This is a genomic window from Corynebacterium sp. MSK218 (assembly GCF_030232655.1).
Classification (GTDB): Bacteria; Actinomycetota; Actinomycetes; order Mycobacteriales; family Mycobacteriaceae; genus Corynebacterium.
In genome coordinates this window covers 1-51026 of sequence record NZ_JASPGN010000017.1, presented here as the reverse complement: position 1 = coordinate 51026, position 51026 = coordinate 1, and the positions used below count along the sequence as shown (strand labels likewise).

At 58.0% G+C, this 51026-nt stretch carries 40 protein-coding genes and 4 pseudogenes; 26 read left to right on the top strand and 18 right to left on the bottom strand.

The window, feature by feature from the left end:
- Positions 1-176: 176 nt before the first annotated feature.
- The gene (locus QP922_RS11920) at positions 177-1304 is read right to left on the bottom strand and encodes an HNH endonuclease signature motif containing protein (RefSeq protein WP_284809723.1); all 1128 of its coding nucleotides are present in this window, start codon (positions 1302-1304) and stop codon (positions 177-179) included.
- Between the two features lie 147 nt (positions 1305-1451).
- Between QP922_RS11920 and QP922_RS11915 the strand changes: the two genes are divergently transcribed.
- A complete protein-coding gene (locus QP922_RS11915) occupies positions 1452-3056 on the top strand; it encodes a peptide ABC transporter substrate-binding protein (RefSeq protein WP_284809722.1) in 1605 nt (534 codons plus the stop codon).
- 22 nt (positions 3057-3078) lie between these two features.
- Complete coding sequence (locus QP922_RS11910) at positions 3079-3471, top strand: arsenate reductase/protein-tyrosine-phosphatase family protein (RefSeq protein WP_070670961.1); 393 nt, start codon at positions 3079-3081, stop codon at positions 3469-3471.
- Positions 3472-3627: 156 nt separating this feature from the next.
- Here the strand turns inward: QP922_RS11910 and glgB are convergent, their stop codons facing one another.
- Together glgB and QP922_RS11900 are read right to left on the bottom strand one after the other, a co-directional pair.
- Complete coding sequence (gene glgB, locus QP922_RS11905) at positions 3628-5748, bottom strand: 1,4-alpha-glucan branching protein GlgB (protein ID WP_284809720.1); 2121 nt, start codon at positions 5746-5748, stop codon at positions 3628-3630.
- A gap of 48 nt (positions 5749-5796) precedes the next feature.
- The gene (locus QP922_RS11900) at positions 5797-7803 is read right to left on the bottom strand and encodes a maltotransferase domain-containing protein (protein WP_284809719.1); all 2007 of its coding nucleotides are present in this window, start codon (positions 7801-7803) and stop codon (positions 5797-5799) included.
- Positions 7804-7922: 119 nt separating this feature from the next.
- Between QP922_RS11900 and QP922_RS11895 the strand changes: the two genes are divergently transcribed.
- The 11 genes from QP922_RS11895 (at position 7923) to QP922_RS11845 (ending at position 27437) form a co-directional block, all read left to right on the top strand.
- A complete protein-coding gene (locus QP922_RS11895) occupies positions 7923-8735 on the top strand; it encodes an ABC transporter ATP-binding protein (protein ID WP_284809724.1) in 813 nt (270 codons plus the stop codon).
- Between the two features lie 65 nt (positions 8736-8800).
- On the top strand, positions 8801-9628 hold the full coding sequence (locus tag QP922_RS11890) for an NUDIX hydrolase (protein WP_284809718.1): 828 nt from the start codon (positions 8801-8803) through the stop codon (positions 9626-9628).
- Positions 9629-9661: 33 nt separating this feature from the next.
- A complete protein-coding gene (locus QP922_RS11885; RefSeq protein ID WP_284809716.1) occupies positions 9662-10813 on the top strand; it encodes a THUMP-like domain-containing protein in 1152 nt (383 codons plus the stop codon).
- Between the two features lie 34 nt (positions 10814-10847).
- Entirely contained in the window at positions 10848-11648 is an 801-nt protein-coding gene (locus QP922_RS11880) for an electron transfer flavoprotein subunit beta/FixA family protein (protein WP_284809714.1), read from the top strand.
- Between the two features lie 12 nt (positions 11649-11660).
- Complete coding sequence (locus QP922_RS11875; RefSeq protein ID WP_284809712.1) at positions 11661-12620, top strand: electron transfer flavoprotein subunit alpha/FixB family protein; 960 nt, start codon at positions 11661-11663, stop codon at positions 12618-12620.
- Complete coding sequence (locus QP922_RS11870; protein ID WP_284809710.1) at positions 12620-13744, top strand: cysteine desulfurase family protein; 1125 nt, start codon at positions 12620-12622, stop codon at positions 13742-13744. The genes QP922_RS11875 and QP922_RS11870 overlap by 1 nt, the downstream gene beginning before the upstream one ends.
- Positions 13745-13847: 103 nt before the next feature.
- Positions 13848-15101 (top strand): alpha/beta hydrolase, encoded by a 1254-nt coding sequence (locus QP922_RS11865; RefSeq protein WP_284809709.1) that lies wholly within the window; start codon positions 13848-13850, stop codon positions 15099-15101.
- Positions 15082-17526 (top strand): phosphatidylglycerol lysyltransferase domain-containing protein, encoded by a 2445-nt coding sequence (locus tag QP922_RS11860; protein ID WP_284809708.1) that lies wholly within the window; start codon positions 15082-15084, stop codon positions 17524-17526. Before QP922_RS11865 ends, QP922_RS11860 begins: the two co-directional genes overlap by 20 nt.
- Before the next feature lie 50 nt (positions 17527-17576).
- Positions 17577-22568, top strand: a complete 4992-nt coding sequence (locus QP922_RS11855) for a DEAD/DEAH box helicase (RefSeq protein ID WP_284809707.1) — start codon at positions 17577-17579, stop codon at positions 22566-22568.
- Between the two features lie 21 nt (positions 22569-22589).
- Positions 22590-24095 (top strand): ATP-binding protein, encoded by a 1506-nt coding sequence (locus QP922_RS11850; RefSeq protein WP_284809706.1) that lies wholly within the window; start codon positions 22590-22592, stop codon positions 24093-24095.
- Positions 24096-24245: 150 nt separating this feature from the next.
- On the top strand, positions 24246-27437 hold the full coding sequence (locus tag QP922_RS11845; protein ID WP_284809705.1) for a Z1 domain-containing protein: 3192 nt from the start codon (positions 24246-24248) through the stop codon (positions 27435-27437).
- Between the two features lie 101 nt (positions 27438-27538).
- On the opposite strand, the gene QP922_RS11840 is transcribed toward QP922_RS11845, so the two are convergent.
- The gene (locus QP922_RS11840; protein ID WP_284809704.1) at positions 27539-27913 is read right to left on the bottom strand and encodes a hypothetical protein; all 375 of its coding nucleotides are present in this window, start codon (positions 27911-27913) and stop codon (positions 27539-27541) included.
- Positions 27914-28111: 198 nt separating this feature from the next.
- Here QP922_RS11840 and QP922_RS11835 point away from each other — a divergent pair, with 198 nt between their 5' ends.
- Positions 28112-29266: a glycoside hydrolase family 25 protein gene (locus QP922_RS11835; RefSeq protein WP_284809702.1), complete on the top strand. Its 1155-nt coding sequence runs from the start codon at positions 28112-28114 to the stop codon at positions 29264-29266.
- A gap of 23 nt (positions 29267-29289) precedes the next feature.
- On the opposite strand, the gene QP922_RS11830 is transcribed toward QP922_RS11835, so the two are convergent.
- Positions 29290-30132 (bottom strand): spermidine synthase, encoded by an 843-nt coding sequence (locus QP922_RS11830; protein ID WP_284809701.1) that lies wholly within the window; start codon positions 30130-30132, stop codon positions 29290-29292.
- A 104-nt stretch (positions 30133-30236) separates the two neighbouring features.
- Here QP922_RS11830 and mnmA point away from each other — a divergent pair, with 104 nt between their 5' ends.
- Complete coding sequence (mnmA, locus tag QP922_RS11825; RefSeq protein ID WP_284809700.1) at positions 30237-31322, top strand: tRNA 2-thiouridine(34) synthase MnmA; 1086 nt, start codon at positions 30237-30239, stop codon at positions 31320-31322.
- Entirely contained in the window at positions 31323-32231 is a 909-nt protein-coding gene (locus QP922_RS11820) for a uroporphyrinogen decarboxylase/cobalamine-independent methonine synthase family protein (RefSeq protein WP_284809698.1), read from the top strand.
- A 7-nt stretch (positions 32232-32238) separates the two neighbouring features.
- Here the strand turns inward: QP922_RS11820 and QP922_RS11815 are convergent, their stop codons facing one another.
- From QP922_RS11815 to QP922_RS11800, 4 genes and pseudogenes are all read right to left on the bottom strand, one after another.
- On the bottom strand, positions 32239-33360 hold the full coding sequence (locus tag QP922_RS11815; RefSeq protein ID WP_284809696.1) for an ATP-binding protein: 1122 nt from the start codon (positions 33358-33360) through the stop codon (positions 32239-32241).
- A 73-nt stretch (positions 33361-33433) separates the two neighbouring features.
- Entirely contained in the window at positions 33434-33829 is a 396-nt protein-coding gene (locus QP922_RS11810) for a type II toxin-antitoxin system VapC family toxin (RefSeq protein ID WP_284809694.1), read from the bottom strand.
- The gene (locus QP922_RS11805) at positions 33826-34074 is read right to left on the bottom strand and encodes a FitA-like ribbon-helix-helix domain-containing protein (RefSeq protein ID WP_284809693.1); all 249 of its coding nucleotides are present in this window, start codon (positions 34072-34074) and stop codon (positions 33826-33828) included. The genes QP922_RS11810 and QP922_RS11805 overlap by 4 nt, the downstream gene beginning before the upstream one ends.
- A gap of 89 nt (positions 34075-34163) precedes the next feature.
- Positions 34164-34742 (bottom strand): annotated as a pseudogene (locus tag QP922_RS11800) (transposase family protein); the annotation flags it as partial.
- A 214-nt stretch (positions 34743-34956) separates the two neighbouring features.
- On the opposite strand from QP922_RS11800, the gene QP922_RS12950 reads away from it, so the two are divergent.
- Positions 34957-35199, top strand: coding sequence for a TIGR02391 family protein (locus tag QP922_RS12950; RefSeq protein ID WP_350309359.1), 243 nt, complete (start codon positions 34957-34959; stop codon positions 35197-35199).
- Positions 35200-35349: 150 nt separating this feature from the next.
- Here the strand turns inward: QP922_RS12950 and QP922_RS11795 are convergent, their stop codons facing one another.
- Entirely contained in the window at positions 35350-36027 is a 678-nt protein-coding gene (locus QP922_RS11795) for a hypothetical protein (protein ID WP_284809692.1), read from the bottom strand.
- 472 nt (positions 36028-36499) lie between these two features.
- Positions 36500-36709 (bottom strand): annotated as a pseudogene (locus tag QP922_RS11790) (IS701 family transposase); the annotation flags it as partial.
- A 113-nt stretch (positions 36710-36822) separates the two neighbouring features.
- On the opposite strand from QP922_RS11790, the gene QP922_RS11785 reads away from it, so the two are divergent.
- The 3 genes and pseudogenes from QP922_RS11785 to QP922_RS11775 form a co-directional block, all read left to right on the top strand.
- A complete protein-coding gene (locus QP922_RS11785) occupies positions 36823-37608 on the top strand; it encodes a DUF6414 family protein (protein WP_284809691.1) in 786 nt (261 codons plus the stop codon).
- A gap of 170 nt (positions 37609-37778) precedes the next feature.
- Positions 37779-38744: an AAA family ATPase gene (locus tag QP922_RS11780; protein WP_284809689.1), complete on the top strand. Its 966-nt coding sequence runs from the start codon at positions 37779-37781 to the stop codon at positions 38742-38744.
- 87 nt (positions 38745-38831) lie between these two features.
- A pseudogene (locus QP922_RS11775) lies at positions 38832-39120 on the top strand (IS701 family transposase); the annotation flags it as partial.
- 234 nt (positions 39121-39354) lie between these two features.
- Here the strand turns inward: QP922_RS11775 and QP922_RS11770 are convergent.
- The 6 genes and pseudogenes from QP922_RS11770 to QP922_RS11745 all read right to left on the bottom strand — a co-directional run bounded on the left by QP922_RS11770 (position 39355) and on the right by QP922_RS11745 (position 43162).
- Positions 39355-39795 (bottom strand): GNAT family N-acetyltransferase, encoded by a 441-nt coding sequence (locus QP922_RS11770; RefSeq protein WP_284809688.1) that lies wholly within the window; start codon positions 39793-39795, stop codon positions 39355-39357.
- A gap of 487 nt (positions 39796-40282) precedes the next feature.
- Positions 40283-40487, bottom strand: a pseudogene (locus QP922_RS11765) (IS256-like element ISCau1 family transposase); the annotation flags it as partial.
- A 186-nt stretch (positions 40488-40673) separates the two neighbouring features.
- Positions 40674-40934 (bottom strand): hypothetical protein, encoded by a 261-nt coding sequence (locus QP922_RS11760; RefSeq protein ID WP_284809686.1) that lies wholly within the window; start codon positions 40932-40934, stop codon positions 40674-40676.
- Positions 40935-40943: 9 nt separating this feature from the next.
- Positions 40944-41933 carry a serine hydrolase domain-containing protein gene (locus tag QP922_RS11755; protein WP_284809685.1) on the bottom strand — a complete coding sequence of 330 codons (990 nt, stop codon included), beginning with the start codon at positions 41931-41933 and terminating at the stop codon, positions 40944-40946.
- Complete coding sequence (locus tag QP922_RS11750) at positions 41933-42439, bottom strand: ArsR/SmtB family transcription factor (protein ID WP_284809684.1); 507 nt, start codon at positions 42437-42439, stop codon at positions 41933-41935. Before QP922_RS11750 ends, QP922_RS11755 begins: the two co-directional genes overlap by 1 nt.
- Before the next feature lie 51 nt (positions 42440-42490).
- Entirely contained in the window at positions 42491-43162 is a 672-nt protein-coding gene (locus QP922_RS11745) for a 3'-5' exonuclease (protein WP_070671372.1), read from the bottom strand.
- A 95-nt stretch (positions 43163-43257) separates the two neighbouring features.
- Between QP922_RS11745 and QP922_RS11740 the strand changes: the two genes are divergently transcribed.
- Genes QP922_RS11740 through QP922_RS11725 form a run of 4 tightly spaced genes read left to right on the top strand, consistent with a single transcriptional unit; the run spans position 43258 to position 48172 of the window.
- The gene (locus QP922_RS11740; protein ID WP_284809683.1) at positions 43258-44568 is read left to right on the top strand and encodes an ATP-binding protein; all 1311 of its coding nucleotides are present in this window, start codon (positions 43258-43260) and stop codon (positions 44566-44568) included.
- Between the two features lie 54 nt (positions 44569-44622).
- A complete protein-coding gene (gene ligA / locus QP922_RS11735) occupies positions 44623-46647 on the top strand; it encodes an NAD-dependent DNA ligase LigA (RefSeq protein WP_284809682.1) in 2025 nt (674 codons plus the stop codon).
- Entirely contained in the window at positions 46644-47414 is a 771-nt protein-coding gene (locus tag QP922_RS11730) for an HAD family hydrolase (RefSeq protein ID WP_284809681.1), read from the top strand. The genes ligA and QP922_RS11730 overlap by 4 nt, the downstream gene beginning before the upstream one ends.
- Positions 47411-48172: an HAD family hydrolase gene (locus QP922_RS11725; RefSeq protein WP_284809679.1), complete on the top strand. Its 762-nt coding sequence runs from the start codon at positions 47411-47413 to the stop codon at positions 48170-48172. Before QP922_RS11730 ends, QP922_RS11725 begins: the two co-directional genes overlap by 4 nt.
- Here QP922_RS11725 and QP922_RS11720 read toward each other — a convergent pair.
- Positions 48169-48828: an ACT domain-containing protein gene (locus QP922_RS11720; protein ID WP_284809677.1), complete on the bottom strand. Its 660-nt coding sequence runs from the start codon at positions 48826-48828 to the stop codon at positions 48169-48171. The genes QP922_RS11725 and QP922_RS11720 overlap by 4 nt on opposite strands.
- A gap of 201 nt (positions 48829-49029) precedes the next feature.
- Between QP922_RS11720 and gatC the strand changes: the two genes are divergently transcribed.
- Positions 49030-49332, top strand: coding sequence for an Asp-tRNA(Asn)/Glu-tRNA(Gln) amidotransferase subunit GatC (gene gatC / locus QP922_RS11715; protein WP_239187939.1), 303 nt, complete (start codon positions 49030-49032; stop codon positions 49330-49332).
- A gap of 1 nt (position 49333) precedes the next feature.
- Entirely contained in the window at positions 49334-50818 is a 1485-nt protein-coding gene (gatA, locus tag QP922_RS11710) for an Asp-tRNA(Asn)/Glu-tRNA(Gln) amidotransferase subunit GatA (protein WP_284809676.1), read from the top strand.
- Positions 50819-51026 lie beyond the last annotated feature (208 nt).

Genomic DNA, 51026 nt, shown 5'->3' with positions numbered 1-51026 from the left:
CAGCTCGCTAGCGCGCTGTATTGATACCTAGTCTCGCTGTCTGACCCGTCAACCTTTTCTGGTTGGCGGGTGTCATCGTCTCTGCATTCGCCTCGGCCAAATCCAGGATCGTCGATGTGCCCGCTGACCGTGGTGTGGTTGGCGGGTTTCATCGTCTTGGCGTGGGGTGCGAAGCTTCAGCTCGCACCCGGTGGGTCGGGTGGTTGGCTTGTTTCTGGCGGCGGGTCGGGCGGCTGGCCTGTTGTCTGCTCAGCGGCGAGTCTTGCTATTGCTTCTTGGTATTCGGGCATGGCGGTAATTGGTACACCCCAGGGCGGGATGTAGCTCACTCCGGTATTCAACCGGAACATGTAACCACGCCCTGTGGGCCGTTTCGGGTCATCGTCGTTAATGCCGTTGTGGTAGGCGCACAGGAAGGTGAGGTTTTTGATGTTGGTGAATCCTCCTGCCTGCCAGGGGATGAGGTGGTGGACTTCGCAGTAATCAGCTGGTTTGTTGCAGCCATCGCGTGAGCAGGTTTGGAATTCAGCTGCCAGGCTGATGCGTTGTTTCCAGCTGGCATGCCGCTGGAGCCTATAAGAGTTAACCGGGCCTTCAAGGGGGTGGATGATGGTGGCGTAGCCAATCTCGGCAAACTTGTAGGCTAAGAAGTCTGCCCCGGTCATGCGTGCGCCGTTGGTGAGGTTAAGTTCGATTTCCTCCCCATCACCGTTGATAATTTGGTCGAGTTCGTTGAGGGTGACTACGACTTGAGCGTGTACGGCGGGTTTGGTTCCAATGCCGCCGGTGACGATGACGGTGCGGGCAGCGTCAAGCAGGTTTGTTTTATTAACGGATTCTAGGGTGCCTCTGATGTCGGCGATGACGGTTGGGGTGTCGGTGATGGTGATGGAGTTGGGTCCCTTGGAGCGGTAGGTGAAGCGTACTCCGGGTTTAGCTATGCGTTTGGCACGAAGCTCCTTTAAACGCTTGGTGGCGACGTGGCGGATTTTGTGGGCGGGGGTGCCGGCAAGTTTGATGCGTAGGTTCCACGCGTCGAGGTCTTTGTTGACTTTGGCGGTGTAGGACTCAATCAGGGCAAGAATACTAAGGCTATGTTTCTGTGCCACCGCAGCAGCACGTGCCTTCTTCTGTTTGCCGGTAAAGCGGGTTTGCCCGAAGTAGGTGCGGTGAAGGTGGGCAAGCTCAGTAGCGTCATTGGCGTCGGCGCCGAGCGTGCGGAGCTCGTCGGGTGAGCTGGTTGCTTGTTCCACTAGCGCGATCCCCGAGTTGCGGTAGTGGAAGTAGGTTTCTAATACCCCCATGGCCACGAAGCTTAAAGCAGGCCCAAAGGCCCCGCAACCGGAGCAGCGAAAAGTTTCCCAAAGCTCCTCGGGTGTGAATTGAGTAATGCTACATTCTAAAAAGTGTTGTAACGCACATCTCAGTGTTGCTCTGACAGAAGGAATCTCATGCGCACATCTCGCACTCTCCAAACCGCTACCGCACTGTTGGGCGCAGTGGCACTCACTGTGCCACTGGCCGCGTGTGGCGGGAGCTCACAAGAGGCGGTGGCCGGTGGCGATGCCATCGTCCGCGTGCCCGGGACTGAGCCCCAGCAGGGGCTTATCCCTGCAATGACGAATGAGAACGGCGGCGGGCGCGTCGTCGATATGCTTTACTCGGGCCTCATCTATTACGACGCTGACGGTGAGGTCCACAATGAGATGGCGGAGTCCATCGACAAGGAAGGGGAGAAGACCTACAAGGTCACCCTTAAGCCGGACATCACCTTCTCAGACGGAACGCCGGTTACGGCCACGACATTCGTCGATACGTGGAATTATGCGGTGGCGAACGAGCAGCTCAACGAGAGCTTCTTTTCCTCCATCAAGGGCTACGGCGAGGGCGTGAAGGAGATGGAAGGGCTCAAGGTCCTCGATGACCGCACCTTCACCATCGAACTGACCCAGCCGGAGAGTGACTTCCCGTCGCGCCTGGGCTATAACGCCTACTTCCCGCTGCCGCCGGAAGCCCTCGACGATCCGCAGGGCTTTGGTGAAAGCCCGGTTTCCAATGGTCCGTACCGGCTCAAGGAATGGAACCACAATCAGAACATTATTCTGGAGCCGAACCCGGAATACGGCGGGGAGCGCACGCCGAAGAATGATGGCCTCGAGTTCGTCTTCTACGCTGACAGCGGTGCCTCCTACATGGACCTGCTCTCCAATAACCTCGATGTGCTTGAGGCTATCCCGTCTTCGGCATTCGGTAATTACGAGCAGGACTTGGGCGAGCGCCAGGAAACGAAGCCGGCTGCTACTTACCTAGAGATGTCCATCCACGTGGACACCCCACACTTTAGTGGGGAAGAGGGCACGCTGCGTCGCCGTGCGGTGTCGATGGCTATCAACCGCGAGGAAATCGCGAAGACCATCTTCCACGGCACTCGCACACCAGCCCGCGAGTTCACGTCGCCAGTGCTCACCGGCTATAGCGACAGCCTGCCAGGCTCGGAGAATCTGGACTTTAACCCCGAGGAGGCCAAGAAGCTGTGGGCCGAGGCCGACAAGAAGTACGGCGCCTTCGAAGACACCTTCCCCATCAACTACAACACCGATGGTGACAACAAGGACTGGGCTGATGCCGTGGCCAATAGCATCAGCAACACCTTGGGTATCCGAGCCGTGGGTAACCCTTATCCGGACTTTAAGTCCTTCCGTGAGGCCTACCGCTCTGAACGCATGGACGGCGCCTACCGCACCGCCTGGTTCGCGGACTATCCGTCGATGGGCAACTTCCTCGGCCCGAACTTCACCACGGGCGTGGCCTCCAATGACTCGAAGTACTCCAACCCAGAGTTCGATGAGCTCATCGTCAAGGCCAATGGCGCCAATTCCCCGGAGGAAGCCGCCAAACTCTATAACCAGGCCCAGGAGTTGCTCCTGCGTGACCTTCCTGCCATTCCGCTCTTCTACCCGAACGTCGTCGGCGGATGGTCGGAGAACGTCAGCAACGTGACCTTCAACTGGAAGTCCCTGCCGGTTTACTACGAGATCGAGAAAACAGCTCAGTAATCATCGTCTACAGTACGGAGGTATGACCTCCGTACTTTTTCTCTGCAACACCAACCGTGGCAAGTCTCAGATGGCTGCCGCTCTAGCCAAGAAGCACGCGCCGGATTGGGAGATTTATTCTGCTGGCGTGCAAACCACCGAGCAGCACCGTGAGCAGGGCGTGAATGCCGAGGCGCGGGCCTCTCTGACAAAGGTCGGCGCGGACATGTCAGGAACGCCGACGCTGCTTGATGCCGAACTCGCGTCTTCGGTGGATCACGTCATCATCGTCGGTGATGCCGACTATGACGGAGTGGCTGAGCGTTGGGAGATTGAGGACCCGTCCGTGCGTGGCCTAGAGGGAGATGAGCGTATGGATGCGCTGCGCGATGACATTGATGCTCGCGTAAGAGCTTTCCTTGATGCTCACGCGTAGGACTGAAAACTGAAACTGCCTGATCTGCCAAAAGTAGGGGCTGGAATTCGATCCCAGCGGTGATCTTTGGCGGATCGGGCAGTTGTGTCTCTCAGGCCTTGCTTGCGATGAGCGTGAGCACGCGCCGAGCCAGGCTCGGCGCCTAGGCCACTCAGCTTAGCCGCGGAAGGCATACCACTGCACCGAGTTGGCCGGCAGGTGCAGCTGTACGTGGTTGCCTTCGGAGCGCACGCGGTGGGCAAGGTCGTTGCCAGCGCCCTGGTAGACGGCGTCGTCGGTGTTGATGACTAACTCCCACTCGCCATCGCGCGGCACCCAGAGGTCATAGTTCGGCACGGAGCTGCCGGAGAAGTTGCACACCGCGAGAAGCGCGGAGCCGTCCTTGCCGTAGCGCACGTAGCCCAACATGTTGTTGTCGGAGTCATCCGCCTTGACCCATTGGAAGCCGTCCTGAGTGTAATCCTGCGACCACAGTGCTGGGTGTTGCTTGTACACCACGTTGAGATCACGCACGAGGCGCTTGATGCCGTGGTGCCACTCATTGCCCCAGCCTTCCAGGTTGGACCAGTCCACGGAGTTGCCCTCAGACCACTCGGTGGTCTGGCCGAACTCCTGGCCCATGAACATCAGCTGCTTGCCGGGGTGGGAGAACATGTAGCCGTAGAGGGCACGCAGGCCGGCGGCCTTATTCCAGTCATCGCCCGGCATACGCTCCCACAGGGAGCCCTTGCCGTGGACAACCTCATCGTGGCTAAACGGCAGCACGTAGCGCTCGGAGTAGGCGTAGACCATGGAGAAGGTCAGCTCACCGTGGTGGTAGCGGCGGTGGATGGGCTCGTGCTTGAAGTACTCCAAGGTGTCGTTCATCCAGCCCATGTTCCACTTCAGGTTAAAGCCAAGGCCGCCCTCATGCGTCGGTGCGGTAACACCTGGCCAGGAGGTGGATTCCTCCGCAATGGTGAGCACGCCCGGGTGGGTTCGGTTGAGGGTAGCGTTGGTTTCCTGGAGGAATTGGACCGCTTCAAGGTTCTCGCGGCCGCCGTAGATGTTGGGCAGCCATTCATCGCGGGAGTAATCCAAGTAGAGCATGGAAGCCACGGCGTCGACACGCAGGCCGTCGATGTGGAACTCCTCAGCCCAGTAGAGGGCATTAGCCACGAGGAAGTTGCGTACCTCGTTGCGGCCGAAGTCGAAGACGTAGGTGCCCCAGTCAGCCTGTTCGCCGCGGCGCGGGTCGGGGTGCTCGTAGAGCGCCTGGCCGTCGAAGCGGCCCAGTGCCCATTCATCCTTGGGGAAGTGGGCAGGGACCCAGTCGATGATGACGCCAATGCCAGCCTTGTGCAGATCATTGATAAGCGCACGCAGCTCGTCCGGAGTACCCCAGCGTGCAGACGGAGCGTAGTAACCCGAGACCTGGTATCCCCAGGAACCGCCGAAGGGGTGCTCGGCTACAGGCAGCATTTCCACGTGGGTAAAGCCATGCTCGAGAAGATAGGGGATGAGTTCCTCGCGGAGGCTGTTGTAGTTGGCACCAATCTTCCAGGAACCCACGTGTAGCTCGTAGATGCTCATCGGCACATCGAGGTCATCGTTGCGCTGCGACATCCAGTCCTCATCAGTCCACGCAAAGTCGGACTTCGTCACCACCGAGGCGGTTTCCGGTGGGGCAATGGTGCGCTTGGCCAGAGGATCAGCCTTGTCGACGCGCGGCGAATTCTTGCCGTGGACGGCGAATTTGTAGCGCTCGCCCTCACCGACGCCCGGGATGAAGACCTCCCAAATGCCCGTAGAGCCGAGGCTGCGCATAGGGAACTGGGTAGGGTTCCAGCCGCAGAAGTCACCGACAACGGCCACGCCCTCCGCGTTGGGCGCCCACACGGCAAAGGCAGTACCGGTGACGTCACCCATGTCGGTGGTATAGGTCTTGAGATTGGCGCCGAGGACATCCCACAGGCGCTCATGGCGGCCCTCACCAATGAGGTGCTGGTCCAAGGTCCCCAAAGTGGGCAGGAAATGGTAGCCATCAGCCACCTCAACAGCGGGCTGGCCCGGGTAGGTGATGCGCAGGCGGTAATCGGCTTCAACCGCCAGCGGGGCCTCCCAGATGTCATCGCCCACCGCGGTCATGGCGATGGTCTCTTCCGCGGTGACGAGCTCGACGGCTTCGGCACCGGGGCGGCGGGTGCGGACGGTTCCTTGATGCCACCCATAAAAATCATGGGGAGCATGGTGGCGGCAGGAATTAAGGCGTTCACGATCGGTGGCCGGGATGTTCATACTGACCAAATTACCTAACTCTCGTCACCCGCGCGGGCCAAAAGACAACTAGGCGCGGTAGTCCTCCACGCGGCGCCACGCCAGCTGCTCCTGCAGGTCATGGTCGGCAGGAGGCAGGATGAAGACATGGGCGACGTCGCGAAGCGGCTCCAGGCGTACAAAGTTGCGGTCGGACCATTCGTAGGCCGAGCCACTAATAGCATCCTGGACGGTGAAGTGGTCACCCGGGTAGCGGCCCACAGCCGGCAAATCCAGGTAGACCGTCGCCTCCTGAGCATTGCGCGGATCGAGATTCACCACGACCAAAACCACGTTGCCGGTCGCAGCATCCGCCTTGGAGTAGGCGAGGATGGCCTCGTTATCTGTGTTGTGGAAGCGCAAGGTTCGCAGTTGCTGCAGAGCGGGGTTCTCACGACGGATGAGGTTGAGCAGGCGGATATAGGATTCCAAGGAGTCGCCGGATTTCACGGCTGCCTGGAAGTCACGGGGACGCAACTCGTACTTCTCCGAATCGAGGTATTCCTCGCTGCCTGGCTTCACGGCCTGGTGCTCGTAGAGCTCAAAGCCGGAGTACACACCCCACAGCGGGGAGAGCGTAGCGGCCAGGGTGGCGCGGATGGCGAACATGGCGCGCCCGCCAGTCTGCAGGGATTCGTGGAGGATATCCGGGGTATTGACAAAGAGGTTGGGGCGGCAAATATCGGCCTGTTCCACGTGCATCTCCGCGAACTTGGTCAGGTCATACTTGGAGGTCTGCCACGTGAAGTAGGTGTAGGACTGGGTAAAGCCTGCCTTAGCCAGGCCGAAGAGGCGCGGGGCGCGGGTAAAGGCCTCAGACAGGAAGATGACCTCTGGGTGGGTCACGTGCACCTTGGAAATAAGCCAGTTCCAAAAGTTGGTGGGCTTGGTGTGCGGGTTATCCACGCGGAAGGTGGTGACACCGGCTTCGACCCAGATCATGACGATGCGATAAATCTCGGCGTAGATGGCGTCCGGGTCGTTATCGAAGTTCAGCGGGTAGATGTCCTGGTACTTCTTGGGTGGGTTTTCGGCGTAGGCAATGGTGCCGTCGGCAAGCACGGTGAAAAACTCCGGATTGCTCTTCGCCCACGGGTGATCCGGGGAGGCCTGGAGTGCGAGGTCAAGGGCGACTTCGAGGCCTAACTCCTCGGCCTTCTTCACCAAGGTCTTGAAATCCTCCATCGTGCCCAGTTCCGGGTGAGTGGTGGAATGATCCTGGATGGCCCACGGTGAGCCGACATCGCCGGGCTCAGCCACAACGGAGTTGTTCTTGCCCTTGCGGTGCACCTCACCAATGGGATGAATCGGCGGAAAGTACACGGTGTCAAAGCCCATGGCCGCCACGCGCTCAAGTGCCTGCGCGGTGGTCTCAAAGGTGCCGTGTACCGGATTGCCCTCGGCGTCCCACCCACCCGTGGAGCGCGGGAAGAGCTCATACCAGGAGTTAAACAGTGCCTCGCGGCGCTCCACCAGGACTTCGTGGATGTCACCTTCCACGAGGAGGTGGCGCAGTGGGTGGTGGTGCAGAATCTCAGCGACCTCATCAGAAAGCGCGGTACGCACGCGCTTATCGACGTCCCCCTGCTCATCCCGCAGCGCCTTCGACGCCTCAAAGAGCAGCTCAGCCTTCTCGCTGGGGCTCTGAATCGCGGCTTCTTCGAAAAGCTCAGCGCCGTGGAGAAGATCGTTGTTGAGCTCGCGGGCCGATTGGCCGGCTTCCATCTTCTTGGTAACGGCGTTGCGCCACGTAGCCATAGGATCGGACCAGGCATCAACGCGGAAGAACCAACGGCCGGGGGTAGCCGGGGTAAAGACGCCATGGACGCGGTCCTGGTTGTCCGGATCCACCGTCATAGTGGCGGAGGAGGTGGAGGGCGATTCGGTATTCCATACCGACAGGGTTGCGGCAACGGCGTCGTGGCCCTCGCGCCATACCAATGCGGTGACAGGGATAACCTCGCCCACCACGGCTTTCGAGGCTACGTTTCCAGACAGAGAAGGGCGGACATCGTCGATACCAAGGCGTTGAGTCATGCCCCTTAGAATAATGCAGCTGTGCCAGTTTCACCGGGGGAAGACTGTGTCAGTTACACCGGGGACGGAAAATATCGGCCACAATGGGGTTTGTGAACACTCCTGAGCAAACTGGCGATATGAACTTAGAGAACCAGCCCACCGATGAGGACTGGCTCATCGACTTCCGCGGCGTTGAGCTGCGCCGAGGCGGCAATACCCTCGTCGGCCCCGTTGACTGGCAGGTTGAGCTCGATGAGCGGTGGGTCATCATCGGGCCCAATGGTGCGGGCAAGACCTCGCTCGTGCGCATGGCCGCTGCTGAGGAATTCCCGTCTGCCGGCGTGGCTTACCTGATGGGCGAGCGCATCGGCAAGACCGATATGCGCGATCTCCGCGCGGCCATTGGCATTTCTTCGGCCGCCGTGCAGCACCGCATCCCGGACGGCGAGCGTGTCGATGACCTCGTGGTCTCCGCTGGCTATGCCGTACTCGGCCGCTGGCGCGAGAACTATCAGGATATGGACTTCTCCCGTGCCGATGACATCCTGGCTCAAGTAGGCGCTTTGCACCTGGCCAAGCGCACGTGGGGAACGCTGTCGGAAGGTGAGAAGAAGCGCGTCATCTTAGCCCGCGCGCTCATGTCCAACCCGGAGCTTCTCATCCTGGATGAGCCCTCCGCCGGCATGGACTTGGGCGGCCGCGAGGACCTCGTGGGTTACCTGGGTGATTTGGCCTTGGACCCGGATGCCCCTGCCATCGTCATGATTACGCACCACGTTGAGGAAATCCCTTACGGGTTTACGCATGCGATGATCCTGGATGAGGGTAGAGTCGTGGCCAAAGGGCTCATCAATACGGTGCTTACATCGAAGAACCTCTCCACGGCCTTCCACCAGCCCATCCAGGTGGACCGAATCGGGGAGAGGTACTTCGCCCGCCGTATTCGATAGTCCCCCAAGCCCTAGATAGCAGCCCTTGATAGCGCTTGCGCGATATCAATGACACGGAAAGTTGCATGAGCCAGCCCGATCACGACGCCCTGGATGCCATCGATAGTGGCGATACCACCGGCTTCAACGGCGCACGCTTGGCCGCAACCGTCCTCCTGCTGCGCGATAGCCCCGACGGCATCCAAGTGTGGATCCAAGAACGCGTCCACACCATGCGCAACTACCCCGGGCACGTGGTCTTTCCCGGCGGGGGAGTAGACCCCCGCGATTTCCCGCCCCGCTCCTGGGATTCCGGCGAGCTGTGGGCTGGGCGCTCCGTGGTCTCCATGGCGCGGCGCATGGGCGTAACGAAGTACAAGGCCCATGCCCTCGTCTTCGCCGCCGCACGCGAGCTCTTCGAAGAATCCGGCACGCTGCTGGCCATCCGGGACGACGGCATCGTCTCCGACGCCTCCCGCTATCACCGCGAACGCGAACTGCTGGAGACTCACGCCATCTCGTTTACAGAGTTCCTCTCCCACAACGGAATGCGCGTCGATGCCGACATGCTCCTGCCGTGGTCACGCTGGGCCGGGGAAGTCAAGAAACAGTGGTTCGACACCTTCTTCTTTATTGGCGTGCTGCCAGAAGGCCAAGAACCCGATGGCGATACCGGTGAGGCCGACGATGCCGGATGGTTCGACCCACAGCTCGTCCTCGACGGCTGGCGCGCCGGGCTCGTTCGCCTTGCTATCCCCACCTGGGCGCAGCTCAAACGCCTAGCTTCCTACCGAAGCGTGCAGGAGGTCATGGATGACGCCTCTTTCTCCGACCTGCGCCCCATCATCGGTGACCCCGAAGATGATGAACGCTACCGCGAATTCTTCACCACCTTTCCCGTCAACCGTATCTAGACTGGCTTTGAGAACAATCCTTAAGAACGCACCATGAGCTACACCCTGGACGAAGTTTCCTTCCTTAGTGAGAACGCATCCGTCATCGACGCCGCCGCAACGAACCTGGAGGGGACGAAGAAGGGGCATCTGAGGGACGTCGCCAAGCTCCAGGCCCAGTTTGGGGACTATGGGCGCGCCGTGGCCGAACTGCTGAAAGCCCGGCGTTCCGGCAAGCTGCCACAGGATTGGCTCATGGACCACGATTCCGCACAACAGGCCACGGCGCCGGCAGTCGCTGAGTACCGCGCGCAGTTCCTTAAAGCACGCGGCGTCGACCTCGTTCACGACCTCACCTGCTCCATCGGCACAGAGGGGCAGGCCTATGCGCCCGGCACATATGTGGGCAGCGACCTCGACGCCTCCCGCGTGGCCATGGCGCAACACAACATTGAGCACCCGGTCTTCCGTGCCGATGCGCTTACCACCACAACCACCGCCCGGGTCTGCATCGCCGACCCCGCCCGCCGCCAAGGTGGAAAACGCATCACCCGCCTCGACCAACTCCTGCCGCCACCGCAGGACCTGCTCGATAGCCACGGTGAACTCGCTATCAAATGCGCGCCGGGCATCGACCATTCGGAGTGGGAAGGTCTAGCCTGCGTGGCCAGCCTCGACGGCGGGGTCAAAGAGACCTGCCTATATACGCAGGGACTTGGAACAGGGAAGAGAGCGGTCATCCTCAACGCAACGCCCGAAGGACTACACACAGACATCATCGAGGATGACCTCGACGAAGACGAGCTACCCGAGGCCGGGCCCATCGGGCGCTTCCTCATCGACCCCGACGGCGCCATCGTGCGCGCCGGGCTGGTGCGCTACTACGCCGCGCGGGAAGGGCTGCACCAGCTGGACCCGCGCATTGCCTACCTCACCGGCGAGCGCCTGCCGGAGGGCACCTCGGGATTTGAATTCATCGAGATGGTGCCCATGAGGAAGCTCAAGGCGGCCATGGCCGCACACGATGTGGGCTCCCTGGAGATCTTGGTACGCGGGCAAGATGTGGACCCGGACCAGCTGCGCAAGAAGCTCAAGCTCAAGGGCTCGACGGCCAAGACGCTCGTGGTCACCCGCATTGGGGCCAAGGGAGTCGCGGTGCTGTGCGGACCGCGAGTAGTATCGACCGAAGGTAATTACGCACCCTAATAGTTTCAAAATTTACGGAAGGGGAAGTGCCCACATGCCAGTCATTGTGGCTCTGGTTAAGCACGTACCGGATACGTGGTCAACGAAGACCCTCGAGGCGGACCACACCTTGGACCGCACCTCGGTGGATAACGTCATCGATGAGGTTAACGAGTACTCCGTCGAACAGGCACTGCGCCTGCGTGACGACAACGCCGATGCCGGCTATGAGGTTGTAGCCCTCACCATGGGCCCGGCCGCTGCCGATGAAGCCCTGCGCAAGGCCCTGGCCATGGGCGCGGACCACGCCGTGCACGTGGTCGACGATGCCCTCGCCGGCGCCGACGCCCTGGCTACTGCCTGGGTTCTCAACGCCGCCATCAACCAGGTGGCAGAAAAGTTCGGCGAGGTCCAGGTCATCACCTTGGGCAACAACTCCTCCGACGCCTCCACTGGCCTTGTTGCTGGCCTCCTGGCCGAGTACCGCCAGCTGCCCGCGCTCACCGAGCTCAAGGCAGCCTCCCTCGCGGGTGCCACCGCCACCGGCACTCGCGAGGATGCCCACGGCCACTGGGAGCTTGAGGCCAATCTCCCAGCCCTCCTGTCCTTTACCGACAAGGCCGATAAGCCGCGTTTCCCCAACTTCAAGGGTCTGATGGCCGCCAAGAAGGCCGAGGTCACCACCCTCGCCGTGGCCGACCTCGGCATTGATGGCGTGCCGTCCACCACCACGGTCACCGCCTCTGCGCAGCGCCCGGCCCGTACCGCCGGTGAGGTCATCACCGATCCGGATGCGACCGTGGCAGCTGCCAAGGTCGCGGACTTCCTGGCCGCCAAGAATCTCATCGAGGGTTAAAGGAGAAAAGATATGTCTCACGTTTATGTCCTAGTTGAGCACGAAGCAGACCAGCTGAGCCCCGTGACCGGCGAGCTCATCACCGCTGCGCGCGCACTCGGTACCGTCTCCGCCGTCGTGGTGGCCAAGGATGCCGCTACTGCCGCTTCCTTCGACGCCGAATTGGGCAACTTGGGCGCCGCCCAGGTGGTCCAGGCCACCGCCGCGGATTATGAGCAGCGCATCGTCACTCCGGAGGTCGACGCCCTCCACGCCTTGGCCGCCAATAACCCGGCGCCCATCGTGCTGGCCGCCACCCCGACCAACAACGAGATCGCCGGCCGCCTCGCTGCGCGCCTGGGCTCGGGTGCTCTGGTCAACGTCGACGGCATCAATGCCGACGGCAGCGCACACCACACCATCTTCGGCGGCTCCTACGAGACCTCCTCCACGGCTACCGGCTCTGTGGTCTACACCCTGCGCCCGGGAACCGTCACCGCGGAACCGCAGCCGGTCACCGCAGCTCCTGCTCCTTTTGAGCTGCCGGCTGCCACGGCGAAGGACGTCACCGTCACCTCCTTCACTCCGGCTGAGAAGACTGCCCGTCCGGAGTTGACCTCGGCCAAGGTCGTTGTGGCCGGTGGCCGCGGCGTGGGCGACAAGTTCGCCGACGTGGTGGAGCCGCTTGCCGACGCCCTCGGTGCCGCCGTCGGTGCTACCCGCGACGCCGTGGACGAAGGTTTCTACGACCCTGCTTTCCAGATTGGTCAGACCGGCGTGACCGTGTCCCCGAAGCTCTACATCGGCCTGGGTATTTCCGGTGCTATCCAGCACACCTCTGGCATGCAGACTTCGGAGACCATCGTTGTGGTCAACCAGGACCAGGACGAGCCCTTCTTCCAGATCGCTGACCTGGGCGTGGTGGGTGACCTCCACGAGATCGCCCCAGCCCTGGCCGCGGAGCTGGCCAAGCGCAAGGAGGCCGGCAACTAATGCCGCTCTACCTCGATTACGCAGCCACCCAGCCCATGCGCCAGTGCGCCATTGACGCATGGACGCAGGCAGCCGGTTCCCTCAACCCGGGCGCGTCCTATGCCTCAGGCCGCAAGGCGCGCTCCGTGCTTGACGACGCCCGCGAGACCGTCGCCGAGCTGCTCGGCTGCGAACCCATCGAGGTCATCTTCACCTCCTCCGGCACGGAGGCGGACAACATCGCCATTCAAGGCCTTTTTCGTGCGGCGTCGGATACGACGCCGCGCATCGTTTCGACCCCCATCGAGCACCCCGCCGTCCTGGAGACCGTGGAAAAGCTGCACACTGAGCACGGCGCCACTGTGGACCTGCTTCCGGTTGATTCCACCGGCCACGTCAGTGACCTCACAGCCCTGGATACCCCTGCCGCGCTGGCCACGTGCATGTGGGCCAACAATGAGACCGGCGCTATCCAGCCGGTCGCCGACATCACCGAACGCGCCGCCGCACACAACACCCCGGTGCACATTGATGCCGTGCAGGTAACCGGTAAGCTGCCCATCAACTTCCACGAGCTGGGCGCCACCACACTCGCAGCCAGCGCCCACAAGTTCGGCGGTCCCCGCGGCATTGGCCTGCTGCTCGCTCGCCGCACGCCAGCACCACTGCCACTAGCCTTCGGCGGTGGCCAGGAGCGCGGCATCCGCCCCGGCACCGTGGACGTGGCCAGCGCGAGCGCTCTCGCTGCGGCCCTGCGCGAGTCTGTCGCTGAGATGGAGCAGGAGACCACTCGCCTGAGCACCCTGCGTGACAAGCTCAAGGCCGGCATCGAGGACAGCATTGACAACGTCATCATCAACTCCGCTGAGCCCGCCTTGGCCTCCCACCTGCATGTATCCTTCCCGGGCACGGATGGTGACAGCCTCATCATGCTTCTCGACGCCGCCGGCATCGAAGCCTCCGCCGGTTCCGCCTGCCATGCCGGTGTCAACCGCATGTCCCACGTGCTCGAAGCCATGGGCATCGACGAAGAACACGGCCGCGGCAGCCTGCGTTTCACGCTGGGCCGCCTCACCACCGACGAGGACATCGACGCCGTGCTGGCCGAGCTTCCGGAGATCATCCGCCGCGCCCGTTCGGTCTAGCTCTCCGGTGCAGGAAGTCCTCCCGACCAAAATCACAGGCAATCAGGCATATTCACAGATAGTCTCCAGCTCTTTCGGCACGGCAGGGGTCTATGTTTAATTCGTGAATAGCTTCATCCAGTCCGTGCTGGGCCTGCCGCTGACGGACTCTGTGAACGGCGGGATCTACATTGCCATTCTGGTTATCAGCGCGTTGCTCATCGCATGGCGCCTGCGCAAACGCGATTTCGTGTCCTTCCTTCTCGCCGCAGTCATTGCCGTCGTGGCCTACTTCGCTCTTAAGCATTGGGAAGTCCCGTTCTACCTTTTCGTGGCCGGGCTCGTACCCATCGCGGCACTCATCTCCCTCATTCACCATTCCGGCCGCCGCATGCTCATGACCGTCATTGCGGCATTCTCTACCTTGGCCGTAGCTGGTTTGGTGAATATGGAGTACCAGTCCTACCCGGACATTGGCTCGCTTAACCCCACCCCGGTGGCCCAAGAAATGGACTATGCCCAATTCAAGGGTTTGAAGTCCTCGGATTCCGCTGCCATTGTGCACCTTGATCTACCCGGCACTACCTCAGGTTTCACCGCCCGCCAGGCCACGGCCTATATCCCGCCGGCCTATTGGTCTTCCCCTGAGCGGAGCCTTCCTGTACTCGTCCTGCTCCACGGCAACCCAGGTGGACCCGAGCAATGGTTCGGTTCCGGTGAGGCCGCGGAGACCGCCGATGCGTTTCAGCGCGTCAATGGGGGAGTTAGCCCCATCGTCGTGGCGGTCGACGCCACGGGTAGTGAAACCGCTAATCCCATCTGCGCCGATTCCTCCGTGGCCAAGGTCATGACGTACCTGACCACCGATGTACCGACAGGAATCAAGAGCGCCTTCCGCGTCGATGAGAACCAACAGCACTGGACTGTCGCTGGCCTCTCTTATGGCGGAACCTGCTCGTTGCAGATTCTCACCAATCACCCAGATGCCTTCGGCAATGCCGTCGACATCTCCGGCCAAGCAGAGCCGACCATTGGCAAACACGCCGACACTGTGGCCAAATTCTATGGTGGTGATGAAGCCGCCTACCAAGCCGCTAATCCCGCACACTTGCTGGCAACGAAGAAGTACCCCGACCTTCAAGTTATCTTCATCGCCGGTAACCGGGACACTGCTGCGGTGAAAGCACTCAGCCAACTGAGCGACGCCGCACGAGGCGCCGGCATGCGCACCTTCTACACCACCCGTCCCGGCGGCCATTCTTTTGACGTGTGGCGCCCAGCTCTGCGCGAAACCTTCGCCTGGATCGCCCGCCAAGGTGGTATGAAAGATGTGAACGATCCTTTTGATGGAGTCCAAGATGCAGATCTTCAGCACTAGCAATCTCCGCAAATTCTTATGGCGCACCCCGGTGACCTGGGTGCTGATCGTCCTGATGTGGGCACTAGCCATCGTGACGTACCTAGCACCTCAACTGGACGGTATTACTCAGACTATCGGGCTGACCGGCCGAACCTTTGGCACAGTCGTTGCGCTCACCCTCATGGCCTTGGCCTTCGTGCTGTCTTCGGAATACCGGCTGGGTTCCCTGCGCACACTCGCCGTTGGTATCGTCACGCAGCTAATCTCCGTTCCCTTGGCCTACGTGGCCGCCCACGGCATCGAAGAGCTTGGGCTAAACCGTTGGGGCGATGATCTTCTGAGCTCCACTGACTTATCACCCATCGGTTTTATAGTGGGTACTGCCGGCTTCGCTTCTGCTTGGATGCCTCGCCTATGGCAGCGCCGCGTGCGTGTGAGCATTCTTGCCTTGACTCTCACCATGGCCCTGTATGGCGGTACGTTGAGCGACGTCCTCGGCGTCACCGCCTCAGTGCTTTCCATCGCGGCGGGCATTGCGTGGAGTGTCTTTGCGCCTCGCACAAATGCGCAGCGCCCCACTGCCTTCCACCGCGCCTCGGTACCTGAACGCCGCGTGCTCACCGCGCTCATCTTGGGCGTGGTAGCCATTGGCCCAGCCTTCGCGGCCCTTGACCCGCTGGCCGAAGGGCCCTTCAGCCCAGTCACCCGGCTGATGTGGTCCTTCAACTCCGCTGCCTACCACGCCACTGAACTCTGCCAGGCTGGCCCCGCAAGCCAGGGGTGCTTAGCCGCCCTCGACGTTGCCCGCGTCCAAGGCGTTGGCCCGGCCATCGCCAGTTTTATGCCGCTCATCATCCAACTGGTGCTGTGCTTTGGCCTCATCCGTGGTCGCCGCCTGGCCTGGTGGCTTTCCGCCCTTACTCAGCTACTCGTCATCGCTGTTCTTCTAGCACAGCTGTGGGATCTGAGCCAAGAAGGCCTTGTGCTCTACGGCGTAAATCTCGCCGCTGTGGTCTTGCCTTGGGCCACCTGCCTCGTCGTGCTCATCTGGAACCGCCGCGTGTTCCACCTCCACGAAAGTGCGCGCGCGCTGGGTCAGGCCGCAGGAAAGATCGCAGCTGCCCTTGTCATCACGGCCGCTTTCTGGAGTGTTGGCGCACTACTTTTCAAGGACGGCTTCGTCGAGACAGCCACTGCCGGATCGATACTGGCCGAACTCCCGCTGCGTTATGTCCCACCAGTCGTGGCTACGCTTCTTCCGCTCAAGCTCGCGCCGACCACTTGGCTGACGTGGGCCCTCTACGAGTGGGTAGGCACCCTGTTCTGGATGTACACCTCTTGGGTGGTCTACCGCATGTTTGCTACTCCTGCGAACCCCGAGGCCGCGGAGGCCCGCGAACGCGCCCGCGCCATCCTAGAGCAGGGCAGTGGTGACCATCTCTCCTCCATGACCTTGTGGAAGGGCAACCGCTACTTCTTCAACGACAACAACTACGTGGCCTACCGCGTCTACAACGGCATTGCACTCAGCCTCGGCGAACCCGTGGGCAGTGATCCGCAAGCCACCGCATCCGCCTTCGAGGACTTCGCGCGCGAACAAGGCTGGCGCCCGGCCTGGTACTCGGTTAGGGAAAGCTTTACCCGCCCCGGCTTTCGCCGCCTCGAAGTAGCTGAGGAAGCCGTCCTGGACACCTCTAACACCGAGTTCAAGGGAAAGAAATTCCAGAACATTCGCACCGCTCGCAACAAGGCCGGCAAAGAGGGTGTGACCACGCTGTGGACGGAGTGGAAGGACCTCGATCTTGCCACCCGCAACAAAATTGCGGAGCTCTCCGAGGAATGGGTCTCCGACAAGGCTCTCCCAGAGATGGGCTTTACTTTGGGCGGTGTCACCGAGCTGCGGGAGGAAGGCACCAAGCTATTGCTCGCACTGGGGGAGGACGGCACGTTGCACGGCGTGACCTCTTGGCTGCCTGTCCGTGAGAACGGAAGCGTGGTGGGCTATACCCTCGACGTTATGCGCCGCGCTGACCACGGTTTCAAGGGGACTATTGAGCTGCTCATCTCCGAGGCCATGATCATTGCCGCCGGCGAAGGCTGCGCCTGGATTTCACTTTCTGGTGCGCCCCTGTCAGGCACACCGGAGGAACCCGGGCTTCTCGACGCCCTCCTCACCCGCCTCGGCGAAGAAATGGAGCCCCTCTACGGCTTCCGCAGCTTGGCCGCCTCCAAGCGCAAGTTCCAGCCTGAAGAGCACAAGTGGTACTTGGCCTACAACGATGAGTTGGCACTTCCCGCCATTGGCCTTGCCGTCGTCCACGCCTACGTGCCGGACATGCGCGCAGCCGACGCCGCCCGAGCTGTGAAGACGTGGTTGGCGGAGCGCAAGCAAGCCAAAACTGGGCACAGTGCAACGGAACACAGCAAAGCAGATCCGCGCTAAGACCAGTGTGTTAACAGAATCTCGTGCATACAGTCAGGCACAATGATGTCATGTCGAAGTTCTCTGAGGTCCTAGAACAGCTGCGTGAAAACCAACCAAAGGCAAAGTACGGCATTGCCTTTGAGAAGCTGATGGTCAACTATTTCAAGACTGACCCGACTTTGAAGAACCAATTCGATGAGGTTTGCCGCTGGACGGATTGGCGCTACAACGGCGGCAAGGCAGATACCGGCATTGACCTGGTGGCCCGCCGCGTCGATGACGGCACGTGGACCGCCATCCAGTGCAAGTTCTATGACTCCAAGGCGCGCATCCAGAAATCCCACCTGGATTCCTTCTTCGAAGCCTCCGGTCATTCCTTCGAAACGGAAGAAGGCCGCCAGCACTTCGGCAGCCGCCTGATTATCTCCACCACGGACCATTGGTCCTCCCATGCGGAGGATGCCCTGGCCAACCAGATTATTCCGACCAGCCGCATTGGCATCTCCGCCATCGCGGAATCACCCATCAACTGGGATGTGGCCTTCCCCGGCTCGGAAGTGCGTGATAAGACCATCCAGATTAACCTCTCCCAGCGCGAGACCTTTGAACCCCGCCCACACCAGCAGGCAGCCATCGACAAAGCTATCGAAGGCTTCAAGACCCATGACCGCGGCAAGCTCATCATGGCTTGCGGCACCGGTAAAACCTTCACCGCCCTGCGCCTAGCGGAGCGCGTTGCTGAGGACAACGGCGGCAAGGCCCGCATTCTCTTCCTCGTGCCCTCGATCTCCTTGCTGTCCCAAACCCTGAAGGAGTGGACCGCCCAGGGCCGCCTGGACATGCGTGCTTTCGCAGTCTGCTCCGATAGCAAGGTTTCCAAGAAGGCCGAAGACATCGCCGTCTATGACCTTGAGGTGCCAGTCTCCACCGGAGGCAAGGACATCACCACGCGTTTTGAATCCGGTAAGCGCGCCAAGGGCCTCAACATCGTCTTCTCCACTTACCAGTCCATCCAGGCTGTGCACGATGCCCAACAGGTGGGCCTCGATGATTTCGACCTCGTCATCTGCGATGAAGCCCACCGCACCACCGGCATCACCTTGGCTAATGAGGACGCCAGCAACTTCGTCCGCGTCCACGATGCCGACTACATAAGGGCCTCCAAGCGCCTCTACATGACGGCTACCCCGCGCCTTTATGACGAAGCCGTTAAGGGCAAGGCCGAAGAGCACTCCGCGGAGCTGGCCTCTATGGATGATGAAGCCATTTACGGCCCGGAGTTCTACCGCCTTGGCTTCGGCGAGGCCGTGGACAAGGGCCTGCTCACGGACTACAAGGTGCTCGTTATGACCGTGGATGAATCCGTCGCCGCCCAAGCCATGGCCCACAGTGAGAACAACCAGGTGAACCTTTCACTAGCATCCGCCATGATCGGCGCTTGGAACGGCCTGGCCAAGCGCTCCGGCGAACTGCAAGGCAAGAAGGGCGGTTTTGAGGAAGACGCCCAGCCCATGCAGCGCGCCGTGGCCTTTGCCAAGGACATCAAGACCTCCCAACTCATTGCGGAGACCTATCCCTCGCTCATCGGCACCCACCAGGAACTGCTCAAAGAAAAAGCAGTGCTTAACGACGTCTCCCTGACCAACGTCGACCTCAACGTCGCCGCCCAGCACGTCGACGGCGGCATGAACGCCATGGAGCGTGGCACAAGGCTGTCCTGGCTGGAATCCCCAGCAGGGGAGCACGAGTCCCGCATGCTCACCAACGCGCGCTGCTTGTCCGAAGGCGTTGACGTTCCTGCGCTAGACTCCGTCATCTTCTTTAACCCCCGCAACTCCATGGTGGATGTGGTCCAGTCCGTCGGCCGCGTCATGCGCAAGTCCGAGGGCAAGGACTACGGCTACATCATCCTGCCCGTCGCCGTAGCCAGCAATGTCTCCCCGGCAGAAGCACTCAATGACAACCAACGCTTCAAGGTGGTCTGGCAGATCCTCAACGCGCTGCGCGCCCACGATGATCGCTTCAACGCGAAGATTAACTCTATCGCTCTCAACGGCACGACTGGACAGGAAGACCTGCCCATCGACGTCGTTCATGTCCCAGGGGACGACGAGAAAAGCGATGCTGAGAAGCTCAAAGAGGCCGAGCAGGCTAAGTCGACAGAGCCGCTGGCGGATAACTCAACCGTGACCCAGCAGATTGCCTTGTTCTCACTGGAGCAGTGGCAAGAAGCCATCTACACCAAGCTGGTGGACAAAGTCGGTACCCGCACCTACTGGGAAGACTGGGCCGACGACGTCGCCACCATCGCGGAGAACCAAATCACCCGCATCAAGGCGCTACTCGACGGCGCCGATGGAACCCTGCGCACCGAATTCGACAGCTTCGTCGAAGGCCTGCGCAATAACCTCAACGATGGCATCAGCGACGAAGACGCCATCTCGATGCTCTCGCAGCACCTCATTACTGCGCCGGTCTTCAACGCGCTCTTTGAGAACCATGACTTCATCACCCACAACCCCGTGGCCCAGGTCATGGAGAAGATGGTCAAGGCATTGTCCAAGGCAAACCTCGATACCGAAACCGAGTCCCTGGAGAAGTTCTACGAGTCCGTCCGCGTCCGCGCCTCTGAGGTGAACTCTGCTTCCGGCAAGCAGCAGGTCATCAAAGAGCTCTACGAGCGCTTCTTTCGCAAGGCCTTCAAGAAGCAATCCGAGGCCCTCGGCATCGTCTACACCCCAGTCGAAATCGTCGACTTCATCCTGCGCGCTGCCGATGACGTATCCAAGAAGCACTTCGGCAAGGGATTAACCGATGACGGCGTGTGCATCCTCGACCCCTTCGCCGGCACCTCCACCTTCACGGTTCGCCTCCTACAGTCCGGCCTCATCAAACCGGAAGACCTCGCCCGCAAGTACGCCAACGAACTCTTCGCCACCGAGATCATGCTGCTTGCGTACTACGTCTCCGCCGTCAACATCGAGACCACCTACAACGCCCTGAGCGAAGAAGCAGCGCTGCGCAATGGCGAACCCGCACCCGAGTACGTCCCATTTACCAACATCGCGCTAGCCGATACCTTCCAAATCCACGAGGAAGGCGACATCCCGGACCTCAACATCTTCAGTGAGAACAACGAGACCATCGAGCGCCAGAAGAAGGCTCCCATCAACGTGGTGATTGGTAACCCGCCGTACTCAGTTGGTCAAAAGTCTGCGAATGACCTCAATGCGAATCAGAAGTATCCAAGCCTAGATGCGCGGATCTCGGAAACGTATGCTGCTAGGTCCACCGCGACCAATAAGAACTCACTTTATGATTCCTACCTTCGTGCCTTCCGTTGGGCAACTGACAGGATTGGAGATCAGGGTGTAGTTGTCTTTGTCACCAACAATGGTTGGATTGATGGAAACACAGGTGACGGTATTCGTTTGTCCATGGCAGAGGATTTCACTGATCTCTACATATTCAATCTAAGGGGTAATTCTCTCACTGCTGGAGATGTCGCGAAGCGGGAAGGGGGAAATGTATTTGACATTCGGGTAGGCATTTCTATTGCTATCGGCGTGAAGAAAGCGAACAAGAAGTCTTTTGAATTGCACTATGCAGCTTCACCTGACTATGCCTCCAAGGCGCAGAAGATTGAAGATGTGGTTAATGCAACTATCAGTAATTTGAATTGGCAGTCAATTGTTCCCAACAAAGACGGTGACTGGCTGAATCAGCGCTCGGAAGAATTCGTAACTTGGCCAGTACTGGGTGAAAAGGGTGGCGCGTCGACTAAAATTTTTGAAGTCCATTCTCGTGGCCTATCAACCGCTCGAGACGCGTGGACTTACTCGTACACAGGTGGTCGACTGCTCTCTAGCCTCGGAATTCTGGCCGGTACCTATGCTGAAGCAACTGCGGCGCTACAAAATTGGCTCACTGAACAAGGAATCCTAAAGCCCCGGGAAAGGGACGTGACTGCATTCCTACAGGCCCACCCGCATTTCGCAGACACTACTATAATCTCCTGGAACCGGACGCTGAAGAACCTTGCAGCTAAGGACACGGAGATTCCGGTACGCCGTAATCGGGTATATCGTTCGCTATATCGCCCTTTTATGAAGCAGCGGGTCTACTTTGAGCAGTCACTTAACGATATGACGTATCAACTCCCATCAATGTTCCCAACCCCGGAACATCGGAATATAGGAATCATTGGAACAGCTGCTGCAGATAGGGCAAAGTTTGCAGTGCTGTCATCTGAATATTTGATTGATCTGAACTTCTGGGGTGTTCCGGGCCAATACTTCCCCCGCTTCACCTGGGCCGCCGTCGAAGCTGACGATGGTGGGCTGTTTGGTGAGGGAGGCGTCGCCAAGCAAGGCGAAGCCAGCATCTACGGTGACGTTGGGGAAGTCGTCGATGGCTATGTGCGCGTGGACAACATCACTGATGAGATTAAGGCTCTCTACCGTGATGCGCTGGGTGCGGACATCACGGGTGATGACATCTTCCACTTTATCTACGGCAAGCTGCATGACCCCGGCTACCGCACGAAGTACGCGGCTGACCTAAAGAAGATGTTGCCGCATATTGAGACGCCAACGTCGCGCGCGGAGTTCGACAAGTTTGCTGCTGCGGGCAAGGAACTGATGCATCTGCACGTGAATTATGAATCCGTCGAACCGTGGCCGCTGGATATTCAGGTCAAGGGCGATGAGGCAGACCGTGAGACGTGGCGCGTGCTCAAAATGAAGTGGGCCAAGCGTAAGGACCCGGAGACGGGCAAGAACGTCAATGACGTGACCAAGCTGATTTACAACAAGCGCGTGACTATCGCTGGCATTCCGGCCGAGGCGGATGAGTACATGCTGGGTTCGCGCTCAGCTGTCGCCTGGCTGATTGACCGCTACCAGGTCAAGAAAGATAAGGCCTCCGGCATTGTTAATGACCCGAATGATTGGGCCGATGAGGTGGGCAACCCGCGCTACATCGTGGATCTGATTGGGAAAGTGGTGCGCGTGGCCATGGAGACTGTGCGGATTGTGGATGGGCTAGAGCCGGAGTACTAATTAAATGGGGTTTTCATGAAGATGAGCGGTGACGTTGAGGTTGAAAAGACAATCGAGCTTCCGCCCACGGAGTCCATTCAACACTCACTAGGGGCCAACCATGATTTGTGCTCGGGCATAGATGAACTTGTCGATAATGCGATCGATGCGAAAGCATCTAGCGTCTGCATTGTCTTTCATGTCGATGGCTATCGTTTAACCCGAGTAGCTATTCATGATGACGGAGCCGGTATGAGCGCTCAGAAGATGGAGCGTGTACTTCGACTTGGTGGGCACGAAGCCGGATCGGCTGGCACTATCGGTATTTATGGTATGGGGATGAAAGAAGGCTCATATGCTAATGCCGATACTGTGACTGTTGTATCACGTTCCAAGGGCCAGTTTCCTGCTGGAATTCGAATGCATAAGGGGAGCTTCACAGCAGAAGTTTTTAGGGAAAGAGCTCTTACCAGTCTTTGGAACCTACGTGACCGTCTTGTGGATCTTAAGCGTGGTACTACTGTGCTCTGGGATGACTTGGTCGGCGTCTACGAAGGAACCAATGAGGAAGAGGGATTGTCTTTTCTTTCTGTGACGATTGAAAGACTTCGAAAACATCTGGGGATTCGCTATCACCGATTCCTCGAGGAGGAACGCGTGAAGATTCGTATCTTCACGCTTTATGACTCAGGGGAGCCGTTCGCAAATCCTCGGATTGACCCAATCAATCCTTGCGGGTATCGCAAGTCTGGTGATCCTCGATATCCCGTTTCGCTTACGGTTGGAGGTGAGTGTGGCGCGCTCGGCGTTACTGCTCATATATGGGGCAATCGTTCGAAGACTGATGCGTTTGATCTCGAAGAAAAAGATACTCTAGGGCATCAGGGATTGTTCGTATATGTAGCTGATCGGCTCATCACTAGTGGTGGGTGGTTTGGTCTATTTGAGAAGCGAAAAGACTACAAGCTTTTGCGCATTGTCATCGACGACCCAAGAGTGATTGATGAATATATAACCATCAGTCCGCAAAAGGGATCAATTCGGCTGAGTGAAGGGTTCCATAGATTTGTTGCAAGCCTGCAGGTCTGTGAAGTACCGGGTAAGTCCTTCGAAGATGTGTGTTCGGATGCGCGAGAAGTGCTTCGGAATTCCAACAAAAAGTCAGGTAAGGCGGATCCGCTTGCTGAAGGAGGACAGGGGCTTGCTCCAGCCATTAAGCAAGCAATCGAGGATGAGGCAATACTAAAGCCCCGAAACCCAATAAACGTTCTTTGGGGAAAAGTGCCCGAAGGCTCCTTTGTCGAGGTTGACTCGAGTGCAAATACGATTCGAATAAACCGAAGGTATCGAAAGCTTTTTAACGCGGGTAAAGGGTCTTTAAATGATGCGCCTTTGTTAAAAACCCTACTCTTTCTTCTTTTTAATGACATTGCAACGTCGAAGAAAACAAGCAAGGCGAAGTCGAACACAGAGCTTTGGTCAAAGCTGTTGTTGGCGGCTGCCGACGAGGAGCTTAAACAAAACGAGCAAAGAGAAGAGAAGTCTTGAACTCTTTCGTGAGATAGATGACACTCGAGGCCTTCGAACAATTGTGTGCAAAACTCAAGATGATTGTCCGGCGTTTCGCGTATCGTCAAGCATTGAGCCACTTAAATGGCAGCTCAAGGCAAGTCTTCCCCAACGCGATAGGAGCAGATAGTGGACAACAACTCGACTGGCCAGACCAAATCCGGATTTGCGACTCTTAAAAGGGCAATGGCCAATGTGCTGAACCCTTCAAATCTCACTCTATTGGCAACTGTCGAGCAACGCCTCGAGCTTATGGAGGGGTTGCCAACTACTTCCGAGGCGCTCCGAGAGTTTGTTGAGCATGCGTCTGAGGATGAAATTCAACCCTTGATGACGTTTATCCTGGCCGCGATTGACGCAGAGACTGATGTGTTGAAGCCGGAGACTGATTCTGAGCCGAAGTCGGATGACCGCCGTGATTGGGTCTTTGCTCAACTTGGTTTGTCTTTTGTCGCCGAAGAGTTGTCTGAGCGTTTGCCAGATCCGGAACCGGCCGTCATTATCGAAGATAAGTTCACTGAGTGGTACACGGCTGCGCGCCGGCAGGAAGTTACAAACTACTGGGACGATTATGTCCGGGTATTGAGTCGGAACGGCTGGGATGCAGAATCTATTGGAACGGTAGGTGCACAAGCCACCGAAGTTATTCGTCGAATCGATGACCCAAAGAAGCCCTATTCGTTCTCATCTCGAGGACTCGTGGTTGGCTACGTCCAAAGTGGAAAAACCGCAAACTTTACTGCTGTGGCCGCTAAGGCCATTGATGCCGGCTACCGGTTTATCGTGATTCTTGCTGGCACGATGGATAATCTCCGCGAACAGACACAGCGGCGATTGGATAAAGAACTGTGCGGTCGAGAAGCTGTTTTGAGTGGCCTTGATGAGGCTGATCTCACTGCAAAAGAGCGGAAGGATGAGACCTACTTCAATGGGGACGAGGAGTGGGAGCGCGAATGGCAAGACAAGGGCGGAGCTTTTGTAGCCCACGGTCCGTCTTATGGAAAGACTGGTTTTCCACGGGTTAAGCGAGTGACCACGTCGGTTCGTGACTACCGGCGTACGGGAACTAGTGCAATTGAGATTGAGCGTCCTGACAAGTCGAAACCGGTGCATCACCCGGACAATTTGGACAACATGCCGTGTCTCGTGGCAGTTGTCAAAAAGAATGCTTCGGTACTCAGGAATCTGAATTCTGATTTGCGTCGTGCTGCTCGTCTCAATGATGACCTTAAGCATCTTCCAATGCTTGTTATCGACGACGAATCGGACCAGGCATCCATCAATACAAAAAATCAAAAACTGAATAGGCGGGAAGAGCGAGAGCGTACAGCGGTAAATGAGCAGATTACTGACCTACTTAGTATTTGTCCCCGTGCTCAGTACGTGGGGTACACTGCTACGCCATTCGCTAACGTGTTTATTGACCCCTCTGATCCAGAGGATCTCTACCCGCGACACTATGTGTTGATGCTCAACGAACCCCCAGCGTACCGCGGTGCTAAGTGGTTTCACGACCGGATGGATTTTGCAGATTCGCCGGAAGAGGCTACACGCCTAAATTCACAGAGCAAGGCCTTTATTCGAGACTTGGCTGACTCGAAGTCTTTCGCTGAGGAAGAGGCGTTTGAAGAAACTCGTGTGGAAGAGCTTGGCAAAGCTCTCGACATGTTTGTTCTTACTGGCGCGATCAAGAAGTTTCGCGAGGCTAATCATCCAGGTCTGTCGTTTAAGCACCATACCATGCTTGTTCATGAAGGAGTGGGTACGGATATTCACCGTGACGGCAAAGAGATTTTAGAAAAGCTATGGGAGAGGAGGGCCTACAACCTGGGCCGGCCAAACTCTCGGATGAAGAGGCTTTTCGAAGATGATCTCCTCGATGTTATGGATATTGATCGATACTCTGAGGGTTATGCGGTTCCGCGAACTTATGCTGAACTTTTGCCGTATATCAATGAAGCTTATTCCGAAATGATGAAGGGGGTTCAGCCAGGAAAATGCCCGGTCCTTCAAGTGGATACTCAGGGTAAAGAGAGTCCAAACTTCGAGTCAGGTGGAGTGTGGAAAATTCTCGTAGGCGGAGCTCAGCTTTCTCGTGGTTACACTGTTGAGGGGCTAACCATTTCGTATTTTCGTCGACGTACGGGAAGTGCCGATACATTAATGCAAACTGGCCGTTGGTTTGGGTTTCGAAAAGGGTATCAAGATTTGGTCCGCTTGTATGCTCCCGTAGATCTGGTAGAGATGTTTGAGGCGGCAATGCACGATGAAGAAGTATTCCGCGACAATGTAAAGATTTATGCTCAGCAGCCGCTGGATTCTGACAAACGGTTAACACCAAGCCGCATCGCTCCATTGGTAAGACAGTCGCTCCCGGACCTTAAGCCAACCAGCTCGAATAAGATGTTTAATGCTTATATTCGTTCAAGTGCTGCTGCGCCGAATGTCGTCGAGCTCAATTCTATTCCAGATCGGCAGGACCGCGATGCCCTAGCGTACAACTTTGAAAAGGTCGGAATTCCTTTGCTGCAGTCGCTAGGCTCCGAAATTACTCAGATGGCGTATTTCCGATTGGAGGGCATACGCAGTGGAAACATATTTGCACATGCTGGCCGTAAGAACTTCCATGTGGGAACCGTTAGGTCCGACGTATTCGTTGAACTCTTGGATTCTATGAAGTGGTACGAAGGCGCCAAATATAAGGAAAATATCGTTACCCCGCACGTTAGGTATCTCCGTGGGTTGATGGGAGACGGACGTCATTCAAAGGTGGATCGGTCTGATTTTCGAGAGGTTGCTGTCTTGCTGCCAATCTTGTCTCAGAATCCAGAACGGATTCACGTGCCAGGGGTTCCCTTCCCAGTTCCGCTAGTGAAGCGCAGTCGACGTGAAAACCGTCACGATATTACTGGTACTGACCGTAAGAATACTTACATTATGCAGAGTATTGCTTCCGGAGAGTCGGTCCTTAAGCCTCGATTGAATGACTTGTTCGACTATGAACGATTTTTGTTGAGGAAGTTCGAACCAATTGATGGCGATGAACCGTTTGATTTGGATTCCGAGACTGCTACGAAACGTGGCGCGCTCTTGATTACAGCTTTCGATGATCGAAGGCCAGAATTGGTTGCCAAGAGCAGGCAGGAGGGTACTTATGTGGCTCCAAGCTGGAGTAAGGGGGAGGTAGGCCTAGCGCTTGCCTTTAACTCTCCGCATGATGCTGTTCGCGGAAATAATGGCGTCGTTGAGTGGGGAGTGCACCTTCGAGGCGACGGTGATGGCGAAGATGTTGTAATCGAAAACCTTAACGCACAGGGCTAAATTGGTTGACGCACACACACAATTTGCAAGTGTGCGCACGTCCCTTAATCCGTAGCCGAAAAACTTTGGAGGATTGTGGGGCGCCGCCAAGCACTGCCCAATCACTTGCTGTAGTGCACGATGATGGGGACCAGTGCCACAGCTAAGAGTACGAGAGTGATGGTGCCGGTTTTCTTGCGCGCTGGATCATCGGATAGCAGTGCAGCCAAGGCTAGGAAGGCAAACAGCGGTGTTAGGACGAACATCGCCAAGAGCAGACCGATAAGGATGAAAAGGCCTAGGAAGCCGAAGAGGAATGACGCGTCGTCACCAACGAGATCCGCGATGAAGAGTGAACCGTATCCAAGCGCCCAGCCGCAAAGAACGACAATAGTGCCTTTGAGGGCAAGCGTCTCATTGAAGAATCGCGCCAAGCCGCGCCGTTCGGCCGGTGACTGCTCTTCGGGATGATTGGGCCCGGCGGAGTGCTGATCCATGGCGCTGTCCTTTGTCGGCGTCAGTGTCTGGTGTTGCCATTGCCTGATTACGTGGTGGCGAGGTTGAGCTGCAGTGTAGCAGCGGGCGGTGCTGCACGGCGGGGCTCTGGGGAGTGGCGTCAGTGATGTGACAAAAGCGTTTAGTGTTTCGCGTGTTGTTTCAGTGATTGGTGTTAAAGCGGAGGTAGTGTGGCGCGCATGAGCCATGCACTTCGCCTTGTTACCGCCGCCGTTACCGCAGTAGCGGCCGTTGCTTTATCCGTTTCCACTGCTGTTGCCATCCCGTCCTACGCACCTTCCGGTGTGGATGTCTCCGGCAATAACCACATGTCCCTGCGCGGAATCGATTGGGATGCCGTGAAGTCCGATGGCCAGTCCTATGCCTTCGTCAAGGCTACAGAAGGTATCGGGTTTGTAAATTCTCACTTCGTGCGTGACGCCAACGCCGCAGCTGCTGCTGGGCTCAAGGTTGGCGCCTACCACTACGCACGCCCGGCAGGGGATGCCAAGCAGCAGGCGGCCAGCTTCGCCTCCCAGATTGCGCTGGTGCCGACGCAGACCCTTCCGCCGGTGCTCGACATTGAGGTTGATGAGGGCTTGAGCGCTAAGCAGCTGGAGGAGTGGATCGACACCTTCATGACGGAGGTTAGGTCCCTGACAGGCCGCACCCCGATGCTGTATACCTACAAGTACTTCTGGATGGGCCAGATGGGTAACACCACACGTTTCTCCGAGTACCCGCTGTGGTTGGCGGCCTACCAGGACACCGCGCCAGACCCGGTCGGCGGCTGGGGCAAGCTGGCCTTCTGGCAGCGCTCGGGTTCTGGGCGAGTGGCCGGCATTGAGACCGACGTTGACCTGAACCTCTTTAACGGTACTGAGACTCAGCTGCATTCCTTCTCCGGTGGCAATTACATTGACTTCGGTGGCATATTGGATGACCTGGTCATTCCGGGCGTGGACCTTGGTGATGACGCCGGCGTGCTGATTGCCGGAATCCTGGCGCTGGCAGCAGGTGCGGCCGCCGTTCCTGCCGTGGCTGATGCTGCGAAGGATGCGGGCTTGGAAGTGGATCCGACCGGGCTTGTGAAGCAGGCAGAGAAGCTGCTCAACACTGGCGCTATTAGCACCGACGACCTCAAGGACCTGGCACACAACGACGCTACCGTCGGCGACCTGGCAATCTTCTTGGATAACGCGCAGCACCTGCAGGACTTTGATGCCAACAACGTCAGCGAGCAGGACGTAGAGTATGCCAGCCGTGCCGCCCGCAGTGTTGGTCACGCCGCGGGTGTGGACATCCCGGCATTTGATTCCAAGCAGGTGGCGGACCTGCTCAAGAGCCTGGGCTAAGTCTCTTTAGGACTTGAGTGTCCTTAACTCTCCACGCCCTCCGGGGCGTCGTGGCGTGGGCTCGCGCCGGTAAAGAAGCGGCGGGTCCAGGATTCGTCGCGGAAGTGTGCAGGCACCGCACCAGAGAGTAGCGGCTTGGCTAGGGCGGCGGCTTCGGGGGAGCCGTCCGCAGGTAGCTCGGTATCTGAGCCGATGAGAATAATGTTGCCGTAGCGTCGGCCTTTAAGCATGGGGGGGTCGGCGATAACCGCGAGGTGGGCAAAGACCTCCGCCATTCCGGCTAGCTCCGCCTTCGCGCCTTGGAGATCGGAATGGTCGCCGCAGTTGGCCACGTAGAGGCCACCGGGGCTTAGCGTGGCATGGGCGTGCTGGAAGAACTCTTTGGTAGTCAGAGGTTCAGGCGTGACGGCGCCGGCGAAGACGTCGCGGATGATGACGTCAAAGCGGTTCGGCGGAAAGCCCTCGGTGACGGCACGTGCCTCGCCGGCGCGGATTTTCACGCGGGGAGAAGAGGGGATATCGGCCAGCTCACGGATGAGCTCGGCCAGCTTGGCGTCGAGTTCGACCACCGTGTTGTGGGAATCCGGCCACAGGTCAGCGAAGTAGCGGGGGAGCGAGCAGCCACCGCCGCCCAGGTGGAGTAGGCGTTTGCCGGGCGCGAGATTCTCTACCGCGGCAGCGATCCAGCGCATGTACTCGAACTCCAAAGTGCGCGGCTCATCGGGGATGAGGTGTGAGGAAGGCACGCCATTGATATTGAGGATGAAGGCGCCGTCGCGGAAAGGATCCGGCTCGACAACGAGCTCGCCGGTGGATATCTCGTAGGTGCCCGCGATGGAGTTGGTGGTGTTGCGCTTTCTGCCCATAGTGCCTCTTAGCTTAGGGAATAGGCTGTGTGGTCCGCGTGTTGGGGTATGAGGTACACCGCGACTAGCCTTGGTGGACGACAAAGCAACGAGAAGGGGAGAGCATGCGAGTACTGGTAGCCATGTCCGGCGGCGTCGATTCCTCAGTCGCCGCTGCGCGTGCGGTGGAGGCGGGCCATGACGTCATTGGCGTGCACCTAGCGCTGCACAAGGATGCGCAGCAGACCCGTGAGAAGGCTCGTGGCTGCTGCTCCTTGGAGGATTCCGCCGATGCCCGTCGTGTGTGTGACAAGCTCGGCATTCCTTTTTACGTGTGGGACTTCTCCGAGGAGTTCAAGGAAGCCGTCATCGGGGATTTCGTGGATTCCTATGCTCGCGGTGAGACCCCGAATCCGTGCTTGCGTTGCAATGAGAAGATCAAGTTTGCGGCGCTGCTTCGCAAGGGCATGGCCTTAGGTTTTGATGCGGTGGCCACCGGCCACTATGCCACTATCGACGATGAAGGCTACATGCGCCGTTCCTTGGATGAGAACAAGGACCAGTCCTATGTGTTGGGTGTCATCACCAAGGAGGAGCTCGACCATTGCTTCTTCCCGATTGGCGATACTCCGAAGCCGCAAATCCGCGAGGAAGCCAAGCGCCACGGATTCTCTACTGCGTCCAAGCCTGATTCTTATGACATCTGCTTCATCCCGGACGGCAATACGCAGGCCTTCCTGGGCCGTTCCATTGGTCTGCGCCCCGGCATGATCGTGGATACTGAGGGCAAGGAACTCAAGGAACACGACGGCGCATGGAACTACACCATCGGCCAGCGCAAGGGCTTGGACATCAAGACGCCGACTGCGGACGGCTCCCCGCGCTACGTCACCGACATCGACGCCGCCACCGGTACTGTCACCGTGGGTTCGCGCGCTGATCTCGCTGTGACGCGCATCAATGCCGACCGCCTGAAGTACCTACACCCAGCTATGGAAGGGGATTTCGACTGTGAGGTGCAGGTGCGCGCGCACGGCTCTGTCGTGCCGTGCCGCGCTCAAGTTGACCGCGAGGGCGACCGGATGACACTAGAGCTGACCGAACCACTGTCCGGCGTAGCCCGCGGCCAAGCGGCGGTGCTTTATCTGCCGAGCCCGGATGAACTGGGTGATATTGTGCTCGGTTCCGGCACTATCTGCGGGACGGCATAGATGACTGGATTCGCGCTCGGCCCCATGCCCGGTACGTCCATCGCGGAAGCCGCGGACATCATCTTAGGGGAGACCGAGCTTCCCGCCATCCCGCAGTTGCCGCAGCGCGGGCTGGGCTCCGATGCAGTGGGGCGGACAGCGAGCATGCTGGAGGCCATCTCCATTGACCGCGGTCCACGGTCCTGGCGCATGACGGCGCGCCCGCAGCTGCTGACTCGCCGTGCGTGGGATCGCTTGGAGCGCGATCTCGACGAGATCCAAGAGGTGTGGGGAGAGACCGTGCCGCGCATCAAGGTGCAAGCACTTGGCCCGTGGTCCTTGGCAGCGAGCATTGAGCTTTCCGACGGCCACCGCGTGCTCAGCGACCGCGGAGCCTTTAGCGAGTTGGCTGAATCTCTCCTTTATGGTGTCCGCGCCCATGCCCAAGACGTCGCGCGCCGCTTCCATGGAGAGGTCTACGTTCAGCTCGACGAACCGCTTTTGGCCGACGTCATCGCCGGCCGCATTCCGGGGACCACCGACTTTGATACCATTCCCGCCGTTCCGGACGAGGTGGCACTAGAGCAGCTTTGCGTATTCGAGGCAGACTATCTTCACGCCCCGTCGTTGTGGTCGGTGGCGCGTGCCGCGAAGACTTTTCTCACGGATTTCACCGGGCTGGGGGTACCTGAACACCTCGACGGATTGGGCGAACACTTGAGCGCAGGCTACCGCGTTGGTGTGGGCATCCCCGGAGAGGATGCCCGAGCGGAGGCCATCTCACTGGCCAGCCACCTCGACCGCATCGGGATGCCGCGTGAGCTTCTCGTCGATTCCTTCGACGTCTACCCAACGCGGGCTAATGCCCATACTCTGCGCTCGGCCACCGAGACGGCGGCTATCCTGACGCGCGATGCGGGTGATCTGTAGTTCAGCGCTAGTCCACGCGGCCCAGGCTGTCCGTTGAGGTGAAGTAGGCCTCCATGTAGGGGATGACGAACTGGAGCTGGCCGTGGGCGGTGCGTTCGATGAGGTCTGCATCGATAAGCCGCTGGCGAGTGGCCGACAGGGAGCGCACCGTGCGGTCTTGGCACGCCGCGATGTTCTTGATTTCTGCCGTACCGTTCTCCATGACCGCACTCATGGCTTCTAGGAAAAGGCGCTGCGCCGGCGGGAGAGCTAGGGTCGCGGGTTGGTGGACCTGTGCGCCGAGCACCGCGATGGCCTCGGCGGAGATAGCGTTCACACTCGTGGCTTCGATGCTGTGGGAGCCCTCGCGCTGCGCCCTGCCCCAGGCTAACGACCCCACCAGCTGCACGAGGTAGGGATAGCCGCGGGAAAGTCTTACAGCGGCAGCTACACCATCTTCGGTGAATTCAAGCCCGGAGTGCGCGGCTGTTTGTGTGAAGGCGACTTCGGCGTTGGCCGGGGAGAGTGGGCCTAGCACGAACTTTTGGGCTCGGCGTAGGAAGGTTACACCCGGAAGATCCAGCAGGCGGTTAACTCCTTGCGGCAGGCCCGCGGCAATGATGGCAACGTCGAGCTCATCGCGCACCAGATCCTGGTAGGTCGCGGCCAGGGAGGTGAGGTCGTCGGCCTCTGCATCCTGAACTTCGTCGATGGTGATCAGCGCGCCCACACCCTTGAGCTGCGCCAGTAACTCGCGCAGGCGAGTGTTCAGCGTGGGCTTATACGGTTCCTCGGTGTTGTGTTGGATACCGATAGTTGCACCGCCGATGCCGATGCGATTGACCTTGCTCTTGTCAGCAGGTGCGAGCTTATCCATAATGCGCGGGATGGTGGTGTCGACGAGTTCTTCCACCATGGAGCTGCGGCCGGAGGCGCGCAGTGTAATCCATCCGCGGGTAGAGGCGATGTCCTCCAACTCATTGAGCAAAACGGTCTTGCCTATGCCGCGGGCGCCGCTGATAATGAGGGAGCGCCCAGGGGAGCCCGGCTCTGAATCGAGCGCTGCGCGGAAGGTGTCGAGCACCGCGGTGCGGCCGACCCAAAACAGTGGCGGTACACCGAACGTGGGGCGAAAAGGATTTTCTGGCATGGCGCTTAGTCTACCTATTTAGGAGATTTGGGAGGCTTTTCTCTAAGGCGGAGATTTGGGAGACTTTTGGCTGTCAGGGTAAGCTATCCACGTTGATTGAGTAGGGCCACGCGGCAATGAGGCGAGCATCGCGGCTGATGAGAGGGGCCTCGAAGATATTGGACACTGCTACATAAGCTGAATCGTAGATGGAGAAGGTGTGTCGACGGCTCCATACATGGTTGGCGATGTCTCCGACGCTTATCAATTCAATGTTGAATTCCATGACGTCGTTGGCTAGAAAACTTGCCGTAGCACTGTCGATTGCTTCTGCCCGCTCCAACCTTTTTAATACGTTGAGGCACTCTAGGGGCATGTGGCTTGGGGCAATGAATTCGGCCCCGGGGTAAGTAGCGGTAAACCGTTGAACCGCATCGCGTTTCAAGAGGAATTCGATCGCTGCGGAGGCATCGATGGCTAAAAGCGTCATGAAGCGTCCCGCGCTTCACGAATTGCGGCCACCACGTCAAAGTCCTTCTTGAGTTCAACTGGTTCGCGCTGTGCGAGTTCCTCCAGTTTTTCTTCTAAGGATGGGCGCTTAGCTACCTTTTCAAGGGTTTCTCGGAGGTAGCTAGAGAAGGAAACCCCTTTACGGTCGGCACGTTTCTTGAGAATATCGACGACGTCTGCATCGACATCGCGGATCTGCACAGTGATTGCTTCCGGGCTTGTCATGGTCACGATCTTAGCGCATGCACTCTGCATGCGCATTGTCTACGTGTGGGGTTAAGGGACATTTCGTGTGGATTTGCGGCGTGTCGCGTTTAGGGACATTTCGTGTGGATGTAGGAGCGTCCGACCCAGCCTTTTCTTACGCCTAAGCTGGGGTTCCATTCGTTGTTGATGCCGGTGTCGAATGTGACAGGTCGCCCGTCTGGGTGGCCGCGGCGTTTAAGTTGTTCTTTCGCCCAAGCCTTGCGTGCGGCTTGTTCTCCGTGGCGTCCGAAGTCTTGTTGCTTGGCTATTTCTAGTGGCGGTACGGGGTCTTCGATGTGGGTGAAAAGCCACCAGTCCATGGTGATGCGCTGATGCTCATCGAACATGCCACGATGATTTCCGGCTAAGTCTTTGAGCTGTTTGGTGATGCCGCCTTCCAGTAGGTTTGTGGTGGCTTTCAGTTACTCGTATGAGCTTTCACGCAGGCACCAATGCCAGACGATGACGTGTGTATCGGTGCAGGCTACCAGCAGGCATTTCTTGTGAAAGTAAGTGCCGTCGATAAAGACCTGGTCGTAAACTCGATAGGGGTCAGTAGACGTGGGCACAGTGATAAACCACAAAAGCTTGAACCACCGGGTTAACGTGCGCCTGGTTACCCCAAGCCGTTTGGCTAAATGGTCGGCTACATCTCAGAAGGCAGATACCCTCTCTGAGGCCGCACGTCTTACCCATATGGTCCGGGAGGAGCTAACCCGGCGGGGCACTCCGCCACGAGTCCTGAAGTACTGTGAAGAAGAGGTTTTCCGGTACGGGTATTTCCACGCAATTCTTGAGTCTGCCAAATCGGTGTTCGACACGCTACCTAGCATAACAGGACTTGATTAAGATGGAGCCGCTCTGGCAGATACAGCCTTGAGCCTAAAGAGTGGCAAGCTGCGCATCGACAGCCTGGCAACAGAAACTGAACGCAATGAGCAGAATGGATTCAATAGCTTAGTGAAAGTAGTGGCGTGGATGTATCGGACTCCCACTGCACACGATCCTCGGTTGAATCGTTCCATAAGGGACACAGAGCTTTACGAAGCACTGACGCTTTTCCCCATGATTCATCGGCGTCTTGACGAGGCATCAGTCAGATAACCCACTCGGCCTCCTCAATTCCTTTCCCAGACGATGCGTACGAGCGCTGCCGTGATCCGAGTGCACGCATGCGTTAAAAAGAATGACGACCTGAGCTCATTAGCGGGGCGAAAACACGGGCCGGTGGTGACGTCTTCAGACCTCGAGTCCTTACTTGCCCAACTTCTTTTCGAGCCGAACTATCCGTTTGTCCCAATCTCCGTCCCAGCCTGCGTCTCGGGCGTCGACACAGAGGTCTAGGGCTGCTTGGAACTCTTTCTGCTTCTCATAAATAATCGCCAGCTGCTTAAATCCCGGATGTCCGGGGAGAACCTGTGGACCGAGCTCTGTGTGCACCACCCGGCCTTCGAACAAGTGAGCATTCTCAGGCAAGAATCGTCCTAGCCCGGCGTCAAACATTGCCCCCGCCACGTTCTTTTCCAGCGAAATCATAACCTTGCAAGTAGCAATTGTTTTGGCCAGGAATTCTGGTTCGTCACGCCTACGGTAGTACGCCTTCATTGTGTCGCTGAGAGCAAAATGCCTATCGACGGGTGTCGTGTAGGGGGCAGCGAAATGATGCCAGGATTCTGAAAGTTTTATCCAAATGCCCTTGTCACTGTTCCGATGGAACCACTGAGTAAGTAGCTGAAGAATTCTCGTAACATCGACGTCTGCGGGATCCAGTTGGCTGTCTCCAACTGTGAGCACAAGAGGGTCCTTGTCGATCACGTCACCATCCGTATGCTCCGCATAAACCTCCCTGATGCGCTGTTTCTCCAGCTCCGTAAACATCGTGTTCCACCAGGATTCGAGGCCGTACGCCTCCAGTAACGTTTTCTGCATCATGCGTACGAGAATAACTGGTCCCCGACGAAGACAGGCGCGGATGAAAAGCGCCTATACATTACGGCGCCTTTGAAACATAGGGTTACAAGACTTCTGCCAGCCGTTTCCCAAGCGCAAGGTTTTTGTTTCCAACTGTCGCACATCGACGCCTTTCCATCTCCCGCGATCACGGTGGACAACGACGACAATCTCTCCACCGAACGACCAAGCTGCTCATCAGAGGCGTAGAGACTCTGCCAGTGGTAGACCACTGTTTTTGATCAAAAAGCATACCGAAGGCGTAATTCCATAGTGCGGAAATCAACCGGTTAAAGCAACACCATGAGTGTGCCACCCATCTGGGCAAGTTAGCGGTGCGCTTGATGCAACGGCCAGCCAGCAACCATTCGGTACTGACTGAAATGAATATTGTAACATGCCCTATAGCGCTTTGCTAGAGGCCTCTCGGCCGGTGGCAGTACGGGCAGTGACCTCACCAAGCGGATGACGGCGGACTGGGCCCCTCCGAATACGGTGTAGGTATCCAGCCCGCCGTCTGGGCTTTTGGATCATCCACCGACCGTTTCATCCCGACAAACAGATGCGCCACAATCACCAAAGTGACGTGGTGGTGCTGACCCTCGGAATGATCCAGCCCCAAACCATGCTTGAGTTCGCGGTAATCGAATTCGATGCGCCACCGGCCGAGAGACACCTAACAAAGCACTGCCAGGGACTGCAGTCTTGTGGGTCAGATCCAATGTATTAATAACGTATACTAATATAAAGGACTAAGTTTGATCCGCAGGAGTGCAAATGGCAGGTAAAAAGCGTGAGAGCCAGGAAATCGTAAAGGTTGTCTATTTCGACCAGGAGACCGCGTCCGACTATCTGGACATCGTTGCAGGAGGTAATCTCTCTACAACTAAAGAAGATATTCGCAACCGAACCAAAGAAGCTCACGCAGACGTCGATGCAAAAATTAGCGCGAGGCTGAGTTGGTTGCCTTTTCTGCGAGGCTCTGCTGATCTGGGGGCTGGCGCGGAAGCCTCTATTGCGGGCGAGAGTATCCTTAGCAAAACGCTGGCTAACACCATCCTCACTGACTATCTAAAATCTGCAGGTGAGGACGCGAGGATTAGGAAGCTCGACGGTTATAGTGTTTTCGCGGCTCAAAACTCAATGGCATTTATGAAGATTTACACCCCATTCATGATTGCTGCTCGTACCGAGGATGCAGACTTCGATATCGCACGGATGGATGAGGCTTTAGAAAAAGCGAAGGGGTACTACGAGTTGCTTGGCGAGAACGACAACGGCGAGAAGGTTATACTCCGATTTAATATTCGTGCCTTTCGAAACAACTATAGTTTATCGGATTTAACCCGGATGAACTTGGTTTTCCACGGTATTGAAGTCGGACGAACGACTGAGGCAAGCCTGAACATTGAGTCCGAAATGGCCCAAGGCGCAACGGGCACTCCGAAACTAGTAGATCTGGTTCCAGATTCCATGCAAGCAGGTCTTGGCTCTAGGGTGGACATAGGTTTGCCGGTTTTTGATGTAGTTCTTGCTGCAGTTGAAGGCAAGGCGGCGGAGTGACTCGCAGCATGAAGGCGGAAATCTATTATGGTCCCCCCTCGTGGTTTGAAGGGCGGACCAACACAATCGGATCAGAGTCATTCTTAGACATTGTCTATGAACGAGACAGTAGGGCGCGGGAGCTCGTAATAGTGCAACGTGACGCGCCTCCTACCGAGGACCAGGCCCCTGTGGAAAGGCCAGAGCATGTCGTCGTCAACTCTGGTGATTATGCGAGCCTGGTCGAGGCAACGATTTCCAATTTCGGCGGTCTAATTCGGTCTATCGATCCCAAGAATATTTACTTAAACAATCCTCCACAAGTGGTCCGCTCTCATGTTCAGCGCATTGCGGAAGTGACGGAGATCCACTACGAGTACGGTGGATTTAGTCCCCAACTTCTTCGAGAATTTTACGACGGTTTTAATGACCACTTGGTCGGGCAAGGTTCTGTAAAGGATGAGCTTTTAGCCGCTATGTATCCGTTAGCTAGCCAAAAAGGGAACGGGCCGGTAGTCGTGATGTTTTATGGCCCGTCGGGTGTTGGCAAAACTGAGACCGCCAAGTTCATCAGCAAACTCACTGGCGGAGACCTTTTCCGTAAGCAATTCTCCATGCTTCATAGTGAAAAGTTTGCCTCCTACGTGTTCGGAGGCAGTCACCAAGAACCCTCACTCGCACATGACTTGATGGAACGAGAGTCCAACGTGATCCTGTTCGATGAGTTCGATAAGGCGAGTCCAGTCTTCCATAGCGCCTTTTACGAATTGTTTGACGAGGGCGTTCTGGAAGACAAGAACTATCGTACGAAGGTGGGAAGCCCGCTCATCATCTGCACGTCGAACTATGGTTCCGAGGAGGCGGTGAAGAAGGCATTGGGAGAAGCACTTTACTCCCGTTTCAATGCGTTTATTGAGTTTCATCCCTTGAGCGTCGAAGAAGTGAGTTTAATTGCAGATCAACTCATTGACTCAAAGGTGGGCAAACTAGATTCAACCGAACAGGCGCAACTAAACGTCGAAAGCCTTAGAACTCAGATGAAGCAATACTCTGGGCAATTTGGAAATGTCCGCAAGTTGAGCAGCAGTATTGACCAAGTGATTGGGTTTGAGTTAGCGACGAGCCTTCTCAAGAATACTCAGAGCGAGAGGTCCTAGTAGTGCTTTGTTAGCTCATGTGGTGGGGTGTCTGCAGGAGCAGATCTGCACATATGAGGACAGATGAGATTGAGCGGGTGCGCGGGGCCCCGCAATCTGGACGGGTCGTTGCCGAGGTGCTGGTTACGGGCCGAGTGGTCCGACGGCGCAGCCGAGCCCAGTGACTACTGGTTATTGACCCAGGATGAGGGCACCCCGATCGAGGAGTTGTTCCGGTGGGCGAAGATCCACAGGCCGCATCGAACATGACTACCGGGAGTTGAAGCCCGGGCTGGGCCTGGATCATTCCGGGGGCCGGACCTGGCTGGGCTGGCATCATCACGTCACACTGGTAACCGCGGCACACCTGTCTGCCACCGGGCAACGCTTGGCCAACGACCTGGGCCACAAGCCCCGGAGGCGGGCTGAGTTTCTACGCTGTCCCGGCAGACCACCAGGCCGCCGTCATCCATTTGCTGGGTCAGTGCCCTTACTACCACCGCGCGGGCCCACCTAACGAAGTACTACTAAGGGTTCTTAATACCACGTGATGGCCACCTCAAAGTGAAAGTTAATTTAAGTGCGTTCGCTACCTTGTCCCTGCTCATGGGTTGACTGCCTCATCTCGGCGCTATAGCGGCGAAGCGTACATCGGACGGAATCCGCTTTCATCAGGCACGATTAAGTCCCACCCTAAAGATTGCCAGAATCCGTCCGATGCTACAGCCAGCGCCAGCAGTTGCCGCTGTGGGCACTGTTCTGCCACCCAGTGAACGATTTCTTTTCCTATGCCACGACCCCGATGAGCAAGCCTGACGTCGATGAATTGAATCTCGATCACGTCGGGGCCATCCATTGGCAGGGGGTAGGCGGAGTCACGCCAGTAATTCCGGTGAGGCTTCAAGTCCAACTCCAGTAGCGCAACTTGTTCACCGCCATCGCGCACCTCGTACCATTCATGGTCCTCGGATAGTCGGTATGTGCCCAACCAATGCTGGTTGAACTCATAATCACCAGCAATGTCCTGCGAGAATGTCATGGGGTCGGTGATGGGATGAAACGAGAGGTCCATGTCATTATCATACTGCCTGTTCCGCAGGGGATTTAACCTGTGCAATTCATCTGTCACGGCCGCATATCGCCGGATCAACGGTAGCCACAATTCGCGATCATCCTCCGGTGCTGAGGGGTTTAGTACAAATAGAGTCTGTCCGCCGATAACACGGCGTCCGCAGCCACCCCGCTAAAAGACCACTGCTGCGGTGGTTTCCTGCGCCGACGAGTACTACACCGACCGGGCGAACATCGAATCCGTCATGCGCTTAATTACGCTTTAATCTACGCGTAGTCAGTCGTAGATCGTCGTACCTCAGTATAGGAGGACCACTCCGAAAACACTCCTCTCGCTGCAACGATCCTTCATAAGACCATCTACGCCCACTAACGAATATTACGAAACTACAACCCTGGGTGTCGCGGGGCGAGTCCCGTCAGTCACTCCGAATAGACCCCGCATTCTGCTTGAGCAGGATGCGGCTTAAGGGACATTTCGTGTGGATTTAGGAGCGTCCAGCCCAGCCTTTTCTTATGCCTAAGCTGGGGTTCCATTCGTTGTCGATGTGGGTGTCGAATGTGGCAGGACGCGCGTCTGGGTGGCCGCGCCGTTTGAGTTCTTCTTTCGTCCAAGCCGCGTATGCCGCTTTTCCCATTGCGTCCGAAGTCTTGATGCATGGCTAGCTCCAGTGGATGTGCAGGGGCTTCGGTGCGTACGTCGCCATAGGGATTAACCTAACCGCACCAGCTGCGGCTCACCTACCACAGAGCTAGTGCTATCCGGTGTTGATTTCAGAGATCGAGCCGTTGGAACCGATTTAAAATCAAGCTCAAGGCGTTATCCCAGGCTGTTCCGGGAATCCGCATCGATCTATCCACACGAAATGTCCCTTAAGCCTACGTGTGGGGTGCCTTCGGTTCGCCAGCCCGCCACGCCACCGCGCCGGCGTATACAGCGCATGCCGCGACGAGGGCGTACCACCAGCCAAAACTGATGGATGCGTTCCAAGGGAGGGCGTAGCCGATGACGAGAAGTGTCAGAGCAGTAATTGCGGCTGACACGAGCCGCGAGATGGTGTGGCCGGGCGTGGTGAGTGCGCGCCACGCGGACCAGAGGAGTGCAGCGATGATGACGATGATGCTGAGGGTGAGGAACATGGGGTCTCCTTAGAGGGCGTCGAGAAGCGCTCGGGCAAGATCTTCGGTACCTGTTGGGGAGTCGTTGTTGGCGAAGGCGGCGCGTTTCTTATCTGGGTCGATGATGAGCATGGTGGAGTAGCCGTAGGTGCCGCCGTTGTGCCAGAAGCCCGCGCCCTCCTCGTTCGGCTGCCAACCGTATGTGGCATCGCCGTTGTCCATAAACCACGAGGCAAATTTCGCCATATCGCTTGCTGTAGAGCGAATTGCGCCAGCCGGAGCGGAGCCCTCCATTTCCCAAGGTTGGGCGTGGCGGCCGGTGGTATGGAGGCCGCGCGGGGCGTCATCGGGCACGGAGCCCGGAGTCATGAGATAGGTGTCGCTCATCTCGGCGGGTTGAAAGATGCGTTCTTTTAAAAGCTCTTCATAAGGTTTTCCAGCTGCGGTTTCGAGCAGGTGGCCTAGGAGGGCATATCCCAGGTTTGAGTAGGACTCTTCGCCACGATTCTTCAACTCCGCCTTTGTGGCTGCATCCATGATGTCCTCGACCTTTTCACCTTGGTAGGGATTAGCACCGGTAATCCCGGATGCGATTGAGGAGAGGAGGTTCGTATTGGCCAAACGGGGAAGGCCGGAGGTGTGGTCGAGCAGTTCGCGCATGGTGACGTCCGCGACGGGCGCGTTGCCTACGTCTAGGACTTCGCCCACGGTCGTGTCAAGGCTAAGCACGCGCTCCTCGACGAGCTGGTGGGCAATCTCGCCCGTAAACATCTTGGTCACAGAGCCGATTTCTATTTCAGTATGTTCGTCTGCGCCCAGTCCAGCAAAGGTGGTTGCACCGTCGCGGATGGTAAAAGCGGTGAGCTGGTGGAACCCGGGCTCGGAGTGGTCTTGGAGTTGAGCGGCTAGATTTTTGTCCCCGGTGACATCCGAGGCAAGGGCGATGCGCTGCGGGCCGGCAAGGATGAGAACGGCGGCAACAACGATGGCAGTAATGGATGCTAAGACAATCTGGCGCATTAGTGAGCCTCGCTTGCTGTGATGATGGTGAGCAGTGGGATAACGCGGGCAGAGCGTATGGAGTACTCGCCGCTTGTCTTTGTGGTCCAGCCGGCGTTGGTTAAGGCACTGAGATGGTGATAGGCGGTGCCGGTGGAGGTAACGATTCCTTCTTCGACGAGCTCGGCGGCTGTAGCGGGGGCGGCGAGGAGGCGACGCAGGATTTCACCGCGGACGGGGTGGGCGAGTGCAGATAGGCGCTCGAGGTTTTCCGACCAGCTTTCATCGGTGACAAAAGTGGTGGGACGCTGCCACTGGTAGGCATACGCGCGCCTGCCCAGGGTGATGTTGCCTCCGAAGATGACGGAGCCGTCGGGAAGCTCCCGGTTGGGCTCGAGGGCTTCGACCAGCCAGTAGGTCGATTCCGCCTTCGAGGTTTCTGGTGTGCGCGGGGTGTTGGTGTGGCCTTCGAGCGCGGCTACGCGCGCTTCGAGTTGGGTTAGGCGTGCTTCGACTGTCATTTCCATGATTTCTAGAATTCCAGAACTCTAGAAACTTGGCAAGGGTGGTGGTGTTAATTAAGAAATCATCGGCCACGCGGTGGAGACATCCGAAGCATCCCGACCGCGTCCTTCCAGGTACTTCTTGAAGGACTCGCGGTCCTTGTACCACTCCACGGCCTGGTACTCCATGAGCTCGTTGGTATCCATCTGGGCTAGCTCGGGGAAGTGCTGACGCACCTGCTTCCAAGCCACGCGGGCGGCCGCGAGGGCGTCGGCAGTAGCCTCGTGTGCGTTCGATAGCTCTACGCCGTAGTGCGCGGAAACCTCCCCCAAGGTGCGCTTGCCCTTGCGCCACTTGTCCTTGACGCGGTCAATGACGAACGGGTCAAAGACGGGGCCGTTCACCGTGAAGTCCCCGGTCAGCGCGCGCAGGACTGAAAGGTCATAGGCGGCGTTGTAGACAATGAGTGTGAGGCCATCCTCCCAGGCCTGATAGATGGCATCGACAGTTTCTTTGAGCACTTCCTCGTGCGGACGGCCCTCCGCACGGGCCTTCTCCGTGGTAATACCGTGGACCTTGGCGGCCTCTTCGGGGATCTCCACGCCTGGGTCAGCGAGCATCTCCTGACTATTGACGTCGCGCCCATCGATGCGCACCAGGGCAGAGGTGACAATGCGGGCTTCTTTAGGGTTCACGGAGGTGGTTTCGAGGTCGAAGGAGAGCATGCGGGTGGCGTCGAAGTTCATGGACAACACTCTAGCGCCCGGCTCGGACATGCATTATGGAAGTGCTGCAGAATGGCAAACGGACTCCTGCAGAATGACGGACGAACCACTGCAGAATGACGGATGAAGTCTTGCAGAATGACCAACTGCAGGTAAAATGCAGTTTTATGGAACGTTATATTAGGCGCGGTATGGAGGGGTTTGCCCGAGAGGCGTTGAGTTTTTTCCCGGTTGTGCACGTCACAGGTGCACGGCAAGTGGGAAAGTCGACGCTGACACAGCATCTCGGTATTGACCGTGCTGTATATGTAACGCTGGATGACCCCGCTGCTCTTTCATTGGCAGAAGAAGATCCGATGACCTTTGTCCAGCAGGGCGGCGACGGAACGTTGATTATTGATGAGATTCAGCGACTTCCGGAGCTCACTCTGCCGTTGAAGGCTGAGGTTGATAGAGACCGCCGGCCTGGTCGCTTTGTCATTACTGGCTCATCTGACTTTGCTCGGGGAATAGGAAGGAAGGACTCGCTAGCGGGAAGAATCATTGATCTCCATCTGCATCCGTTGAGCCAACAAGAAATCGGCGAAACAGTAAGCGACGGAGCCTTTGTAGATAGGATAGACGAACTTATCGGTTTACCTGCGCGTTCTACTCCCTCGGAAGACGTAAATCGGGCTAGCCTTGTGGATAAGGTTCTTAAGGGTGGCTACCCGCTAGCGCTTGAGCTACACGATCGGATGCGCCGTGCATGGTTTGAGGCGTATGTTTCCCATGTGACCGTGGTTGAGGAAACGCTTTCCCGGGAAAGCGCACAGCCGGGAAGGCTGCAGTCATTGTTGCGTTTACTTGCAGCGCATCAGGCGGGGGAGTTGGTTCCGGCGAAGTTTGCACGTGAAGCGGAAATCCCGGCATCCACTGTCCGCTCGTACCTTGATACTTTGTCAAGGTTATTTCTTTCCTCACAGGTGAAAGCGTGGAAATCGAATCTGACGTCGAGGGAAATTTCCAAGCCTAAAAGCTGGGTCACTGACTCTGGTTTGGCTTCATGGCTAGCGGGGCAAACCCGAGACGTGCTTATGGACCCACTGGCCCAGTCACACCTGGGGCATGTGGTGGAAGGGTTTGTGATTCAAGAACTTTCTGCCCAGCAAGGATGGGCAGAAAGCGAGCATCAGCTTTTTCATTGGCGTGATAGTACGGGGATGGAAGTGGATATTGTCATCGAATTTGCTGACAACTCTATCGCTGCGCTCGAGGTTAAATCCGGATCAACCGTGAAAGCAGGTCAGATTCGGCACGTACGCACTTTGAGCGAAAAATTGGGTCCGCGTTTCCGTGGAGGCTTTGTTTTGGCTCCTATTCCTCACGTGCAGCCCCTGGGTGACAAACTATGTGCGCTTCCGATGTCATATCTGTGGCGCAAGTAGGCTGTTTGTGCAGGCCGCGTATCGTGTCCAGCGGCCCCGCTACACTGGTTAACCGTGAGTGATGCAGTAGATATCCAACGCGAATGGTCCGAGCTTGCCCAGGAAGTGCGCAAGCACCGTGAGCTGTACTACAACGGTGAGCCGTCGATTCCGGATGCGGACTTTGACGCGCTTTTCCAGCGGTTGCTGAAACTGGAGGCTGAGCACCCAGAACTGCAGACTCCGGATTCCCCAACCCAGCAGGTGGGTGCCGCTCCGGAAGGTGCTGTCGACATCGAGCACTTGGAGCGCCTGTACAGCTTGGACAACGTCTTTAGTGCTGATGAGTTGCAGGACTGGCTGGACCGGACTCCTGCGAAGGCCTATCTCACCGAGTTGAAGATTGATGGCTTGTCTATCGATTTGGTCTACCGTGATGGCAAACTAGCCACTGCCGCCACGCGTGGTGATGGCCGCGTAGGCGAGGACATCACTGCCAATGCGCGCGTCATTCCTGATATTCCGCAGGAGCTGACCGGAACGGAAGAATACCCGGTGCCCTCGCTGGTTGAAGTCCGCGGCGAGGTGTACATGCGCCCGGACGAATTCGAGGAGATCAACTCCGCGCGCCGCGAAGATGGCAAACCTACGTTTGCCAACCCGCGTAATGCGGCCGCTGGTGGTCTGCGCATGAAGAACCCAGAGGATGTTAAGGAGCGCCGACTCCACATGGTGTGCCATGGTATCGGTGCGCGGGAAGGCTTCCATCCCTCCTCCCAGCATGATGCGTACCTAGCACTGGAAGCGTGGGGCTTTCCTGTCTCGCCGTATACCAAAAGGGTTGCCAGCGCCAAGGAAGTTCAGGAGCAGGTTGCGCACTGGGCTGAGCACCGCCATGATGCCTACTTCGAGATGGACGGCCTTGTGGTCAAGGTTGATGACTTGGCCAGCCAACGCGCACTGGGCGCAACCTCGCGCGCACCGCGGTGGGCTATCGCATACAAGTACCCGCCGGAGGAGGTGACCACGAAGCTGCTCAACATTGAGGTGGGAGTCGGCCGCACGGGTCGCGTGACGCCTTTTGCGATTATGGAGCCGGTGTTTGTCTCCGGCTCGACGGTTTCCATGGCGACCTTGCACAACCAATTCGAGGTCAAGAACAAGAATGTGCTCATTGGGGACACCATCATCATCCGCAAGGCCGGCGAAATTATCCCGGAGGTCCTCGGTCCGGTGCTGGACAAGCGCGATGGTAGTGAGACTGAATGGGTCTTCCCGGAGAATTGCCCTGCTTGTGGCACTAAGCTGGCTCCCCAGAAGGAAGGAGACCAAGACTGGCGCTGCCCGAATACGCGCAGCTGCCCCGCGCAGCTCGCAGCGCGCCTCGAGTACTTGGCTTCTCGCAAGGCGCTCGATATCGGTGAATTAGGGGAGAAGGCCGCGGCAGATCTCATTGCTTCCGGCGCGCTCAAGGACGAGGCGGATCTTTTTGACCTCGATGAGGAAGCACTGCTTAAGTCTTCTATGTACACGACGAAGAGCGGCAAGCTTAATGCTTCCGGCAAGAAGCTGCTGGAAAACCTCAAGACTGCGCGTGAGACTGACTTTTGGCGCGTGCTCGTGGCACTGTCCATCCGCCATGTAGGCCCCATCGCGGCCCGCGCGCTCGCCACGCGTTTCGGATCGATGGAGGCGCTGCGTGAAGCCTCCGTCGAGGAGCTTGCTGATACCGATGGTGTCGGCGGCATTATCGCCGAGTCCTTCAAGGCTTGGTTCGAGGTGGACTGGCACGACAACATCGTCCAGAAATGGAGCGCCGCAGGCGTGACGATGGCGGATGAAGTCAGTGACAAACCCGAACAGACCCTGGAGGGCCTCACCGTGGTGGTCACCGGAACTCTAGAGAACTTCACCCGTGATTCTGCCAAGGAAGCCATCATTACTCGTGGTGGCAAGGCCTCTGGTTCGGTTTCAAAGAAAACCAACTACGTCGTTGTGGGAGAAAATGCTGGCTCCAAGGAACAAAAAGCTCGTGACCTTGGGCTGACCATCCTCGATGAGGCGGGTTTCGAGCGTCTTCTGGAGACCGGCGAGGCATGAAGCTAGCTGCCTGTGACCTTGACGGCACCATCTACTTCGATGGGCACATGCCGGAGGAAGTTCCTGCGGCTATTGCAGAATGGCGCGCTGCGGGCAACCTTGCCGTCGTGGCCACAGGCAAGTCTCCTTACGCGATGCGGCGGGCGCTGGAGCCCTTCGACATCGACTTCGACTACTACCTCTTGTGCAATGGCACGGTCATCCTTGACGGTGAACAGCGGCTTCTCTATGAGAACCACGTCCTGCCGGAGGCCGTGCGTGCCGTCTACGAGTACGTGCGTGACATTCCTGACTTAGACCTCTATTGCACGCGTCTCGACGGCCCCGACGGGCACCTTGTGCGAAACGTCAATGGCGTACACAACCCCATCATTACAAACCCGGTTCCGGTTCCATCTATTGCGATTGAGCAGGAAGTCTTTCCCCTTGTTGCGGCGTGGACGCCGGGGAACGCGGATCTACAGCATGACATTGCGTCGTGGGTATCGGCACGTTTCGACGTCGGTACGGCGCTCAACCGCAACTTCTTCGACATCACTCCACCCGGGCATGACAAGGGCTTTGCCTTGACATGGTTGATGGATTACCTCGCACTTGACCGAGCGGATACAGAGGTCATCACCTTGGGCGATGGTCACAATGACCTGCCCATGCATGCGCTTGCCGACGTCCCCCTCACCTTCCCCTGGGCACATTCCACCGTCCGCGAGGCATGTCATTCAATCGTAGACTCCGCCGTGGAGGGGCTACTAAGGTATTCATCATGAAGATTGTGGCTCTGGATATGGACGGCACTGTTTACGTCGATGAGATCATCACGGAGGCGGTCAAGGAAGCAATTGCCGCGTGGCGCGCGTCCGGCAATCTCGCTGTTTCCGCCACAGGTAAGTCCATTGCTAACGCCCGCGGTACGCTCGAGCCCTTTGGTGTGGAGCTGGACTACCACGTGCTGTACAACGGCACGGTTCTCACCGACGGGGATTACGCGGTCCTTCAAGAAGAGCACTTGGATGCCGATACTGTCACGGCCATTGCTGAACGCTTCACTGGCAAAGCCCTCAATATCTACACCACCGGCTTGACAGGGGCCGACCAGATTGTGTGGGACGGGCTCTCCGGCCAAGAGTCATCGATGGTGGCAGGAGCGCAGAAGGGGGATCTGGGGGACGTCGCCAAGCGTGACACCGTACTTATGTCCCTGTGGATTCCCGGCGATACCGCGTTGCGCCACGAGGTGGACGAGTGGGTTCGTGCGAATTTTGACGTCGAGTCATCTTTCAACTGCGATTTCTACGACATCATGCCGCCGGGCCACAACAAGGGAGAAGGCTTGACGCGGCTTCTGGGTAGCCTCGGCCATGAGAATGCCGAGCTCTACACCTTTGGCGATAGTTTTAACGACCTCTCCATGCATGCCATAGCTACAGAGTCCTTTAGCTTCCCGCACGGAGAAATTGGCGGCCATGTCGACCACATTGTGCCGGACGTCGCCGCGGGGCTCAATGGCCTGCTGGAGCGCGCCTAGCTCAGGAATGCACCTAAAATAGCGCCCAAGTCACCGAGGTGCTCAACCTCTGAGGCCAGGTAGTCCGGACCGCCCACGCGGCCCATCACTACAACGTACTTGGTGCCGACGAGGGGAGCGGCGGCCAGCGTGGAATCGAGCAGTGCCCAGGACTCCGGAATCCACGTGTCCTTCTCCGGATGGAGGATGCGGGCAGATTCGATGTTGAGATCAGTGGGGATCGTGCCATCGTCGGCAGGCGCGGCGTCGGAAGACGCAATACGTGCGATTGGGTCTTCATTAGTAATCACGATGGCCCACGTAGAGGTCAGCGCCTTGGGGATTGCCGCGCAGACTTCCTCCATTGCGGCTGTCACATTGCGACGCGAGGCCACGGTGGCGAGCAAACGGATCTGGCCACGGCGATCGACGCGGCCACTGAACGGGCGGATGGAATCAATCTCCACGCCGTCCACCGCTTGCGCAGCGGTGATAATCTCATCCGCCATGGTGGTCTTCGGCAAATCGAGGACGATGTCATCCATAACGGTGCCGTCGGGGAAGTTCTCCACGATGTCCACAGAACGAATATCGCCCTCGATCTCTCCGAGGGCGTTGGCTAAAAGGCCAAGGCTACCAGGGGTATCGGGGAGAAGGACACGGACGAGGTACGACATATGTTTCTTTCTCTGGGCGGGATTGTGAAGGAGAATTAATAGGATAACCTAACGTGATCTATGGTACACAAGCGTCCGAATACTATTCAATAACCTCGGTGGTTTACATGTGCCAGGAGTGGTGGTGGCGACGGCGAACGCGTGCAGTACCATGGGTGCTTAGCTATTAACCGTCTCGATGAATAAAAGGATGGAGTTCGCGTGTCTGATATTTCGCGTGACGAGGTTGCGCACCTGGCAAAGCTGTCGCGACTGGCCCTGAGCGAGGAAGAACTGGAGCAGTTCGCCACTCAGATCGATGAGATCGTGGACTCTGTGTCTGCGGTAAGCAAGGTCGATGCGGAAGGTGTGGAGCCGATGTCGCACCCGCACTCCGTGGTTGCCCCAATGCGTGAGGACGTCATTGTGCGCACGCTGACCGCAGAGCAGGCACTTGACCAGGCCCCGGCCTCGGAGGATGACCGTTTCATGGTTCCGCAGATTCTGGGTGGAGGAGACGAATAGGATGGCACAGTTTATTGCGCCCACTGAGGGCATTACTTCTCTGACCGCTGCTGAGCTGGCTCAGAAGATCCACTCTCGCGAGCTGACCTCTCGTGAGGTTACCCAGGCTTTCCTGGATCGCATTGCAGAAACCAACGATGAGCTCAACGCCTTCCTGCACGTAGGTGCTGAGGAAGCACTGGCGGCTGCCGACGCCGTCGATAAGTCCCTCGACGCCGGCGAAGAACCCGCTTCCGCCTTGGCGGGCGTGCCGCTGGCGCTCAAGGATCTTCTCGTCACGACGGACGCTCCGACGACCGCTGCCTCCAAGATGCTGGAAGGCTGGGTCTCGCCTTACGACGCCACCCTGGTGACCAAGCTGCGTGAGGCCGGCATCCCTATCTTGGGTAAGACGAACCTCGACGAGTTCGCTATGGGCTCCTCGAATGAGAACTCCGCTTACGGCCCCGCCCACAACCCCTACGACACTGAGCGCACCCCGGGCGGCTCCGGTGGAGGTACTGCCGCAGCACTTGCTTCCGGCCAGGCTCCGCTGGGCATCGGTACCGACACGGGCGGCTCCATTCGCCAGCCTGCTGCGCTGACCAACACTGTCGGCGTGAAGCCGACCTATGGCACCGTGTCCCGCTACGGCCTTATCGCTGCTGCTAGCTCTCTGGATCAGGCTGGCCCGACGGCTCGTACGGTCCTCGACACTGCGCTGCTGCACGAAATCATCGCCGGCCACGATTCCTTCGACGCGACCTCTGTGGACAAGCCGGTCGCTCCGGTCGTTGAGGCCGCTAAGGAAGGCGCAAACGGTGACCTCTCTGGTGTGAAGGTCGGACTCATCAAGCAGTTTGAGCGTGATGGCTGGCAGGACGGCGTCATGGAGGCCTACCATGCTGCCGTTGAGCAGTTGAAGTCCCAGGGCGCTGAAATGGTTGAGGTCGACTGCCCGCACTTCGACGATGCCCTGGCTGCTTACTACCTCATCATGCCGTGTGAGGTGTCTTCCAACCTGGCTCGCTTCGACGGCATGCGCTACGGCCAGCGCGTCGGCGACGACGGTACCCACTCTGCTGAAGAGGTCATGTCCCTGTCCCGTGCCGCCGGCTTCGGCCCTGAGGTTAAGCGCCGTATCATGCTGGGTACCTACGCCCTTTCCGTCGGTTATTACGACGCCTACTACTTGCAGGCTCAGCGCGTGCGTACGCTCATCGCCCAAGACTTCGCTCGTGCCTTCGAGCAGGCCGACGTTCTAGTATCCCCAACGACGCCGACCACAGCCTTCAAGCTGGGCGAGAAGGTTGAGGATCCAATGGAGATGTACAACTTCGACCTCTGCACCTTGCCGCTGAACCTCGCGGGTGTTTGCGGCATGTCTGTACCTTCTGGTTTGGCCTCCGATACCAACCTGCCGACAGGCCTGCAGATCATGGCCCCTGCCTTCCAGGACGATCGCCTCTACAAGGTGGGCGCTGCTTACGAAGCCGGCCGCAAGTAACGCACGCTGAACTACTTCGAGCACCTCCCGACAGCCGCCAGACTCACCTCTGGCGGCTGTTGCTTTACCTACGGCCTCCTTCACTTCGGAACCGAGTGCATTTCACCCGACCCATCGCTTCGTCGTTTCACACGACGGGCCCATTTTTGAGGTTTGGGCTTTTGAGCGAGTTCTTGGTTTGTCTTCGTCGTTTGATTCGACGGCTGGG

What these genes read in the sequence shown, in the direction of transcription:
- QP922_RS11895 (WP_284809724.1), top strand. Translation starts at nt 7,923, where the DNA reads ATGAACTTAGAGAACCAGCCCACCGATGAGGACTGGCTCATCGACTTC.
- QP922_RS11805 (WP_284809693.1), bottom strand. Translation starts at nt 34,074, where the DNA reads ATGACAAGCCCGGAAGCAATCACTGTGCAGATCCGCGATGTCGATGCA.
- gatA (WP_284809676.1), top strand. Translation starts at nt 49,334, where the DNA reads ATGGCACAGTTTATTGCGCCCACTGAGGGCATTACTTCTCTGACCGCT.
- QP922_RS11920 (WP_284809723.1), bottom strand. Translation starts at nt 1,304, where the DNA reads ATGGGGGTATTAGAAACCTACTTCCACTACCGCAACTCGGGGATCGCG.
- QP922_RS11875 (WP_284809712.1), top strand. Translation starts at nt 11,661, where the DNA reads ATGTCTCACGTTTATGTCCTAGTTGAGCACGAAGCAGACCAGCTGAGC.
- QP922_RS11810 (WP_284809694.1), bottom strand. Translation starts at nt 33,829, where the DNA reads ATGACGCTTTTAGCCATCGATGCCTCCGCAGCGATCGAATTCCTCTTG.
- QP922_RS11770 (WP_284809688.1), bottom strand. Translation starts at nt 39,795, where the DNA reads ATGGACCTCTCGTTTCATCCCATCACCGACCCCATGACATTCTCGCAG.
- QP922_RS11860 (WP_284809708.1), top strand. Translation starts at nt 15,082, where the DNA reads ATGCAGATCTTCAGCACTAGCAATCTCCGCAAATTCTTATGGCGCACC.
- QP922_RS11880 (WP_284809714.1), top strand. Translation starts at nt 10,848, where the DNA reads ATGCCAGTCATTGTGGCTCTGGTTAAGCACGTACCGGATACGTGGTCA.
- QP922_RS11885 (WP_284809716.1), top strand. Translation starts at nt 9,662, where the DNA reads ATGAGCTACACCCTGGACGAAGTTTCCTTCCTTAGTGAGAACGCATCC.
- QP922_RS11890 (WP_284809718.1), top strand. Translation starts at nt 8,801, where the DNA reads ATGAGCCAGCCCGATCACGACGCCCTGGATGCCATCGATAGTGGCGAT.
- QP922_RS11830 (WP_284809701.1), bottom strand. Translation starts at nt 30,132, where the DNA reads ATGGGCAGAAAGCGCAACACCACCAACTCCATCGCGGGCACCTACGAG.
- QP922_RS11785 (WP_284809691.1), top strand. Translation starts at nt 36,823, where the DNA reads ATGGCAGGTAAAAAGCGTGAGAGCCAGGAAATCGTAAAGGTTGTCTAT.
- QP922_RS11795 (WP_284809692.1), bottom strand. Translation starts at nt 36,027, where the DNA reads ATGATGCAGAAAACGTTACTGGAGGCGTACGGCCTCGAATCCTGGTGG.
- QP922_RS11900 (WP_284809719.1), bottom strand. Translation starts at nt 7,803, where the DNA reads ATGACTCAACGCCTTGGTATCGACGATGTCCGCCCTTCTCTGTCTGGA.
- QP922_RS11720 (WP_284809677.1), bottom strand. Translation starts at nt 48,828, where the DNA reads ATGTCGTACCTCGTCCGTGTCCTTCTCCCCGATACCCCTGGTAGCCTT.
- QP922_RS11815 (WP_284809696.1), bottom strand. Translation starts at nt 33,360, where the DNA reads ATGCCAGAAAATCCTTTTCGCCCCACGTTCGGTGTACCGCCACTGTTT.
- QP922_RS11760 (WP_284809686.1), bottom strand. Translation starts at nt 40,934, where the DNA reads ATGTTCCTCACCCTCAGCATCATCGTCATCATCGCTGCACTCCTCTGG.
- QP922_RS11745 (WP_070671372.1), bottom strand. Translation starts at nt 43,162, where the DNA reads ATGAACTTCGACGCCACCCGCATGCTCTCCTTCGACCTCGAAACCACC.
- QP922_RS11910 (WP_070670961.1), top strand. Translation starts at nt 3,079, where the DNA reads ATGACCTCCGTACTTTTTCTCTGCAACACCAACCGTGGCAAGTCTCAG.
- QP922_RS11820 (WP_284809698.1), top strand. Translation starts at nt 31,323, where the DNA reads ATGACTGGATTCGCGCTCGGCCCCATGCCCGGTACGTCCATCGCGGAA.
- QP922_RS11740 (WP_284809683.1), top strand. Translation starts at nt 43,258, where the DNA reads ATGACGGATGAAGTCTTGCAGAATGACCAACTGCAGGTAAAATGCAGT.
- QP922_RS11725 (WP_284809679.1), top strand. Translation starts at nt 47,411, where the DNA reads ATGAAGATTGTGGCTCTGGATATGGACGGCACTGTTTACGTCGATGAG.
- QP922_RS11870 (WP_284809710.1), top strand. Translation starts at nt 12,620, where the DNA reads ATGCCGCTCTACCTCGATTACGCAGCCACCCAGCCCATGCGCCAGTGC.
- QP922_RS11750 (WP_284809684.1), bottom strand. Translation starts at nt 42,439, where the DNA reads ATGGAAATGACAGTCGAAGCACGCCTAACCCAACTCGAAGCGCGCGTA.
- QP922_RS11850 (WP_284809706.1), top strand. Translation starts at nt 22,590, where the DNA reads ATGAGCGGTGACGTTGAGGTTGAAAAGACAATCGAGCTTCCGCCCACG.
- QP922_RS11835 (WP_284809702.1), top strand. Translation starts at nt 28,112, where the DNA reads ATGAGCCATGCACTTCGCCTTGTTACCGCCGCCGTTACCGCAGTAGCG.
- QP922_RS11915 (WP_284809722.1), top strand. Translation starts at nt 1,452, where the DNA reads ATGCGCACATCTCGCACTCTCCAAACCGCTACCGCACTGTTGGGCGCA.
- glgB (WP_284809720.1), bottom strand. Translation starts at nt 5,748, where the DNA reads ATGAACATCCCGGCCACCGATCGTGAACGCCTTAATTCCTGCCGCCAC.
- QP922_RS11840 (WP_284809704.1), bottom strand. Translation starts at nt 27,913, where the DNA reads ATGGATCAGCACTCCGCCGGGCCCAATCATCCCGAAGAGCAGTCACCG.
- mnmA (WP_284809700.1), top strand. Translation starts at nt 30,237, where the DNA reads ATGCGAGTACTGGTAGCCATGTCCGGCGGCGTCGATTCCTCAGTCGCC.
- QP922_RS11730 (WP_284809681.1), top strand. Translation starts at nt 46,644, where the DNA reads ATGAAGCTAGCTGCCTGTGACCTTGACGGCACCATCTACTTCGATGGG.
- QP922_RS11855 (WP_284809707.1), top strand. Translation starts at nt 17,577, where the DNA reads ATGTCGAAGTTCTCTGAGGTCCTAGAACAGCTGCGTGAAAACCAACCA.
- QP922_RS11755 (WP_284809685.1), bottom strand. Translation starts at nt 41,933, where the DNA reads ATGCGCCAGATTGTCTTAGCATCCATTACTGCCATCGTTGTTGCCGCC.